This window comes from Bradyrhizobium sp. USDA 3315, assembly GCF_054056795.1.
This window is the reverse complement of sequence record NZ_JBSRYP010000001.1, coordinates 8606314-8663020: the sequence shown is the minus strand read 5'-3', so window position 1 is coordinate 8663020 and position 56707 is coordinate 8606314. Positions and strand designations below refer to the sequence as shown.

Here is a 56707-nt window from a genome sequence, read left to right as displayed (position 1 = left end):
CTTGCGGTCGATCACCACCTTGTCCGCATCGGGGAACATGGCGGGATCGCGATTGGCGGCGGGGAAGGACAGCAGCACCATGTTGCCTGCCTTCACCGGGCAGCCGGAGATCGTGGTCTCCTTCATCACCTCGCGCGCCATCGTCACCGGCGAATACGCGCGCAGGAATTCCTCGATCGCGGTCGGGATCAGCGCCGGCTCCGCAATCAGGCGCTCGCGATCGGCCGGCGTCTTGGCGAGGTGCCAGAGCGAGGAGCCGATCGCGCTCCAGGTGGTGTCGATGCCGGCGATCAAGAGCAGCCGCAGCGAGCCGAGCACATGCTCGTCGGTGAGCGGCTGGCCGCCGGGGCCCTTTGCCCGCAGCAGCTGCGAGATCAGATCGTCGCCCGGCTCAAGCTTGCGCTGCTCGAGATGGGCCACGAAGTAGCCGGTCATCTCGCGCACGCCGTTCATCAGCTCGTCTTCGTTCTTGATGCCGAGCTCGAGGATCTGGTGGATCCATTTGATGAACAGGTCGCCGTCCTTCTCGGGAATTCCCAGCATATGGGCGATGGCGCGCACCGGGATGTGCTTGGTGTAGCGCGCGGCGGCGTCGCAATGGCCATCGGCGATGAATTCGTCGATCAGCTCGTTGCAGATCGCGCGCACCCGCGGCTCCAGCCGCTTCATCGCGTCCGGCGTGAACGGCGGCAGCAGCACCTGCTTGGCGGGCTTGTGCTCCGGCGGATCGGAGGTGATCGGCGGCGCGCGAGCGGTGATCTCGGGGCGGATGTCGCGCACGATGACGCGGCGCGAGGAGAAGTGCTCGGTGTCGTAGGCGATCTCCTTCACCGCCTGATAGGTGGTCGGCATGTAGCAGCCGAGGAAGCGCTCGGTATGCACGACGGGCGAAGCCGCGCGCAGCGTCTCCCAGATCGGGAACGGGTCGTCGGTCCAGACCGGATCGGTATGGTCGAAATCGTGCACCCAGTCGGAGACCGGGGGATGTTCGGGCAGATAGCTTGCGGACGGGGAATCGGACATCAGCTCGTTTCCTTCTCGTTCGATCAAACGCTGGTTGGCTCAACGGGCGGCGCACGGCCGTCCCCGGCTGGCCGTCATTCCTCGGTGACTTCGATCGCGATTTCCGGGCAATTGGTCTGCGCGAGCCAGGCCTTGTCCTCGAGCCCGGCCGGGACTGTCCCGTCGCCGACCTCATGGGCGTTGCCGTATTCGTCGAGCTCGAACAGTTCGGGGGCGAGTGATTTGCAGCGGGCGTGACCCTGGCACTTGTCCTGGTCGACGCGGATTCTGAGCTTGGACATGCAAGCACCTCCCTCGGCTCTGGCGCATTGTGGGTTGCGCCGGGTTCCTCATTCCGGTTTATGCAAGCCTTGTTTAGGCAAGTTCTTGTTTAGGCAAGCTCTTGGCTTGCTTGGGCGGCCGGCCCTCTTAACCGGATCGCCAAGTTATAGTATATTACATTATCGTCGCGCTTGCGCGTCAAGCGAAAATTCAGCGATCATTGCCGCAATGGGACAAATCGTTCGTAAGCCGTTCAAAACCTACCACCATGGCGACCTCCGCGAAGCCCTGATCCAGGCCGCGTTACGCGAGGTCGAGCTCGGTGGTCCCGAGGCGATCAGCATCAAGGCGCTGGCCAAGCAGCTCGGCGTCTCGCAGCCGGCGCCGTACCGGCACTTTGCCGACCGCGAGGCGCTGCTGGAGGCGGTGACCGCGGAAGCCTTCCGGCAGTTCAACGTGATCATGCGCGAGGCGATCGAGCAGTCGAGCAAGGGCTCGAAACTGTCGCGCTTTGCCCAGGCCGCGCTCGCCTTCGGGCTCGAGCGCCACGGCATCTACCGGCTGATGTTCGCGTCGCGCACCATGGCCTGCGCGCCGAAGGGCAGCGAGCTGCACACCGCGGCGATGGAAACGCTGGCACTGCTGATCGAGTCGTTCGAGGCGCCCGCGGTCGGCCTGCTGCGCGAGCGGCAGGCGCTGAAGATCTGGGCCGGGCTGCACGGCATCGTGATGCTCGCCGAGCAGGGACTGCTGACCGGCGAGTCCGCGCAGATCAGCCGCGAGGAGTTGCTGGACGAAATCGTCGAGCAGACCAAGGCGGCACTCACCGTGGCGCTGCAGGCGACGGAGGATAAGGCGTAGGGCAGATCGTCTGCAGCCTATCCCTTCGTCCCATAGAGATAGATAGCCCCGTCATTGCGAGGAGCTCGCGACAAAATTGCAGAGCAATTTTGCGCTGAAACGACGAAGCAATCCATCGTTCTGCGCGCTCGGTGACAGATTGCTTCGCTTCGCTCGCAATGACGAAGTGGAGGGTATCGCCCGCCTCTCCACCATAAGGGTCAGGATCGCGGCGGCCGCGGATCGATCGGGGTGGTGCCGCGCACGCCCAGAATGTCCTCCAGCACTTTCGCGCCGGCCAGAAGCTGCGCCTCGGCGCGCGGCTTTGCGACCATCTGCAGGCCGACCGGCAGGCCCGAGGCGGTGAAGCCGCAGGGCAGCGACAGCGCCGGGCAGCAGGCCAGCGTGATCGCGTAGACGATGCCGAGCCATTCGACGTAGTTGTCGAACTTCTTGCCGTCGCACTCGGCGACATAGCGGTTCTCGACCGGAAACGGCGCCACGATGGTCGCGGGCGCCAGCAGCAGGTCGTACTTGTCGAAGAATTCGAGCGCACGCGCCGTCATCGCGACGCGCTGCGCCTCGGCGCGTTCGAGCTTCTCGACCGTGAGCTTCAACCCTTCCTCGATGTTCCAGATCACCTCGGGCTTCAGCAGATCGCGTTTGGTGCGCAGCAGTTCGGCCTTGCTGATTGCGAAATCGAACGCGCGCAGCACGTGGAAGCATTCATGGGCTTCGCTGAAATCGGGATGCGCCTCCTCGACGATCGCACCGGCTGCCGCGAACCGCTCCGCCGCCTTGCGGGTCACCGCCTTGACCTCGGGATCGACCGGCGTGATGCCGAGATCGGGCGAATAGGCGATGCGCTTCGGCCTGCTGCCTGACCGCGCCGCCGACAGGAACGACGTCGGCAGTGCGGGCAGCGACAGCGGATCGGCGGCATGCTCGCCGCTCATCGCGTCGAGCAGCAGCGCGAGGTCCTCGACATTGCGCGCCATCGGTCCCTGCTGGCCGAGCGTGCGGTCGACGCCGAATTTCGGCGTCTGCGCGACGCGGCCGATCGACGGCCGGAGGCCGACGATGCCGCAGAAGCTCGCCGGGTTGCGCAGGCTGCCGCCCATGTCGGAGCCGTGCGCCAGCCACGCGGTGCCGCTCGCAAGTGCCGCCGCGGCGCCGCCGGAGGAGCCGGCGGCCGAGCGCGATGTGTCCCAGGGATTGCGGGTCGGGCCGAACACCTCGTTGAAGGTGTTGGCGCCGGCGCCGAATTCCGGCGTGTTCGACTTGGCGTAGATCACGCCGCCATTCTCTTCGAGACGCTCGACCAGGATGTCGGATTTCGCCGGGACGTTGTCCTTGAAGATCGGCGAGCCCAGCGTGGTCAGCACGCCGGAGACGGCGGTGAGGTCCTTGATCGGAACCGGAAGGCCTGCGAGCAGGCCGCGCTCACTGACCGGTTTCTGCATCAGGGCCTTGGCGTGGGTGCGGGCGCGGTCGAAGCAGAGCGTCGGCAGCGCGTTGACCTTGCCGTCCACCTCGGCGATGCGCGTCTCCAGCACGTCGAGCAGATCGAGCGGCGTGACGTCGCCGGCCTTCAGCTTCTCGACGACGGCACACGCCGTTTCCTTCACCAAGCCCTGATCAGCCATGCACCGTTGCTCCTATGCCTTCTGTTTGCTTGTGCTGTAGAACATTTCCTGCCGTCGTGGCAATGCGACGAGAACCGAAGGGGCAGGGATGGCAGCGTTGTTTTCCGCGCTGGACTGGCGCGCGATGAGCCAGCAGGAGCGTGACCTCGGCTTGAACAACGGCGTTGCCGTCAAGGGCAGCGCTGAGATCGCCGCCGGCTGGGAGCAACGCTCGGCGGCACTGCGGCAAAAGCACGCCGGCCATCTCGACCTCAGATACGGCTCGCGCGAGCGCAACCGGATCGACTTCCTGAAAGTCCGCGACGGCGCACCGACGCTCTTGTTCATCCACGGCGGCTATTGGCAGACCCGTGCCAAGGAAGTGTTCACGATCTTCGCCGAGGGGCCGATGGCCCACGGCATCAATGTCGCGCTGATCGGCTATACGCTCGCGCCCGATGCGACGCTCGATGACATCGTCGCCGAGATCCATGCCGGCATCGACTTTCTGGCCGCACAGTTGCCCGCGCTCGGGGCCGCTGCCGAGGGCATCGTGGTGTCGGGCTGGTCGGCCGGCGGACATCTGACATCGCTGGCGCTGTCGAACGGCCATGTCCGGGCCGGCATGGCGATCTCGGGCATCTACGACCTCGAGCCGATCAGGCATTCCTACCTCAACGAAAAGCTCAAGCTCGACGAAGCGGCGTCGCGGCGCAACTCGCCGATGATGGCGGAAGGCGGCACGGCAAAGCCGCTGTCGCTGGTGGTCGGCAGCGCCGAGCTGCCGCTGCTGCGCAAGCAGACCGCCGATTTCGCCGGCCATCGCGCCCGTTACGGCCTGCCGGTGACCTATGAGGAGATCGCCGGCGCCGATCATTTCTCCATCATGAACCAGATGCTGGCGCCGCAGGGCCGCATCACGACGCTGATCCGGCAGCTGTTCGAGCGGACGGCGTCGTCCTGAGGTGCGAGCCTCTTCGGCGAGCCTCGAAGGATGGCGCAGCCCGTGGCCCATCCTTCGAGACGCCGCGCTACGCGCGGCTCCTCAGGATGACGGCGGTACAAGCGGAGGGGCGATTTCTAACCCCATCCCGACGTCAGCCCGCCATCCACCGTGTAGATCACGCCCGACGTATAGCCCGCGCGGTCGGAGGCGAGGAACGCCATCAGGTCGCCGATCTCGCGTGCATGTGCGGGCCGGCCGAGCGGCAGGCCCTTCTGGAATTCCTTGTAGCGGTTCTCGTCGCCGAACTGGTTCTTGGCGCGGGTCTTGAGCAGCGTGACGTGGCGGTCGGTCCCGACCGGGCCGGGATTGATGCCGACGACGCGGATATTGTCGGCGAGGCTCTTGCCGCCGAGCGCGCGGGTGAACGCCATCAGCGCGGCATTGCCGGCGCTGCCGCAGATGTAATTGGCGTCGAACTTCTCGCCGGCCGCGCCGATGTCATTGACGATCACGCCTCCGCCGCGCGCCTTCATCTGGGCGTAGATCGCGCGCGTCAGATTGACGTAACCGAACACCTTGAGCTCCCACGCATGCCGCCAGGTCGCCTCGTCGATCTTGTCGATCGAGCCGCCGGGGATATCGCCGGCATTGTTGACAAGGATATCGATGTCGGCGGCCTCCCCGGCGAGGCGCGCGAGATCCTCGGACTTGCGCAGATCCACCACGCTGGTCGCGGCAGATATCTGGTGCGCGGAGCGCAGCCGCTCGGCGAGCGCCTTGAGCTGGTCGCCGTTGCGGGCGGCGAGCAGGAGGTTGGCGCCTTCCTCGGCAAAGGCTTCGGCGGCGGCCGCGCCAATGCCCTTGGAGGCGCCGGTGATCAGGACACGCTTGCCGCGCAGATGCAGATCCATGGGATGTCTCGCTTGGTATGAGGAGTGGGTGTCGGCGAATTTGGTGGGGCAGGGTCGCGCCGCGGTCAACACTGCACTGCAGCGTTGCGCTCGCGCAAAGTTTGGTCCATTGCAGGACCATCAGAATAGGCGGCATTGCCGGCCGGGCAAATCACAAGGGTGTTCTCGATGAGCAGCGCAAAGAAGCAGTATCGGATTGCGGTCATTCCCGGCGACGGCATCGGCAAGGAAGTGATGCCGGAGGGCCTACGCGTCATCGAGGCGGCGGCCAAGAAGCACGGCGTCGACGTGAAGTTCGACCATTTCGACTTCGCCTCTTACGACTATTACGAGAAGCACGGCGAGATGATGCCGGCCGACTGGAAGAACCAGATCGGCAAGCATGATGCGATCTATTTCGGCGCGGTCGGCTGGCCGGCGAAAATACCTGACCATATCTCGTTGTGGGGATCGCTCATAAAATTCCGCCGCGAGTTCGACCAGTACGTCAATCTGCGCCCGGTGCGGCTGATGCCCGGCGTGCCGTCGCCGCTGGCGAACCGCAAGCCCGGCGACATCGATTTCTGGGTGGTGCGCGAGAACACCGAGGGCGAATACTCTTCCGTCGGCGGCCGCATGTTCCCGGACACTGACCGCGAATTCGTCACCCAGCAGACCGTGATGACCCGCACCGGCGTCGATCGCATCCTGAAATTCGCGTTCGACCTCGCGCAGTCGCGGCCGAAGAAGCATCTGACGTCGGCGACCAAGTCGAACGGCATCTCCATCACCATGCCCTACTGGGACGAGCGCGTGGAGGCGATGGCCAAGAAATATCCCGGCGTGAAGTGGGACAAGTACCACATCGATATCCTGACCGCGAACTTCGTGCTGCATCCGGACTGGTTCGACGTCGTGGTCGGCTCCAATTTGTTCGGGGACATCCTCTCCGATCTCGGCCCGGCCTGCACCGGCACGATCGGCATCGCGCCGTCGGGCAACATCAATCCGGAAGGCGACTTCCCCTCGGTGTTCGAGCCGGTCCATGGCTCGGCGCCTGACATCGCCGGGCAGGGCATTGCCAACCCGATCGGCATGATCTGGTCGGGCGCGATGATGCTGGAGCATCTCGGCGAGAAGCAGGCGGCGGCTGCGATCGTCGGCGCGATCGAGCGCACGCTCGGCGAACGCACGCTGCGCACGCGCGATCTCGGCGGCAATGCCGACACCACGGCGTGCGGCACGGCCGTCGCGGAGATGGTGGATTAGGCTGCGCCGTCAAGCACGGGGTCGTCCTGGCGAAAGCCAGGACCCATTACCCCGAGTGCTTGTTGTGTTGCTGGGTCTGACCACCGCCCTGCGCGATGACGCAGGCCGGTGGTAATGGGTCCTGGATCGCGCTCGCTACGCTCGCTTGTCCAGGACGACGTCGTTATTGATTGCTTCGCAATCTGCGTAGGGCGGGTTAGCCACCCTACGGCCACTGTCGTCCATGCGAAAGCAGGGACCCATAACCACAGGGTCTCGTTGTTGGTGCTCGCTGTGCCCCCAGCCTTCGTGACAATGGGCAGTGATGGTTATGGGTCCCGGCTCGCGCGGAGCCTGTCATCGGGCGGCGCTTTGCGCCGACCCGTTGGCTTGGCCGGGACGACGGTGAAATCATCCCTTCACGATCCTTCGGCAGTGCTCCCACGCCGCGTGGATCAAATTCTCGCTCGCCTCGGGCGTGCGGAAGGCGGAGTGCGCCGACAGCGTCACGTTCGGGATCCTGGTCAGCGGGTGATCCTTCGGCAGCGGCTCGATGTTGTAGACGTCGAGGCCGGCGTGGCGGATGTGGCCCGAATTGAGCGCATCGATCATCGCCTGCTCGTCGACGATCGCGCCGCGCGCGGTGTTGATCAGCACCACACCCTTTTTCATCTTCGCGATCTTGTCGCGCGTGATCAGGTCGCGGGTCTCGTCATTCAGCAGCAGGTGGATCGAAACCACGTCGCTGCTCGCCAGCACGGTGTCGAGATCGACGAATTCGACACCCGGATGGCTCTTGGCCGACCGGTTCCAGGCGATCACCTTCATGCCGCTGCCGAGTGCGATGCGGGCGACCTCGGCGGCGATGCCGCCGAAGCCGACCAGGCCGAGTGTCTTGCCGGTGAGCTGCATGCCGTCTTCTCGCAGCCAGTTGCCGGCGCGCATCTCGCGGTCCATCTGCGCGATCACGCGCGCCGACGACCACATCAGCGCGATCGCTGACTCCGCGACCGCGGTGTCGCCATAGCCCTTGATCAGGTGCACGGAGATGCCGAGCTCGGCGAGCTCTTCCGGGTTCATGTAGCTGCGCGCGCCGGTGCCGAGGAACACGACGTGCTTCAGGCCGGCGCACTTCTTCGCAACATCGGTCGGCAGCGCGGTGTGGTCGACCACCGCGATCTCGGCGCCGTCGAGCACCGCTGGATAGTCCTCGGACTTGATGTCGGGGTTGCGGTTGATCCGCATCCTGGGATCGCCGGGCTTTTCCAGGCGTTCCGTGATGACAGCAAGCGATTCATTGGCGTCGACAAACACTGCGCGCACGAAAGCCTCCATCCGATGAGGAGAAATGATGATCAGGACGCGACGCCGGCGAGCGCCAGCACCGTATGCATCAGGACGTTGGCGCCGGCGGCGCAATCGGTCTGCTTGGCATCTTCCAGCTCGTTATGGCTGACGCCGTCCTTGCAGGGCACGAACACCATGGCTGCCGGCATCACCGTGTTGAGGTTGCAGGCGTCGTGGCCGGCGCCGGAGGTGATGCGGCGGTGCGAATAGCCGAGCTGCTTCGCGGCATTCTCGACCGCGTCGACCAGCTTGGGATCGAAATGCGTCGGCGCCTTGCGCCAGACGAGATCAAGCTGCACCTCGACCTTGCGCTTTGCTGCGATCTCGCTCACGGCGGCACGCAGGTCGCGGTCCAGCGCATCCATGATCGTGGCGTCGGCACTGCGGCAATCCACCGTGAAGGCGATCTCGCCGGGGATGACGTTGCGCGAGGGCGCGGCGATCACGGCCTCGCCGATGGTGCCGACCGCCTTCGGGCCGTGCTGCTTCGCGATGCTCTCCATCGCCAGCACGATCTCGGACAGCGTCGCCAGCGCATCGCGGCGCAGCGGCATCGGGGTCGAGCCGGCGTGGCTTTCGAAGCCGGTGATCTTGCCGTCGTACCACAACACGCCCTGGCCGGAATCGACCACGCCGATGGTCTTGTTCTCGGCCTCCAGGATCGGGCCCTGCTCGATATGCAGCTCGACGAAGCTGGTGAACTTCTGGCGGCCGACCGGGGCGTCGCCGCGATAACCGATCGTGTCGAGCGCCTGCGCCACCGTGACGCCCTCGGCGTCCTTGCGCGACAGGATGTCGTCGGTGGTGAAGTCGCCGACATAGGCGGCCGAGGCCATCATCGCCGGCGCAAAGCGCGAGCCTTCCTCATTGGTCCAGTTGCAAATGCAGATCGGCAGCTCGGTCTCGATCCCGGCATCGTTCAGCGTGCGCACCATTTCGAGCGCCGCCAGCGTGCCGAGCACGCCGTCATATTTGCCGCCGGTCGGCTGGGTGTCGAGATGCGAGCCGACGCCGATCGGCGGCTTCGACATGTCCCGTCCTTTCCTCAACCCGAACATCGAGCCGAGCGCGTCGACCTGCACCTCGAGGCCGGCGTCCGCGCATGCCTTGCGGAACCAGTCGCGCACCTGTTTGTCTTCGGCGCTCAAGGTCAGCCGCCGCACACCGCCCTTGGGCGTTGCACCGAACTGCGCGGTTTCGTGGATGGTGCCCCAGAGGCGGGCGGAATCGATCTGCAGGTTGGTGGCGGCTCGGCTCATGTCGTCAGTCCATTTTTATTTTCGTCATTCCGGGGCGATGCGTCAGCATCGAACCCGGAATCTCGAGATTCCGGGTCTGGTCCTTCGGACCATCCCGGAATGACGTTCGATTATCCGGCAATCGTTCAATGACGCGCCACTCTCGCGCCGTCAACCGCCACGCTCGTCTGCGCGATCTGCCTGGCGAGATTGGCGACGCGCTCGATGGCGACCGTAATCTGTTTTATCGATTTTGATTAGAAAGGACGATTAGACATTATATCACGCTTGGTGTTGGTTTGTCCTTGTCGAGATTATGGGCAGGAGAATCCCATGACTGTTTTTGCGGCAGTGCAGCGATCTCAGGGGGAACCAGTGCCGGCGAGCGTCGAAGCGCGCCGCGCCTGCCGTGACGGCGTGGCCTCGGCCACCACAGCCGGCCTCGCCAACGGTTTCGTCCAGGGCAATCTCGCGATCCTGCCGGAAAAGCTCGCCGGCGCCTTCCACCGCTTCTGCCAGCTCAATCCGAAGCCGTGCCCGATCATCGGCATGTCTGACGTCGGCGATCCCCGCATTCCGGCCCTTGGTCTCGACCTCGACATCCGCACCGACGTGCCGCGCTACCGGGTCTGGCGCGACGGCGAGGTGGCGGACGAGCCGACCGACATCACCAAATACTGGCGCGACGATCTCGTCACCTTCGTGCTCGGCTGCTCCTACTCGTTCGAGGAGGCGCTGCTGGATGAGGGCCTGCCGATCCGTCACATTGAACGCAATCTGCGTGTGCCAATGTACCGCACCAATATCGCCTGCAGCCCGTCGGGGCCGTTCGCGGGACCCATGGTGGTGTCGATGCGCCCGTTCAAGCCGGCGGATGCGATCCGCGCGGTGCAGATCACCTCGCGCTTCCCGTCGGTGCATGGCGCGCCGGTCCATCTCGGCCATCCGCATGCGATCGGCATCAAGGATATCGCCAAGCCCGATTACGGCGATGCGGTACCGGTCGCCGATGACGAGATCCCGGTGTTCTGGGCCTGTGGCGTCACGCCGCAATCGGTGATCGCAAGTGCGAAGCTGCCGTTCGCGATCACGCATTCGCCGGGCCTGATGCTGGTGACCGATCTCAGGAACAAGCAGCTCGCTGTGCTCTGAATAGGCAATTCGTGCAATTCATTGAGGCTTTACTGCGCGCTACAAGCGTCACATCGATAATAACAAGCTGACCAAGGGGAAATTTCGATGACGATCTCTCGCCGTAACGTGTTGCTGGGTGCCACTGCCGCTGCCGCGCTCGGTCCGATGGCCGCGCGCGCACAGACCAGTGAAGTGGCAATCGGCGTGATCTATCCGCTCTCGGGCGCCAGCGCCCAGATCGGCGTCGACGCGCAGCGCGCGTTCGAGACCGCGGCAGACATCATCAACAAGAACTATGACTTCGCATTGCCGCTCGCCAAGGGCGAGGGCCTGTCCGGCCTCGGCGGCGCCAAGGTCAAGCTTGTGTTCGCCGACCACCAGGCCGATCCGCAAAAGGGCCGCGCCGAAGCCGAGCGCCTGATCACGCAGGAGAAGGTCTGCGCCGTGATCGGCACCTATCAGAGCGCGGTCGCCGTCACCGTCAGCCAGATCTGCGAGCGCTACGGCGTTCCGTTCCTCTCCGCCGACAATTCCTCGCCGAGCCTGCATCGGCGCGGCCTGAAATACTATTTCCGCGCCTCGCCGCATGACGAGATGTTCTCGACCGCGATGTTCGACTTCTTCGATGCGATGAAGAAGAAGGGCCAGAAGATCGAGACGCTGGCGCTGTTCCACGAGGACACCATCTTCGGTACCGATTCGGCGAACGCGCAGACCAAGCTCGCCGCCGAGCGCGGCTACAAGATCGTGGCCGACATCAAGTACCGCGCCAACTCGCCGTCGCTGACCGCCGAGGTGCAGCAGCTCAAGGCGGCGAATGCCGACGTGCTGATGCCGTCGAGCTACACCACCGACGCGATCCTCCTGGTCAAGACCATGGCCGAGCTCGGCTACAAGCCGAAGAACATCATGGCGCAGGACGCCGGCTTCTCGGAAAAGGCGACCTACGACGCGGTCGGCGACAAGCTCGATGGAGTGATCTCGCGCGGCAGCTTCTCGCTCGACCTGGCGCAGAAGCGGCCGATGGTCGGTCTGATCAACGAGATGTACCGCGCCAAGTCGGGCAAGGACTTCAACGACTATTCGTCGCGCCAGTTCATGGGCCTGATCGTGATGGCGGACGCCATCAACCGCGCCAAGTCGACCGACGGCGACAAGATCCGCGAGGCGCTGGTCGCCACCGACATGCCGGGCGATCAGACCATCATGCCGTGGCGGCGCGTCAAGTTCGACGAGATGGGGCAGAACAACTTCGCCGATCCGGTGCTGTTGCAGTACTCCGCGAAGAACTTCGTGACGATCTTCCCGGAACAGGCCGCCGTCTCCGAGGCGATCTGGCCGATGAACAGCTGATCGGTCGGGCGCCAGAGGGGGCAAGCGGCGGTGACAGCCGAAGACATCATTCAGAGTCTCGCATGTTCCGTCATTGCGAGCGAAGCGAAGCAATCCACGTCTCCGCGAAAAGAAAGCATGGATTGCTTCGTCGCTTCGCTCCTCGCAATGACGGGGGCTAAAGACAATGGTCGGAACATGGAGCGTCGACGGTGACAGCCGAGACCATTATTCAGAGTTTGGCGAGCGGCCTGTTGATGGGGCTGCTCTACGGACTGATCGCCGCAGGCCTCGCATTAATCTTCGGATTGATGGACGTCGTGAATTTCGCGCACGGCGAGTTCCTGATGATCGCGATGTACGCGACCTTCTTCCTGTTCGCGTTCTTCGCGATCGACCCCTTGCTCTCGGCGCCGCTGGTCGCCGCGGCGTTGTTCGTGTTCGGCGCGGTGGTCTATCTGTTGATCGTCCGCTTCGCGATGCGCGCCAAGGCCAATGCCGGCATGGTGCAGATCTTCTCGACCTTCGGCCTCGCGATCGTGATGCGGGGCCTCGCCCAGTTCTTCTTCACGCCCGACTACCGCAGCGTCACCAACTCCTGGGTCGGCGGCAAGACGGTGTCGATCGCCGGCATCTATCTGCCGGAGCCGCAGCTGATCGGCGCGATGCTGTCGATCGCGGCCTTTGTCGCGCTGTACTTCTTCATCAATCGCACCGATTTCGGCCGCGCGCTCGAAGCGACGCGCGAGGACGCCGGCGCGGTGGCGCTGGTCGGCATCGACAAGAACCGGGTGTTCGCGCTCGGCTGGGGCCTCGGTGCGGCGCTGGTCGGCCTTGCCGGCGCCATCATGGCGATCTTCTTCTACGTCTACCCCGACGTCGGCGCGTCGTTTGCCCTGATCGCCTACGTCACCGTGGCGCTCGGCGGCTTCGGCAGCGTGTTCGGCGCCTTTGCCGGCGGCATCATTGTTGGCCTGGTGGAGGCGACCACCGCGCTGATCCTGCCGCCGTCGCTGAAATCGGTCGGCATCTATGCCGTTTACCTGCTGGTCGTCTTCATCCGCCCGCGTGGCCTGTTCGGATCGATGTGATGGACACCCAGTTCGCCCAACGCCGCAGGCGTGACCTGATCGTGGCGGCCTGCCTCGCGGTGATCGCCGCGCTGGTGCCGCTCTTCGTCAAGGACGTCTACGTCCAGAACATCATGGTGCTGACGCTGATGTATGCGGCGCTGTCGCAGAGCTGGAACATCCTGTCCGGCTATTGCGGGCAGATCTCGCTCGGCCATGCGCTGTATTTCGGGCTCGGCGCCTATACCACCGCGCTGCTGTTCACCAAGTTCGGCGTGCTGCCGTGGTTCGGCATGCTGGCGGGCGGGGCGATCTCCGCATTGATCGCGATGGCGCTCGGCTACCCCTGCTTCCGCCTGCGCGGGCATTATTTCGTGATCGCGACCATCGTGATCGCCGAGATCGCGCTGCTGTTGATCCAGAATTGGGATTGGGCCGGCGCCGCGCTCGGCATCGACATCCCGGTGCGCGGCGACAGCTGGCTGAAATTCCAGTTCACCCGCTCGAAGCTGCCTTACTTCTATTTCGCGCTGGCGCTGGCCTGCATCGCCTGGTTCGTCACCTGGTGGCTGGAGGATTCCAAATGGGGCTACTGGTGGCGCGCGGTGAAGGACAATCCCGATGCGGCCGAAAGCCTCGGCGTGGTCGTGTTCAATTCCAAGATGGGCGCGGCGGCGGTCTCGGCCTTCCTCGTTGCGGTCGGCGGCAGCTTCTACGCCCAGTTCGTCTCCTACATCGATCCTGAAAGCGTGATGGGCTTCCAGTTCTCGCTGCTGATGGCGCTGCCTGCGGTGCTTGGCGGCATCGGCACCTTGTGGGGCCCGGTGCTGGGCGCGGTCATCCTGATCCCGCTCACCGAGCTGACGCGCTCGTTCATCGGCGGCTCCGGGCGCGGCGTCGACCTCATCGTCTACGGCACGTTGATCGTCGTGATCTCGCTGGCGCTGCCGCGCGGACTGGTCAGCGTGTTCTCCCTGCGCAAGGGAGCTGCACGATGACGGCGCTGCTGGAAACGCGCGGAGTATGGCAGCGCTTCGGCGGCCTCGTCGCCAACAGCGATGTCTCGATCTCGGTCGGGCGCGGCGAGATCGTCGGCCTGATCGGCCCCAACGGCGCCGGCAAGTCGACGCTGTTCAACCTGATCGCGGGCGTGCTGCCGCCGAGCCAGGGCTCGATCATCTTCGACGGCGAGGACGTGACCAAGCTACCGGCGGCGGAACGCTGCCAGCGCGGCGTCGGGCGTACCTTCCAGGTCGTCAAGAGTTTTGAGACCATGACCGTGATCGACAACGTCATCGTCGGCGCGCTGATCCGCAACACCAAGATGCGCATCGCGCGGCAGAAGGCCTACGAGGTGCTGGAGTTCTGCGGCCTTGCCGCGCGCGCCGACAAGCTCGCCGCCGACCTCGTGCCGTCGGAGAAGCGCCGGCTCGAGGTGGCCCGCGCGCTCGCGACCGAGCCGAAGCTGCTGCTGCTCGACGAAGTCCTCACCGGGCTGACGCCGGTCGAGGCGCAGACCGGCGTCGAGCTGGTGCGGAAGGTCCGCGCCGCCGGCATCACCGTGCTGATGGTCGAGCATGTGATGGAGATCGTGATGCCGCTGGTCGATCGCGCCATCGTGCTGAATCTCGGCAAGGTGCTGGTCGAGGGCAAGCCGACTGAGGTCGTCCGCAATCCGGAAGTCATTTCTGCCTATCTCGGGGATCGTCATGCTGTCGGTGCGTGAAGTCACCACCGCCTATCAGGGCCTGGTCGCGATCTCCTCGGTGTCGATCGACGTCACCAAGGGCGAGATCGTCTGCGTCGCCGGCGCCAACGGCGCGGGCAAGTCGACGCTGTTGAAATCGATCGCCGGCGCCGAGCGGCCGCGCGCAGGCACCGTCACCTTCGACGGCAAGCGCATCGACGGCCAGCCGCAGCACGTCATCACGTCAAGCGGCATCGCTTACGTGCCGGAGAACCGCCGGCTGTTTCCGCGGCTGTCGGTGCGCGACAATTTGCGCCTCGGCAGCTATCTCTACCGCAGTCAGTCTGACCGCGACGCGCCGCTCGATCTGGTGTTCAAGCTGTTCCCGCGGCTTGGCGAACGGCTCGACCAGCGCGCCGAGACGCTGTCCGGCGGCGAGCAGCAGATGCTTGCGATCGGCCGCGCGCTGATGACGCGGCCGCGGCTTCTGATGCTCGACGAACCGTCGCAGGGCATCATGCCGAAACTGGTCGACGAGATCTTCCAGGCCGTGAAGCGCATCCGCGACGCCGGCATGACGGTCCTGATCGTCGAGCAGCGCATGGCCGAATGCCTCGAGATCGCCGACCGCGCCTACATCCTGCAGACCGGCCGCGTGCTGATGCAGGGCACCGCCGCCGAGATCAGCGGCAATCCCGACGTGCGCAAGGCGTATCTGGGGCTGTAGCGACGGAATATCTCCACGCTCGCACCTCCAGCGACAAAGGCTTTGCCTTTGCGCGGGGATGACGCCAGTGTATGCGGTGCGCGCAATCCAGCCCGTAGCCCGGATGAGCGCAGCGACATCCGGGGCGTCCCGCATATCGCTGCGCTCATGCGGGCTACTGATCCAGCCCACGCAGCCTACTTGCTCTCGTCGATCTTCTCGACCTTGGCGGCGAGGTCCGGCACGCGGCTGACGCGATAGGTCGCGTTGCTGCATGTCAGCGTCCAGGCCTCGTTGTCGGGCTTGGAGAGCTTGTCGTCCCGCTCGGCCTTGAGCGGCTTGTCGCAAGGATAGCCCTGCGCGCGCAACTGGGTTGCCAGCATGCCTTGCAAAGTCTCTTCGGTCCGTCCGTCCGACGCCGCAAGGCCGACGGCAAACGGTATCGCTAACGCCAAGCCTGTGAATCTCATCACGACTGTCTTCCGCATATCGATCCTCCGCTTGATCTAGTGAGGGTGATCCGGCAGCACGAGCCCGAACGTCCTGGTCAAATCCGCCACCTGGTCGGGCGACAAATAGCGCGGGTTCAGCCCGCGCAGCAGCAGATAGAGCTTTGCGGTTTCCTCCAGCTCCTCGGTCGCGAACACCGCCGCTTCCAGCGTATCGCCCGACACGACGGGCCCATGATTGGCGAGCAGCACCGATGAATATTTCCCGGCCAGCCCCCGGATCGCGTCGGCAACGGCGGGATCGCCGGGGCGATAATAGGGCACCAGCGCGGTCTGGCCGCACTTCATGACGTAATAGGCCGTCATCGGCGGCAGCGCGGCGCGCGGGTCGATCTCCGGCAGCATCGAGAGCGCGACCGAATGGGTCGAGTGCAGGTGCACCACGGCGCCGGCCGTCGTGCGGGTCTGGTAGAGCGCGGTGTGCAGCGGCACTTCCTTGGTCGGGGCGTCGCCGGAGACCAGCCGGCCGTTGTCATCGAGCCGTGACATTTTCGCCGGATCGAGGAAGCCGAGCGAGGCGTTGGTCGGCGTCACCAGCCAGCCGCCGTCCGCGAGCCGGACGCTGATATTGCCCGAGGAGCCCGGCGTCAGGCCGCGCTCGAACAGCGAGCGGCCGAAGCGGCAGATGTCCTCACGAAGCTTTGTTTCGCTCATTCGGGTTCGCTCGTGGCGCCATCCTTGGCGCTATCCGTTTTCCGCTTTGTCTCATGCTTTGGCAGCGCGGCCAAGCCGTGATAGGCAAGCAGCAACGAGCATGATCCGGGCCCGGAAGGCCGCGCTGGCGCAAAGTGGCAGCCGGTTTTCCGAAAAGGTCACGCTCAAACAACTAAAAATGTTCAGGGATCGCCACATGTCCAGTTCCGCAACATCACGTGTCGCCGTCATCGGGCTGGGCTCGATGGGATACGGCATGGCGACCTCGCTCAGGCGGGCCGGTTTCGAGGTGACCGGCTGCGACGTCACGGCCGATGCGGTGGCGCGCTTCGTCGCCGACGGCGGCAAGGGCGCCAAGTCGCCGGCCGAGGCGGCCCGGGATGCCGACATTGTCGTCAGCGTCGTCGTCAATGCAGCGCAGACTGAAGCGATCCTGTTCGGCAAGGACGGCGTCGCCGAGACCTTGGCCAAGGACGCGGTCTTCATCTCCTCGGCGACCATGGACCCTGATATCGCGCGGCGCCTCGCAAAGCAGCTCGAGGCGACCGGCCGGCACTATCTCGATGCCCCGATCTCCGGCGGCGCGCAGCGCGCGGCGCAGGGCGAATTGACGATTCTCGCGTCCGGCAGCACCGCGGCATTTGCGAAGGCGCGGCCGGCGCTGGATGCGATGGCGGCAAAGCTCTACGAGCTCGGCGATGCCGCGGGGCAGGGCGCCGCGTTCAAGATGATCAACCAGCTGCTGGCCGGCGTGCATATCGCGGCCGCCTCCGAGGCGATCGCCTTCGCCGCCAAGCAGGGGCTCGACATCCGCAAGGTCTATGAGGTGATCACCGCCTCCGCCGGCAATTCCTGGATGTTCGAGAACCGCATGCCGCATGTGCTCGACGGCGACTATGCGCCGCGCAGCGCCGTCGAAATTTTTGTGAAGGACCTCGGCATCATCCAGGACATGGCGCGCAATGCACGCTTCCCGGTGCCGGTCTCGGCCGCGGCCTTGCAGATGTTCCTGATGACCGCGGCCGCCGGCATGGGCCGCGACGACGATGCGTCGGTGGCGCGGATGTATGCGCAGGTTACCGGCACCAAGCTTCCAGGCGAGAAATAAGAGGATCCTGCAATGCCCCGTTTTGCCGCCAACCTCACCATGATGTTCAACGAGGTCCCGTTCCTCGACCGCTTCGAGGCGGCGGCGAAAGCGGGCTTCACCGCGGTCGAGTTCCTGTTTCCTTACGACCATCCGGCCGAGGAGGTCGGCAAGCGGCTGAAAGGCAACGGGCTGACGCAGGCGCTGTTCAACTTGCCGCCGGGCGACTGGAACGCCGGCGAGAAGGGGTTTGCCGCGCTGCCGGACCGTTTCGCCGACCTCCAGCAAAGCCTGAAGACCGCGCTGCCCTATGTGCAGGCGACCGGCGTCAAGCGGGTGCATCTGATGGCGGGAATAGCCGACCGCAGCGATGCCAGGGCGGTCGCCGCGTTTCGCAAATCGGTCGCCCATGCCGCAGAGTTCTTCGCGCCGCACGGCCTCGACGTCGTGATCGAGCCGATCAATCCGCGCAACGTGCCCGGCTACTTCCTCAACGACTTCATCTTCGCGCGCGATCTGATCAACGAGCTTGGTATCGCGAACCTGAAGCTGCAGTTCGACATCTACCACTGCCAGATCATCCATGGCGACGTCACCATGCGGCTGCGTGAAATGATGCCGATCATCGGCCACGTCCAGATCGCGTCGATCCCCTCGCGCAACGAGCCCGACGGCGAGGAGCTGAACTATCCGTTCCTGTTCGGCGAGCTCGACCGGCTCGGCTACGGCGGCTTCGTCGGCTGCGAGTACAATCCGCGCGGCAAGACCACCGACGGTCTCGCCTGGTTCAAGCCCTATGCTGGAGTGAAGCCGTGACGCGAGCCGGAAAGCTGTCTCTCGGTTGCATCGCCGACGACTATACCGGCGCCTCCGACCTCGCCAACACGCTGACCCGCGCCGGCCTGCGCACGGTGCAGACCATCGGCGTGCCTGCGGACGATCTCGCGCTGCCCGAGGTCGACGCCGTCGTGGTGTCGCTGAAGAGCCGTTCGATCGAGGCCGGCCTCGCCGTGACGCGTTCGCGCGCAGCGGAGGCCTGGCTGCGCGGCCGCGGCGCCGAACATATCCTGTTCAAGATCTGCTCGACCTTCGATTCAACCGATGCCGGCAACATCGGCCCCGTGATGGACGCGCTGCGCGCCGATTCCAGGGATGCCATCGTGCTGGTGACTCCGGCATTCCCGGAGACCGGCCGCACCGTCTACCAGGGCAATCTGTTCGTCGGCTCGGTGCCGCTGAACGAGAGTCCGCTGAAGGACCACCCGCTCAACCCGATGCATGATTCCAATCTGGTTCGCGTGCTGGCGCGGCAAAGCACGACCAAGGTCGGCCTGGTCGATCTGGCGACGCTGAGCCGTGGCGCGGACGCCGTCCGGGCAAAGCTCGCCGAGCTCACGCAAAGCGGCATCGGCGCCACCATCGTCGATGCGGTGTTCGACCGCGACCTCGAGACCATCGGGCAGGTCGCGCTGGATCACCGTCTTTCAGTCGGCGCTTCCGGGATCGGGCTTGGCCTGGCGCGGGCGCTGGTCGCCGCGAGCAAAGCCAAACCGGACACCGCGGATGCGATGCTGGCGACGCCGGTCGGCGGCCCGGCGGCGTGCCTTGCCGGCAGTTGCTCGCAGGCGACCCTGCGCCAGATCGCAAACGCCGAGAAGGTGATGCCGGTCCTGCACCTCGATCCCGAGCAGGTGGTCGCCGGCAAGGACGAAACGCAGCGTGCGCTCGCCTGGGCCAGAGACCGGCTCGGGGCGGGGCCAATCCTGATTGCGAGCAGCTCGACCCCGGATCAGGTGGCAGCTGTGCAATCCCGTCATGGTCGCGATGCAGCCGGGCATGCCATCGAGCAGGCGATGGCCGACATCGCGGATGGTCTGGTGCAGTCGGGCGTGCACAGGCTGGTGGTCGCCGGTGGTGAAACTTCGGGCGCCGTGGTCGATCGCCTGCGCATTCCTGGATTCCTGGTCGGTGCGGAAATCGCCGCCGGCGTGCCGGTTCTGCGAGCGGTCGGCGCCGGGAGAGGCGAGATGGTGCTTGCCCTGAAATCAGGCAATTTCGGCGGGCCGGAGTTTTTCTCGGATGCGCTCGTGTTGATGCCTTGATGCGGCTGGCGCGCATCATGCCACGGTGTCGAAGAGCGCCTCCGTAGTTCAACGGGGAACCAAATTAACCCTACTTAAGGAGGGGGGCTGGCTTTGATGTCTGCGGCGTCCCGCCACGCCCCAGCCATTCGATCGGGCTTCGCGAGCCCGATATCAAGAGACCCCCACGATGTTCGCCAAATTCTCGATCCGCGCCAAGATTATTGCCGTGGTTGCGTTCCTGCTTGTCGCGATGACGGGCATGGGCCTGCTCGCGGTCGTGAATTTACGGTCGATCAACGCCAACACCGTCGACATCACGACGAGCTGGCTGCCGAGCGTGCGTGCGCTCGGCGATCTGCGCGCCGGCGTCATCACCTATCGCAACGTGATCCGCGAACACATGCTGTCCGAGACGCTGGAGGACAAGCTCGCGCAGGAGAAGACCCTGACCTCGGTGGTCGACGCCAACCTCAAGGTCCGCGCGATCTACGAGCCGCTGATCGCGACCCCCGCGGAGCGCGCGCTCTACGATCAATGGGTCGATGCCTGGACCCGTTACAAGAAGGGCACCGAGGAGGTGATGGCGCTGTCGCGCAGGGATGTCGGCAAGGCCCCGCACGATGCCCATGAGCTGAACGCCAAGACCGTCAACAAGATCGGCCTCGAGGCCGACGAGATCCTGCGCAAGGACATCGAGCTCAACAATGCCGGCGCCGACAAGGCGGCGCAGGACGCGGCAAACAGCTACGCGTCTGCCGTCATGCTGCTTGCGATGATCCTTGGCGCCGCCATCATCGTCGGCGTTGGCGTCAGCTTCCTGATGATCCGCGACGTCTCGGCCGGCATCGCCTCGATCGTGAGCCCGATGCAGGCGCTGGGCCGCGGCGACCTGACCGCAAACGTCCCGCATCAGGGCGAGAAGTCCGAGATCGGCGCGATGGCCGATACGCTGCAGGTGTTCAAGGAAGCGCTGGTCGCCAAGAAGGCGGCCGATGAAGCCGCCGCTGCCGACGCCGATGCCAAGATCGAGCGCGGCCGCCGGGTCGACACCATCACCCGCAATTTCGAACAGATGATCGGCGAGATCGTGCAGACCGTGTCGTCGGCCTCGACCCAGCTCGAAGCCTCCGCCGGCACGCTGTCGTCGACCGCCCGGCGCTCGCAGGAGCTGACCACATCGGTTGCGGCCGCGTCCGAGGAGGCCTCGACCAATGTCCAGTCGGTGGCGTCGGCGACCGAGGAGCTGTCGTCGTCGGTGACCGAGATCAGCCGCCAGGTGCAGGAGTCGGCACGGATGGCCGGCGATGCCGTCGGCCAGGCGCGCACCACCAACGATCGCGTCAGCGAGCTGTCGAAGGCCGCCGCGCGGATCGGCGACGTCGTCGAGCTGATCAACACCATTGCCGGCCAGACCAATCTGCTGGCGCTGAACGCCACCATCGAGGCGGCACGCGCCGGCGAGGCCGGCCGCGGCTTCGCCGTGGTGGCGTCCGAGGTGAAGGCGCTGGCCGAGCAGACTGCCAAGGCGACCGGCGAGATCGGCCAGCAGATCGCCGGCATCCAGACCGCGACCCAGGAGTCGGTCGGCGCGATCAAGGAAATCTCCTCGACCATCGAACGGCTGTCGGAAATCTCGTCCACGATTGCGGCCGCGGTCGAAGAGCAGGGCGCGGCGACGCAGGAAATCTCCCGCAACGTGCAGCAGGCGGCGCAGGGCACCCAGCAGGTCTCGGCCAACATCTCCGACGTCCAGCATGGCGCCAACGAAACCGGCTCGGCGTCGAGCCAGGTGCTGTCGGCGGCCCAATCGCTCTCGGGCGACAGCAGCCGCCTCAAGCTCGAGGTCAGCAAGTTCCTCGACGCCGTCCGCGCCGCCTGATCCGGCGGCGCCGCTGCTCGGGCGGCCGCCATCCTTCGCCTAACCGATGCCGACGTGGTGGGCTGACCCGGCCCACCACGTTTTACATTTTCGCAGGGCAGCGATGCGTTAACCTCGCGTCGGCCGAAATAGCATCCTCGGCCGGCTCGCATTCGCAGCAGAGCCGTCTCTTTTTGACGATGATCCGCACGCGATCGACGGCACGGCGCCCGGCACGGTCGCTCGGAGCGCGCAGCCTCACGCACTATGCCGAGGAAGTGAAAGCCGCCGCGGCTCCGCGGGTTGGCGTTTTGCCCGCCATCGGGTAAATCGGCCGCTGCGGAACGGCTTTTGCAATGTCGATTCCTCTGCCTGGGCGGGCTTCATTTCGGGAACGCTTCTTTTATGATCGCACTGGTCCGTATCGCGCTGAGCCGGCCATATACTTTCGTCGTGCTCGCGATCCTGCTGCTGATTATCGGACCGCTGGCGGCGTTGCGCACGCCGACCGACATCTTCCCGGACATCCGTATTCCGGTGATCGGCGTGGTCTGGCAGTACACAGGCCTGCCGCCGGACCAGATGTCCGGCCGCATTACCACGCCGTTCCAGCGCGCGCTGACCACGACCGTCAACGACATTGAGCACATCGTCGCCAATTCCTATAACGGCGTCGGCATCATCAAGATCTTCTTCCAGCCCAACGTCGACATCCGCACCGCCAATGCGCAGGTCACCGCGATCTCGCAAACCCTGCTCAAGCAGATGCCGCCGGGCGCGACGCCGCCGCTGATCCTGAACTACAGCGCCTCGACGGTTCCGATCATCCAGGTCGCGCTGTCGGGCGAGGGACTGACCGAGCAGAACCTCGCCGATATCGGCATCAACCAGCTGCGCACGCCGCTGGTCACGGTGCCTGGTGCGGCGATCCCGTATCCGTTCGGCGGCAAGCAGCGCCAGGTCCAGATCGATCTCAATTCGACCGCGCTGCAGGCGCGCGGCCTGTCGGGCCAGGACGTCGCCAATGCGCTCGCCGCGCAGAACCTGATCACGCCGGTCGGCACGCAGAAGATCGGCAATTTCGAATACACCATCAACCTCAACAACTCGCCGCTGCGGCTCGAGGAGCTCGGCGACCTGCCGATCAAGCAGGTCAACGGCGCGATGGTCTATGTGCGTGACGTCGCCTCGGTCCGCGACGGCAACCCGCCGCAAACCAACATCGTCCATGTCGACGGCAACCGCTCGGTCTTGATGATGGTGCTGAAGGCCGGCGCCACCTCGACGCTCGATATCATCTCCGGCATCAAGCAGAAGGTAATCGAGGTCAAGGACCAGATGCCGGACGCGCTGAAGATCGGCTTCATCGGCGACCAGTCGGTGTTCGTCCGCGGCGCGATCACCGGCGTCGCCTTCGAGGGCGTGATCGCCGCGCTGCTCACCAGTATCATGATCCTCTTGTTCCTCGGCAGCTGGCGCTCGACCGTCATCATCGCGGTGTCGATCCCGCTGTCGGTGCTCGGCGCCATCATCATGCTGTCCCTGATCGGCGAGACGCTGAACATCATGACGCTCGGCGGCCTCGCGCTCGCGGTCGGCATCCTGGTCGACGACGCCACGGTGACGATCGAGAACATCAATTATCACCTCGAGCAGGGCAAGCCGGTCGAGCAGTCGATCCTCGACGGCGCCAACCAGATCGTGACGCCGGCCTTCGTCTCGCTGCTCTGTATCTGCATCGTGTTCGTGCCGATGTTCTTCCTCACCGGCGTGGCGCGCTTCCTGTTCGTGCCGATGGCCGAAGCGGTGATGTTCGCGATGATCTGGTCGTTCATCCTGTCGCGCACCCTGGTGCCGACCATGGCGAACTATCTGCTGCAGGCGCATGTGCATCATGAGGGCTCGCCGCCGAAATCGCGCAATCCTTTGGTCTGGTTCCAGCGCGGCTTCGAGGCGCGGTTCGAGCGCATCCGCGCCGGCTATCGCGGCCTGCTCGCGATGGCGCTCGGTCATCGCACGGTGTTCGTGAGCTGCTTCCTCGCGGTCGTCGCCGCGTCGTTCCTGCTGGTGCCGTTCCTCGGGCGCAACTTCTTCCCGTCGGTCGATGCCGGCAACATCCTGATGCATGTCCGCACCCAGGTCGGCACCCGCGTCGAGGAGACCGCCAACCAGCTCGCCGACATCCAGAAGGCGATCCGCAAGCTGGTGCCCGGCGAGATCGAGACCATGACCGACAACATCGGCATGCCGATCTCCGGCATCAACATGACCTACAACAACACCGGCGTGATCGGTCCGCAGGATGGCGACATCCAGATCCGCCTCAAGGAAGGCCACAAGCCGACCGAACAGCATGTCCGCGCACTGCGTGAGCAATTGCCGCGGCTGTTCCCGGGCACCAGCTTCGCGTTCCTGCCGGCCGACATCGTCAGCCAGATCCTGAACTTCGGCGCGCCGGCGCCGATCGACCTGCAGATCCGCGGCGCCAATCTCGAGGCCAACTTCGCCTATGCCAACAAGCTGCTGGCCGGGATCAAGCGCATCCCCGGCATCGCCGATGCGCGGATCCAGCAGTCGCCGAACAACCCGACCTTCAACATCGATGTCGACCGCACCCGCGCACAATATGTCGGCCTGACCGAGCGCGACGTCACCAACTCGCTGGTGGTCAACCTCGCCGGCTCCTCGCAGGTGGCGCCGACCTATTATCTCAATCCCGATAACGGCGTGTCGTATTCGATCGTGATGCAGACGCCGCAATACCAGATCGACTCGCTGAGCGCGCTGCAGACCCTGCCGATCACCGCGACCGGCAACACCCAGGCACCGATCCTCGGCGGCATCGCCGACATCAAGCGCGCGACCTCGAGTGCGGTGGTGTCGCAATATGACATCCAGTCGCTGGTGCAGATCTACGCCACGACGCAAGGCCGCGATCTTGGCGGCGTCGCGACCGACGTGCGCAAGCTGATCGCCGACACCGCCAAGGAGGTGCCGAAGGGCTCGTCCGTGGTGCTGCTCGGCCAGGTGCAGACCATGAACTCGGCCTTCACCGGCCTCTTGTTCGGCCTGCTCGGCGCCGTCGTGCTGATCTACTTCCTGATCGTCGTGAACTTCCAGTCCTGGTCGGACCCGTTCGTGATCATCACGGCGCTGCCCGCTGCGCTCGCCGGCATTGTCTGGATGCTGTTCACGACGGAGACCACGCTGTCGGTTCCGGCGCTCACCGGCGCCATCATGTGCATGGGTGTGGCGACGGCCAACAGCGTGCTCGTGATCAGCTTCGCCCGCGAGCGCTATGAGGAACTCGGCGATCCCGTCGCGGCGGCCCTGGAAGCCGGCTTCGTCCGGTTCCGCCCGGTGCTGATGACCGCGCTTGCCATGATCATCGGCATGGCGCCGATGGCGCTGGGGCTGGGCGAGGGCGGCGAGCAGAACGCGCCGTTGGGCCGGGCCGTGATCGGCGGCCTGATCTTCGCCACCTTCGCGACGCTGATGTTTGTTCCCGTGGTATTCAGTATGGTACACAAGAAGCAAGGCGCCAAAGCCGCCGCCTCATCGGAGATTCCGCATGCCGCCCACTGAAAAGCGCCCCCCGGTCTCACGCCGGAAGCTGGGCATCTTCGGCGTGGTGGCCCTGGTCGGGGCGGGCCTGATCGTCGGCACCGGGATCCGCGCCCGTGAGGAACAGGACACGCGGCTGAAGGAATGGACCGACGACCAGGCCATTCCGACCGTCGCGGTGGCGCTGCCCAATGCCAAGGCGCTGAGCCCCACGATCGACCTGCCGGGCCGGCTCGAGGCCTATTCCCGAGCGCCGATCTATGCCCGGGTATCCGGCTATCTCAAGAACTGGGACGCCGACATCGGCGCCCGCGTCAAGGCCGGCCAGGTGATCGCCGAGATCGAGGCGCCCGACCTCGACCAGCAATTGCTGCAGGCGCGCGCCGATCTCGCCAGCGCCCAGGCCTCGGCCAAGCTCTCCGAGGCCACGTTGAACCGGCGCAAGACGCTGGTGGCCTCGAACTTCGTCTCCGCCCAGGAGATCGACGAGCGCACCGCCGACCTTTCCAACAAGAACGGTGCGGTCAAGGCCGGCCAGGCCAACGTCGAGCGGCTGGAAGCGCTCGCCGGATACAAGAAGATCACGGCGCCGTTCGACGGCGTGGTGACCTCGCGCGACACCGACGTCGGCGCGCTGATCAACGCCGGCGGCAACTCGGGCCCGGCGATGTTCACGATCTCGGACATCACCAAGCTGCGCGTCTATGTCAACGTGCCGCAGAACTACGTCCCGGCGATCAAGATCGGCGCCAAGGCGACGCTGGCGCTGCCGGATTACCCGAACCGCACCTTCCAGGCGACGGTGGAAGCCTCCTCGCAGGCGGTGGATGTCGCCTCCGGCACGACGCGAATGCAGCTCGGGCTCGACAATTCCTCCGGCGAATTGATGCCGGGCAGCTATGCCAGCGTGAAGCTGAACCTGCAGCGCGAATCCACGCCGCTCAGCATTCCCGCCAGCGCGCTGATCTTCAACAGCAGCGGCCTGCGGGTCGCAACCGTCGGTCCTGACGACAAGGTGCTGTTCAAGACCGTGAAGATCGGCCGCGACCTCGGCAAGGAGATCGAGATCGCCACCGGCCTCGCGCCCGACGACCGCATCATCACCGCCCCGCCGGACGGACTCGCCGACGGCGACCATGTCCGCGTCACCGGTGCCGGCGCCAAGGGCAAGCCGACCACGGCATCCGAAAAGCAGGACGTGAAGGGGTAGGGGAGGACAGGTAAGCTCGTTCCTGCCTCTCACCTCAAGCCGCTTGCTCTGCCGTCATCCTGAGGTGCGCGCCCTTGCGCGCCTCGAAGGATGGGATCACGACGGTGTTCGCAGCCCATCCTTCGAGGCTCGCTCCGCTCGCACCTCAGGATGACGGCGGATTTTGCGGCGTGGCAGGAATTGTTACCCCATCCGCCATTCCAGCATGCCATCGCCGGCGGTGACGATGTTGCCCGTGGTACCGACCGGCGTGCGATCCATGTCCTGCAGATAGGCCAGCGTTGCCGTGTCGCTCGCCGGGATGCGGCCGAGCGTGCGGCGGCCGTCCTCGGCGCGCAGCATGGTGACGCCGTGCTCGACCTCGCCATTGGCGCGATAGATCACGGTGAAGGCCTCGACCTTGCCTTTGCCCGCAGCCTCGGCGGTGAAGTCGGGCACGTTGCGCCTGTTGCGGTCGGCCTCCGCCTGCACGCTGGTATCCTGCTTGAGCGCACCGTTCGGCGCCGCGCGCGACAGCACGAGGCCATGATGCTTGGTGACGAAGCCGCCCTGGCCGTAGAGCAGGCCGAGCGCGCCGCCGCTTCTCAATTTGCGCACCATCGCGCAGGCCGAGTGAGTCATGTAGGTGTTGAGCGGCGCGCCGAAGAACGTCAGACCACCCGTCACGGTCGGCTGCACGTCGGCACCGAGGCCGAGCGTCCGGCGCGCCATCTTCGGCACGCAGGGGAAGCAGCTATAGAGCTCGATCGCGTCGAACTTCTTGCCGTCGCCGCCGACGAGATCCATCACCGCCTTCAGCACCGCGGTCTGCGCGTGGCTTTCGACGAACTGATCGCGGATCAGATAGTCGCGCGGCTCTTCCGCCGAGGCGCCGCCGAGCGGATAGATCAGCTTGTCCGCCGGCACGCCGGCCGCGCGCGCTTTCGCGAGGCTGGTCAGGATCAGCGCGCCGCCCATGTTCACCGTCGGGTTCGCCACCATCAGCTTTGTATACGGCCAGGCGATCATCCGGTTGTCGGGCGTGGCCGTGGTGATCTCGTCGCCGGTGAACGTCTTCTTCAGCCACGAGTTCGGATTGTCGGCCGCGACGCGCGCATAGGTCGACCATAGCTCGCCCGATTCCTTCAGCGCATCGCGCGGCGTCTGGCTCCAATGCGCCGATGTTGCGGACTCGTAGAGCGGATAGACCGTGATCGGCCTGAACACGCCGAGGCTCACGGCCATCGGCTTCTGGAACGCGGCGCCGCGCTTCGGCTCCTCCACGTCGTGCGCGAACGGCGTCCACGGCAGCTCCACGCCGGCGCGCTGCGCCTTGGTCGCGGTCGACTGCGCCTCCGCGCCGCAGACCGCGGCAACGCTGCATTCGCCGCGTGCGATGCGCTGCGCCGCCTCATGCAAATAGCGGATCGGGCTCTCGCCGCCGACCGGGCCGTAATAGAGATGCGCGGGCGCAATGCCGAGCCGCTGCGCCAGCTGCTTCTCGGGATCGCGGTAGCGCCAGCTCAGGAAGTTGACGACGTCGAGCGACTGCACGTCGGACAGCAGCCTGGCGCCGCTGTCCGCCTCGGCGCGCTTCAGCGCCTCCTCAAGCAGCGTGAGCGGCTCGAGGCCGGCGGCGATGTCCTTCGGTCGATCGACGATCTCGCCGACGCCGACGATGACGGGAATGCGGTCTTCGGGGATGCTGTTCGACATTCTTGTTGGTTCACTCTGCGGTCTTGGACTCGATGGTTGTTTTGGGGCGTCATTGCGAGCGAAGCGAAGCAATCCATGTTCCGATACGGGGAAAGGCGGATTGCTTCGTCGCTTCGCTCCTCGCAATGACGGGGAGGGATCGTCACTCCGCCACCAGCGCGTTCATGTGCTCGACGGCCTCGACGAACTCTTCCTTGAACTCCTGCACCACGGTGCCGGCGGATTTGACGCTGTCGATCAGGCCGACGCCTTGGCCGACGAAATAGCTGACGAGATCGCGGGCCTTCTCGTTACCACCAGCTGCGGCGCGGTCGATGGCGTTGAAGGCGTCGCGGCTGATGATGCTTTGCAGCGGCATCGGCAGCGCGCCGGGGCTTTCCGGCGAGCGGTCCCAGGCATCGGTCCAGACCGAGCGGAGCTGCCGCGCCGGCTTGCCGGTGCGGCCCTTGGAGCGGATCGCGTCGCGCGAGGAGGCCGCGATCATCTTCTCGCGGAAGATCTCCGAGGTCTCCGATTCCACCGTGGCCAGCCACACCGAGCCGGTCCAGGCGCCCGCCGCGCCCATCGCCATGCAGGCCGCCATCTGGCTGCCGGTCATGATACCGCCGGCGGCGAGCACCGGCACGTCGCGGATTCTTTTGACCGCCTTGATCACCTCGGGCACCAGCACCATGGTCGAGACCTCGCCGCAATGGCCGCCGGCCTCGGTGCCCTGCGCAACCAGGATATCGACACCGGCCGCGACCTGGCGCAGCGCGTGCTCCTTGGAGCCGACCAACGCCGCCACCGGCACGCCGTGCTTGCGCCCCATCTCGATCATCGCCTTCGGCGGCACGCCGAGCGCATTCGCGATCAGCCGGATCGGATGCCGGAACGAGACCTCGAGCAGTTGCAGCGCAGTCTCGGCGTCGAACGGCTGCGGCTGGTTGTCGGCGACGTTCCGGCTGGTCAGCTCGATGTCGTATTTCTTCAAGAGATTGCGGGTGAAGTCGCGATGCTCCTGCGAGACCCGCGCCTCGAGGCTCTTCCAGGTGACGTTCTTCTCGCCCGCGGTCGAGATGTTTTCCGGGATCAGCACGTCGATGCCATAAGGCTTGCCGTCGACATGCGCGTCGATCCACGTCAACTCCTGCTCCAGCGTCTCCGGCGAATGCGCGGTCGCGCCGAGCACGCCGAAGCCGCCGGCGCGGCTGACCGCCGCCACCACGTCGCGGCAATGGCTGAAGGCGAGCAGGGGGAAGTCTACCCCGAGCATGTCGCAGATCGGTGATTTCATGGACTGGTTCTCTCCCGGCGGCTGCTTCTTGTGCTTGTTGGCGTCAGCCGCTGCAACGCTAGCGCATCACGGTCCGCGAAGCCAAGCGGGTTTCGGCCACGGCGATCTTGCGTGCAGGCGCTGCTCCGGCTGCATCCCTCGCGGTGCATTCCGCTGGATAGAAAATGCGATCGCGCGGGGTGGGCAAAGCGCAGCCCGCGCACCATCTACTGCGGACATGGGATGGGCACGGCGGCCGCCGCGCCACCCGGCAAGAACATGAATCGGGAGCCAACGACGTGAATGACATTCCTGCCTACGAGCCGCCGAAAGTCTGGACCTGGAACAAGGAAAGCGGCGGGCGCTTCGCCAGCATCAACCGTCCGATCGCCGGTCCCACACACGACAAGGAACTGCCGGTCGGCCGCCATCCGCTGCAACTCTACTCGCTGGCGACGCCGAACGGCGTCAAGGTCACCGTGATGCTGGAAGAGCTGCTGGCGGCGGGTCACAAGGGCGCGGAATACGACGCCTGGCTGATCAAGATCGACGGCAACCAGTTCGGCAGCGGCTTCGTCGCGGTCAATCCGAACTCGAAGATTCCGGCGCTGATGGACCGCAGCGGGAAGGAGCCGGTCAGGGTGTTCGAGTCGGGCTCGATCCTGGTTTACCTCGCGGAAAAATTCGGCGCGTTCCTGCCGACCGACGTCAAGACCCGCGCCGAAACCTTCTCCTGGCTGTTCTGGCAGATGGGCGCCGCGCCCTATCTCGGCGGCGGCTTCGGGCATTTCTACGCCTATGCGCCGACCAAGATCGAATACGCCATCGACCGCTTCGCGATGGAAGTGAAGCGCCAGCTTGACGTGCTCGACCGCCGGCTCGCCGACAACGAATATCTCGCGGGCCATGTCTACACCATCGCCGACATGGCGGTGTGGCCGTGGTACGGCAGCCTTGCCAAGGGTCTGCTCTATGGCGGCGGCGAATTCCTCTCGGTCCAGGACTACAAGAACGTGCAGCGCTGGACCGATGCGATCGCGGCACGGCCCGCGGTGAAGCGCGGCCGCATGGTCAACCGCACCTGGGGCGAGCCGTCGAGCCAGCTCCATGAGCGCCACGACGCCAGCGATTTCGAAACGAAGACGCAGGACAAGGTCGGCGAGCCGGTGGCGTCGTGACGAAACGCGTCATGGCCGGGACAAGCCCGGCCATGACGAAATGACAGCTTTGCCAACCCGCCCTGCGATCACCCCAACAGATCGTCATACTCCGGATGCTTCTTCATGAAGCCCTGGATGAATTCGCATTTCACGACGAGCTTGATGCCCTGCGCGCGGACGGCGTCGAGCGTGGCGCGGGCGAGCTTGGAGCCGATGCCGCGGCCGCCGAGCTCCGCCGGCACCTCGGTGTGAACCAGCGTGATCGTGTCCGGCGTCTTGAGGTAGACCACGAAGGCGGTTGAGCCGTCGACGGCGAGCTCGAACCGGCTCTGCGCTTCGTTGTCGCGGAATGTTTCGCTCATTGTCTGATCCTCTATTTCTTTGCGCCCTCGGCCGCGGGGAACACCACGCGGTCGTCGGTGCGGCAGTAGCGGTCGGCGAACATGCGGCCGATCGGGTGGTAGCGCTCCATGTGGACGCGCATCGCCTCGCGGTCCCACAATTCGTCGCGGATGTGGAAATGGATGCCTTCGCCCATGATCAGCTGGCGGTCGCCATTGACGTCGATCAGCTTCCAGGTCTTGCACTCCATCGCGAAAGGCGCATCCGCAAGCCGGGGCACCGCGATCTTGCTCGATGGCGCGAGCTTCAGGCCGAGATAATCGGGCTCGCTGATCTCGGGCGGGAAGTCGCCGGAGGTCTCATGCATCGCTTGCGCCAGGGGCTCGTCGGTCAGGTTGACCACGAATTCGCCGAGACGCTGGATGTTGACCAACGTGTCCTTCTCGCGGCCGTCGGGCCGGCGATTGACCGCAAACATGCAGAGCGGCGGATCTTCGCAGAACACGTTGAAGAACGAGAACGGCGCCGCATTGACCACGCCGTCCGCGCTCGTGCTCGTCACCCAGGCGATCGGCCGCGGCAGCACGAAGGAGGTCAGCACCTTGTAGCGTTCGCGCTGGGTGAGGTCGCTTGGGGAATATTCCATGGGAATGTCCGGAAGTTCGTAGGGCGGGTTAGGGGAGCGTAACCCGCCGCGACCGGACAGCAAAGTAAAAGGCGGGACACGCTCGCGCGAACCCGCCTTGCAGACTTGCTTGTTTGTTCCTTGGAGCGCTCTTCCCTTACCTCGCCCCGCCTGCGGGGAGAGGTCGGATCGCATCGTCAGATGCGATCCGGGTGAGGGGGATTCTCCGCGAGACTATCTCTCACCGTGCTTTCGGAGGCGGCCCCTCATCCCGGCCTTCTCCCCGCAAGAGCGGGGAGAAGGAGAAGAAGCGACTACGGCATGCTCAGCTCGTGGCGGCCGACCACCATCCAGTGCACCTCGTCCGGACCGTCGGCGAAGCGGAGATGGCGGACGTCCTGGTACATTTCGCCGAGCGGCGACCACTGCGAGATGCCGGTGGCGCCATGCATCTGGATCGCCTGGTCGATTACCTTGCAGGCGCGCTCGGGCACCATGGCCTTGACCATCGAAACCCAGACCCGGGCTTCCTTGTTGCCGAGTACGTCCATCGCCTTGGCCGCCTTCAGCACCATCAGCCGCATCGCTTCGATCTCGCAACGCGCCTGGGCGATGATCTGCATGTTGCCGCCGAGATGGGCGATCTTCTTGCCGAAGGCCTCGCGGGTCAGGCCACGCTGCACCATCATGTCGAGCGCCTTCTCGGCCTTGCCGATGGTGCGCATGCAGTGATGGATGCGGCCCCGGTCCGAGGCGGACCTGCGAGATCTCGAAGCCGCGGCCTTCGCCGAGCAGCATGTTTTCCTTCGGCACCTTGCAATTGTTGAAGCGCAGATGCATGTGGCCGCGCGGCGCGTGGTCGTGGCCGAACACATGCATGGGCCCGAGGATCTCGACGCCGGGGGTGTCGATCGGCACCAGGATCTGCGACTGCTGCTTGCTCGGCGCGGCATCGGGATTGGTCTTCACCATCACAATCATGATCTTGCAGCGCGGATCGCCGGCGCCGGAGATGTAATACTTCTCGCCGTTGATCACCCACTCGTCGCCGACGAGCTTTGCGGTGGTCGAGATGTTCTTGGCGTCGGAGGAGGCGACGTTCGGCTCGGTCATCGCATAGGCCGAGCGGATCTCGCCATTGAGCAGCGGCTTCAGCCACTTCTCCTTCTGCGCCTTGGTGCCGACGCGCTCCAGCACCTCCATGTTGCCGGTGTCGGGCGCCGAGCAGTTCATGGTCTCGGAGGCCAGCGGGCTCTTCCCGAGCTCGGCGGCGATGTAGGCGTAGTCGAGGTTGTTGAGGCCTTCGCCGGTTTCTGCATCGGGCAGGAAGAAGTTCCAGAGGCCGACTTCCTTGGCCTTGTCCTTGGCCTTCTGCAGGATCGCGAGCTGCTCGTCCGTGAAGCTCCAGCGGTTGGTCTTCTTCTCGCCGGCGCGATAGAACTCGACCGACATCGGGTCGACCGTGTCACGGATGAACTGCTTCACATGGTCGTAGAGCGGGCGGACCTTGTCCGACATGCGCAGGTCATTGAGCTCGTCGCCCGGACTGAGCGTGTAGTTCGTGGTGCGCGGCACATAGGCATGTTTCACTGTCTTTTCTCCCTCGCGAAGGCGCGTTTCGCGGCGGACAATAGACGCGTGCGACGCCAAGCGCGAGTACCGATTTTCCGATCACCTCTACCGCATCGCGGAATTTAGCGACGGCGTTTCAAACGTTGTTTGAACGCCGCCGCGTGCAGCGTGAAAGATTCCGGCGGACGCCGGTTAGCTCATCCGGTGCATCGCGCAGATCTTGTTGCCGTCGAGGTCGCGCAGATAGGCGAGATAGAGCTTCACGCCAGAACCTTCCCGTACGCCCGGCGGGTCCTCGCAAGGCTTGCCGCCATTGGCGACGCCGGCCGCGTGCCAGGCATGGACCTGCTCCGGCGAAGAGCAGGCAAAGCCGATCGTGCCGCCATTGGCATGCGTCGCCGGTTCGCCGTTGATCGGCTTGGACACCATGAAAATGCCGGCCTTAGTGAGGTACATGATGCGGTGACCGTCAACCCGGGCCGGCCGGACATCGAGCGTGCCGAGCAGCGCATCATAGAACGCCTTGGCCTTGTCCAGATCGTTGGTGCCAACCATCACGTGTGAAAACATCTGAAATATCCTCCCTGCTTGTTAAAAGCCGCCTCATTGCGTCCCTTGCGGCTCAAACGCTAGCAGCAGTTTTGCCGCGACGGAAGCGACGCTGCGTCGCGCGTTGTTCTATCCGTCGCTCTCCGGCCGTCATTCCACGCCGCGCAACTGCGCCGCGAGGGTGCGGATGTATGACTCAACCGCGCGCCACGTATTCGGCGTCGTCCCGTTGAAGGCCGGGACCCATAACCACCGATGTCATTTGTGGTGCGATGCTGGTACGACGAGTCCCGTTCACAACATCCGCCGCGGCGTATGGGTCCCGGCCTTCGCCGGGACGACGGCGTTGATGCGGCAAGAGCCGGGCTAGAACGCCGTGTACCCGCCGTCGATCACAAAACAATCCGCCGTATGATAGGACGACGCCTTGCTCATGATGTAGACGGCGATGCCGCCGAAATCGCTCGGCTCGCCGAAGCGGCGCAGGGGGATGCGCGGCATCACATTGGCGACGAACTTGTCGTTGGCCATGATGCCGGCGGTCATGTCGCTCTTGATCCAGCCGGGCAGGATCGCGTTCGCCGTGACGCCGTGGCGCGCGAGCTCGACGCCGAGTGCGCGGCACAGCGCGTTCAGCGCCGCCTTGGTGCCGGCATAGTGCTCGTTGCGCGCGGTGCCGAACAGCGAGGCGAGGCTCGAGGTCGCGACCAGCCGGCCGAACTTGTCGCCGGCCTCGGCGCGGTCGGTCATGTGGCGTGCCGCAGCCTGGAATACGTGAAACACGCCGTCGAGATTGGTCGCGAACATCTTGCGCCATTCCTCCTCGGTGCGGTCGATGAAGGCTCTACGTCCGCCGCCGCCGATGCCGGCGTTGGCGAAGCAGCCGTCGACGCGGCCGAAGGTGTCCAGCGTCGCCTTCATCGCGGTCTTGACCGAGCCGGGATCGCTGACGTCGCAGAATTGCGTCGCGACCTTGCCTGGGCCGGCCTTCATCGAGGCCGCGGCGTTGGCATTTTTTTCCGCGTTGCGGCCCCAGATCGAGACGTTGCAGCCGGCGGCGTTCAGCGCCTGCGCGATGCCGAGGCCGATGCCGCCATTGCCGCCGGTGATGACAGCGACGCGGCCGGTGAGATCGAAGATGCCACTCATTGGGGTTTCCATTTGGTTTGGTGCGCGCTAATCACGCGTTCACGGATGGGCTTGCCGCCGACCATGGACAAGCCCGGCACAAAAATCAAATATGGGTCGAAGCATCGACCTACCGCGGTACCCGCCGCCGAAACAAGGTGAAGAGGAAACCATGCAGTTCAAACACGTCACGCTCGACTTCGACGGATCGGTCGCGATCCTGAGGCTCGACCACCAGGAAGTCATGAACGCGGTCTCGATCGACATGCTGGGCGGGCTTGCCGAGGCGCTCGATGCGATCGACGACAAGCGCGACGAGGTGCGCTGCCTGGTGATCACGGGCGCGGGCCGTGCCTTCTGCACCGGCGCCAATCTGCAGGGCCGCAACCAGCAGAAGCCCGGCAAGAGCAATGCCGGCGCGGCGCTGGAGACCGCGTTCCATCCGTTCCTGCGCCGATTGCGTAAGCTGCACTGTCCGATCGTGACGGCGGTGAACGGCCCGGCCGCCGGCGCCGGCATGAGCTTCGCCCTGATGGGCGACCTCATCCTGTGCGCGCGCTCGTCCTATTTCCTGCAGGCGTTCCGCCGCATCGGCCTGGTGCCGGATTGCGGCTCGACCTGGCTGTTGCCGCGGCTGATCGGCAAGGCGCGCTCGGTCGAGCTGTCGCTGCTCGGCGAGCGGCTGCCGGCCGAGAAGGCGCTGGAGTGGGGTCTCGTCAACCGCGTCTATGACGACGCCGCGCTGATGGAAGAAACCATGAAGCTCGCGCACGATCTCGCCAACGGCCCGACGGTGGCGTTGTCGCTGATCCGCAAGCTCTATTGGGACAGCCCGGAAAATACCCTCGAGGATCAGCTCAATCTGGAATTCGAGTCGCAGCGCCTTGCCGGTAGCGCCGAGGATTTCAAGGAAGGTGTCACCGCATTCCTCGAGAAGCGGCCGGCGAAGTTCAAGGGCAAATGATCGAGACCGAGCTCACCCGCTGCGTCGCCTCGTTTCATCCAGGCGCAACCGGCGTCACCGGCGCGGCAAAACTCTCCGGCGGCGCCAGCCAGGAGACCTGGTCGTTCGACATCGTGCACCCGAACGGCACTGTCGGCGCGATCCTGCGCCGCGCGCCGCCGGGCTACGGTGCCGCTCCGGGCCGCGCCGCCGGCCTCGATGCCGAGGCGACGCTGATGCAGCTCGCGCATGACGCGGGCCTGCCGTCGCCGAAGGTGATGCATGTCTTGAGGCCGGAGGACGGCCTTGGCCGCGGCTTCATCATGGCGCGGGTCGAAGGCGAGACCATCGCGCGGAAAATTTTGCGCGACGAGGGATTTGCCGGCGCGCGGCCGATTCTCGCCCGCCAGCTCGGCCGCGTCATCGCCGGCATCCATGGCCTGCCGAAGGCCAAGCTGCCGAAGCTGCGCAGTCTGACGGCGACCAAGGAGATCGAGGATATCGCCCGCGAATATCACAGCTTCAACTGGCCGCGGCCGGTGTTCGAGCTGGCGTTGCGCTGGCTGCGCGATCACGATCCCGGTCCGTCGTCCGAGATGACGCTGGTGCATGGCGATTTCCGCCACGGCAATCTGATCATCGGTCCCGACGGGGTGCGCGCGGTGCTCGACTGGGAGCTCGCGCATACCGGCGATCCGATGGAGGATCTCGGATGGATCTGCGTCAACTCATGGCGCTTCGGCGAGATCGACAAGCCGGTCGGCGGTTTCGGCACGCGCGAAGATTTGTTCGCGGGCTATGAGGAAGCCGGCCGCAAGGCGGACCCCGAGCGCGTGATGTTCTGGGAAGTGATGGGCACGCTGCGCTGGGGCGTGATGTGCTGCGGCATGATGCAGCGCTTCCGAAGTGGCCCGGATCACTCGATGGAGCGCGCGATGATCGGGCGGCGCGCGTCGGAGACCGAGATCGATCTGCTGCGGTTGCTGGCGCCGCGCGCATGATCCCGAAACGTGGAGACCGGTTTTCGGAATCGATCATGCGCAAGAAAGAGAGCAAGTGACATGCAGGACGAACCGACACCCACCGAACTGATCAAGGCCGTCGCCGATTTCCTGCGCAGCGAGATCGCGCCCGCGATCAAGGGGCACAACGGCTTCAAGCTGCGCGTCGGCATCAACGCGCTCGACCTGGTGACGCGGCAGCTCGCGCTCGCCGAGGCCGGCGATGCGACCGAGGCCGCGCGGCTGAAGCAATTGCTGGGCACCGACGGGACGCTGATGGAGCTGAACCGCGTGCTGTCAAAGAAGATCGCAGGTGGCGAGGTCGATCTGAAAACGCCGGGGCTATCGGAGCATCTCTGGCAGACCACGCTGGACAAGCTCGCCGTCGACCAGCCGAACTACGCGTCATACAAGCGGGAGCTCGAAAAGTAGGATGGGTAGAGCGAAGCGAAACCCATCACGACACGCGGCAAGCGTCGATGGGTTTCGCTGCGCTCTACCCATCCTACGTCGTCATGACAGGATCGCCGTCATTCCGGGATGGTGCGTCAGCACCAGCCCCGGAATCTCGAGATTCCGGGTTCGATGCTTCGCATCGCCCCGGAATGACAGAAGGGACGTGTCACCGCCCGAGCCACTTCGGCGAGCGCTTCTCCGAAAACGCCTTCGGGCCCTCGATATAATCCTGCGAGGCGGCCATCGCCTTCACCGCCGGATATTCGCGCTGCTCGGCCAATGCCTGCTCCAGCGAGACTTCGAGGCCCTTCTGGATCGCCTGCTTGGAGGCGCGGATCGACATCGGCGAGTTCTTGGTGATGGTCTCGGCCCAGCGCTCGGCGGCTGCCAGTGCCTCGCCCTGCGGCACCACCTCGTTGACGAAGCCGAGTTCGAGGCCTTCCTTGGCGCTGACATGGCGCGCGGTCAGGATCATGCCCATGGCGCGCTTCAGCCCGATCTGGCGCGGCAGCCGGTGCAGGCCGCCGGCCAGCGCTGCGAGGCCGACGCGCGGCTCGGGCAGGGCGAAGGTCGCATTCTCGGAAGCGATGATCAGGTCGCATGCCAATGCGATCTCGAAGCCGCCGCCCATCGCGACGCCGTTGACGGCGGCGATGATCGGCTTGTTGCAGTCGAAGCGGGTGGTGAGGCCGGCGAAGCCGCCCTTGTCCCAGCCGCGCTTGCCGCCGGCGGCCTGCCATTTCAGATCGTTGCCGGCGCAGAACGCCTTGTCGCCGGCGCCGGTGACGACCGCGACCCACTGCTCGGGATCGGCGGAGAACTCGTCGAACACCTTGTTGAGCTCGAAATGCGCGTCGATATGCAGCGCGTTGTAGACCTCGGGCCGCGACAGCGTCACGATGGTGATGGGACCCTTGCGCGTCACCTTGGAGAATTTCAGATCCATGTTTGCTCCCGTCGATTTTCTGCGGCGAAGAATATTGCTGATATCCTAGCGCCTGCGCGTCGTTCCGTGCCATCCAATTACGCAAGGCGACCGCGCGTGCAAGCCTCGCTCGCCTGCTTGACTTGGCGACAGGCTTCTCACCTTAATCAATCCGAACGCGGATGCGCGACAGCGTCTAGACGCAAAATCAGAATCAACAATATTTCCGGGAGAGACCGCCTTGGATTTCAACTTGCCGGCTGACCTGACAGCCTATCTCGCCGAGCTCGATCGCTTCATCGAACGCGAGATCAAGCCGCTGGAAGAGGCTGACGACAACATCCGCTTCTTCGACCATCGCCGTGAATGGGCGCGCACCGATTTCGACAAGGGCGGCCTGCCGCGCCATGAATGGGAGCTCTTGCTGCGCAAGGCCAAGAACCTGGCCGATGCCGCCGGCCATCTGCGCTTCGCGATCCCGAAGCGCTATGGCGGCAAGGACGGCTCCAACCTGTGGATGGCCGTGATCCGCGAACATTTTGCCTCAAAGGGTCTCGGTTTGCACAACGACCTGCAGAACGAACACTCGATCGTCGGCAATCTGCCGATCGTGACCATGCTCGACCGCTACGGAACCGACGAGCAGAAGGCGATGATCGACGGCTCGATCACCGGCAAGTACCGCATCACGTTCGGTCTGACCGAGCCCGAGCACGGCTCGGACGCCACCCATATGGAAACCAAAGCGGTTCAGGCCACGCGCGACAACGTCAAGGGCTGGATCATCAACGGCGAGAAGATGTGGACGACAGGCATGCATGTCGCCACGCACTGCGCGCTGTTTGCCCGCACCTCGGGCAATGACGGCGACGCGCGCGGCATCAGCTGCTTCCTGGTGCCGGCGAAATCGGCGGGGGTGAAGGTCGAAGAGTATATGTGGACCTTCAACATGCCGACCGACCATCCGCGGGTCAGCTTCACCGATGTGTTCGTGCCGGAGGATGCGCAGTTCGGCGAGGTCGGCCGCGGCCTGTCGCTGGCGCAATGCTTCGTGCACGAGAACCGCATCCGCCAGGCGGCGAGCTCGCTCGGCGCTGCGGTGTACTGCATCAATGAGAGCGTGAAGTATGCCCGCGACCGCAAGCCGTTCGGCAAGGCGCTGGCGGAGAACCAGGCGATCCAGTGGCCGCTGGTCGAGCTCGCGACCCAGGCCGAGATGCTGCGGCTGTTGATCCGCAAGACCGCCTGGGAGATGGATCAACTGACCCAGGCGCAGGTCGAGCACACGCTGTCCGACCGGGTCTCGATGTGCAATTTCTGGGCAAACCGTCTGTGCTGCGAAGCCGCCGACCGCGCGATGCAGGTGCATGGCGGCATGGGCTATTCGCGCCACAAGCCGTTCGAGCACATCTACCGCCATCACCGCCGCTATCGCATCACGGAAGGCAGCGAGGAGATCCAGAAGCGCAAGGTGGCGGGCTTCCTGTTCGGCTACATGGGAGCCGGCAAGCACTAACGCAGAGGAGGCGGCATGAGCATGGAAGGTGGATGCACCTGCAGAAACGTCCGCTACCGCCTGACCGGCAGGCCGCTGATCGTGCACGCTTGCCACTGCACCTGGTGCCAGCGCGAGACCGGCACCGTGCACGCGCTCAACGCGTTGTACGAGGCCGAGCGGGTTGAGCACATCGCGGCCGAGCCCGAGATCGTCGACACGCCCTCGGCGAGCGGCAAGGGGCAGAAGATCGCGCGCTGCCCCATCTGCAAGGTCGCGGTGTGGAGCAACTATCCGGGCGCAGGACCGGCAGTTCGCTTCGTCCGCGTCGGCACGCTGGACGATCCGAGCCAGTGCCCGCCGGATGCGCACATCTTCACTTCGTCGAAGCAGCCCTGGGTGACTTTCCCGCCGGGCGCGAAAGTGTTCGCCGAGTATTACGATCGGAAAGAGGTCTGGCCGAAAGAGGCGCAGGAGCGGTGGCGCGTCTTGCGGGAGAGGACGGGGAAGAAGTGAAGTGCGACACTCCCTCCACCGTCGTCCCTGCGAAAGCAGGGACCCATAACCACAGTCGGCTATTGGTTGAACGAGATGTGGCCCCAGCGTCGACAGACAATGAACAACGATGGTTATGGGTCCCGGCCTTCGCCGGGACGACAGCGAGGGCTAATTCACCTGCCGGTCCTTGCCCGCCCAATACGGTTCACGCAGGCTCCGCCGCAAAATCTTGCCCGACGGGTTGCGCGGCAGCGCCGGGATGAAGTCGACCGATTTCGGTGTCTTGTAGCCGGCGATCCGCTCGCGTGTGAAGTTGATGATGTCGGCCGCGGTCGCAGTCTTTCCCCGCTTCATCACCACCACCGCCTTCACCGCCTCGCCCCATTTGTCGTCGGGGATGCCGATCACGGCGGCTTCCGCCACGTCCGGATGGTCGCACAGCGCGCTCTCGACCTCGGCCGGATAGATGTTCTCGCCGCCGGAGATGATCATGTCCTTGATGCGGTCGTGGATGTAGAGGTAGCCGTCACTGTCCATGTAGCCGGCATCGCCGGTGCGCAGCCAGCCGTCGTTGTCGATGGTGCGCGCAGTGGCCTCGGGCAGATTCCAGTAGCCGGCCATGTTGGAGCCGGAACGGGTGGCGATCTCGCCGACTTCGCCCGGCGGCAGCGGCTTGCCGTCCGGATCGAGGATCGCAAGCTCGATGCCAGGCAACGCCTTGCCGGCCGAGCGCATCCGGTCCAGCCCCTCGATATGATCCTCCGGCGGCAGCGCGACGATGGTGCCGGTGGTCTCGGTCATGCCGTACATCTGCACGAAGCCGCATTTGAAGACCTCGATGCACTCCTTCAGCAGCGCCGCCGGAATCGGTGAGGCGCCATAGAGCATGTATTTCAGGCGTGAGAAGTCGACCTGCCGCGCCCGCGGCTGCCGCACCACGAACTGCATCGCGGCCGGCACCATGAACAGCTTTGTGATGCCGGACTGCTCGAAGAAGTCGAGCACCTTGGTCGGGTCGAACTCGCGCGCGATTACACCGCGGGCGCCGTGATAGAGGCCCATCACGCCCCAGCCGGAGCCGCCGATGTGGAAGATCGGCATCGCGACCAGCGAGACGTCGTCGGTGGTCCAGCGGTTCCACTCTGGCTTCTCGGCCTCGTTGCCGCTTTGCACGAGGTTGAGGAAATTGGCGTGTGACAGCATCGCGCCTTTCGGCTTGCCCGTCGTGCCCGAGGTGTAGAGCTGGATCGCGATGTCCTTCGGCTCGATCGCAACGCGCGGGTCGTCGCCGCCCTGCGCATCGCGCCAGGCGACGAAGTCGGGCCATTCCGGCGCGCCGCCCTCGGTCGTGATGATGGTGCGGACGCTGGGCAGCTTGTCGCTGATGTTGCGCGCCTGCGTGATGAATTCGAGGCCGACGAACAGGACGGGGGCCTTGCAGTCGTCGACGATGAAGGCGACCTCGGGGCCTGCAAGGCGCCAGTTCACCGGCGCCATCACCACGCCGGCCTTCATCGCGCCCATCAACAGCTCGAAATAGAAGTCGCTGTTCTTGCCGAGATAGGCGATGCGCTCACCCTTCTCGACGCCCATCGCGATCAGCGCGTTGGCGACGCGGTTGGTCTTGATGTCGAACCCGGCGAAGCTGGTTTGCCGTCCCTCGAATTCATAGGCCAGCGCATCGCCGCGGCTCTTGGCGCGCACGCGCACCATGTCGGCAAGGTTGGTCAGTTTCGGCGCGTCGGACATGTTTCCCCCGTGACGTCTTGTTTTGGTTGCGCGGAGTGTGGCGGCATCGCGCGCGAAAAACAATACGGAGGAATTGGCCGCGCTGTTTCAACATCGTCGTCCCGGCGAAGGCCGGGACCCATAACCACGAATCTGTATGTGGCGCGACGCTGGGGCTACAGCGAGCTCAACAACGCGCAGCGGTGGTTTGGGTCCCTTGCTTTCGCAGGGACGACAGTAGTGATTGAGGAGCAAGCGCGGGCCTCAGCCCCGCGCCGCGCGGTCCTTCTCGTTCTGGGCCTTGATCGAGTCGCGCGCCTTGGTCCAGTCGTCGTCGCTCCAGTCGCGCAGCTGGTAGAAATTGCCGCCCATCGCGAGCGCCTGCGCGCCGCCTGACCCACCCAGTGACGTGGCGTCTGCTGCGCCAGCTCTGTATGTGGCGCGACGCTGGGACATCTACGCTAAGCAGCTAACAGCGAGCGGTCAACAACGCGCAGCGGTGGTTTGGGTCCCTTGCTTTCGCAGGGACGACAGTAGTGATTGAGGAGCAAGCGCGGGCCTCAGCCCCGCGCCGCGCGGTCCTTCTCGTTCTGGGCCTTGATCGAGTCGCGCGCCTTGGTCCAGTCGTCGTCGCTCCAGTCGCGCAGCTGGTAGAAATTGCCGCCCATCGCGAGCGCCTGCGCGCCGTCCATGGCGATGGTCTCGCCGTTGATCCAGTCGCAGCCGCCGGAAATCAGGAACACCGCGAGGTTCTGTAACTCCTCCATGGTGCCGACGCGGCCCATCGGGTTCATCGCCTTGGTGCGCGCGCCGGCCTCGTCGCCGGGCTTGATGCGCTTGCTCATGCCTTCGGTCGGAATCTCGCCGGGCGCGATGGTGTTCAGGCGGATGCCGTGACGGCCCCACTCGATGGCGAGCGACATGGTCATGGCGTGGATCGCCGACTTGCTCATCGCCGACGGCACCACGTAAGGCGAGCCGTTGCGCACCCAGGTCACGGTGATCGACACCACGTTGCCGCGATGGTTGCCGGCGATCCAGCGCCGGCCCACCGCGTGCGTGACGTAGAAGGTGCCGTGCATTACGATGTTGGCGACCGCATCGAAGCCGCGCGGCGACAATTCTTCCGAGCGCGAGATGAAATTGCCGGCGGCGTTGTTGATGAGATCGGTGAGCGGGCCGCTGGTGGTCCAGATCGCCTCGATCATCTCGTCGACCGCCATGGCGTTGCGGATATCGACGCCGTGGCTGACCACGCGCCCGCCATACTCGGCCATCAGCTCGGTCGCGGTTTCGTCGCAGACGCTCTTGCGGCGGCCGCAGATATGCACCTCTGCCCCGAGCTGCAGGAACCGCGAGGCCATGGACTTGCCGAGGCCGGTGCCACCACCGGTTACCAGTATGCGCCGCCCGGCAAGAAGCTGATCAGAGAACATCGTTTCCTCCACGGGGGTTGTCAGTTAATTGGTCGATTGACTAAAAGCGGACAACGGCCTTTGTGTAAAGCGCCAACAAGGAACAGCGGAGGAGATTTCAATGGAAGATCGCGTTTCGATATCGATTTCGGACGGTATCGCCGATGTCCGCCTGGTGCGGGCGGACAAGATGAACGCGCTCGACGCCGCGATGTTCGAGGCATTGGTGGCCGCAACCGACCGGCTTTCCAGGGAAAAAGCCGTTCGGGTGGTGGTGCTGTCCGGAGAGGGCCGGGCGTTCTGCGCCGGGCTCGACATGGGCCGTTTCGCCGCCATGAAGGACGGCGGTAACGGAGTGCCGGGCGGCGAGAAGCGCGATCTCACCGTCCGCACCCACGGCAAGGCCAATTTCCCGCAGCAGGCGGTCTGGGGCTGGCGCCAGCTTCCGGTGCCGGTGATCGCAGCGGTTCACGGTGTCGCGTTCGGCGGCGGCTTCCAGCTCGCGCTCGGCGCCGACATGCGCTTCCTCTCGCAAGATGCACGGATGTCGATCATGGAAATCAAATGGGGTCTTGTGCCCGACATGGCGGGCACGCCGATTCTGGCGAGCCTCGTGCGCGACGACATCCTGCGCGAGCTCACCTATACCGGCCGCATCTTCTCGGCGCAGGAGGCCCAAAGTTACGGCCTTGCCACCCGCGTCTGCGACGACCCGCGCGCCGCGGCGCTCGAAGTCGCGCGCGAGATCGCCGGCAAGAGCCCGGATGCGATCCGTGCCGCCAAGCGCATGCTCAACAATCTGTCGGTCGACCCGGCGGCCGCGCTGCTCGCGGAATCGGTCGAGCAGCAGAAATTGCTCGGCAGCCCGAACCAGACCGAATCCGTGCGCGCCAATCTGGAGAAGCGCGCGCCAAGGTTTGCGGATGCGGGGTAACGACCGCAGTCATTCCGCAGCGGTGCGCAGCATCGAACCATGGTGCGCAATTGCGCACCGGAGAATCTCGAGATTCCGCGTTCGCGCTCTGCGCGCCCCGGAATGACATTTAACCCGACGAAAGATCGGACAACGACAATGGAAACGTCCCAGCCCTTCCTCGGCATCGTCAGCGGCGGTCGCCGGCGCGATCACGCTGCAGTGGCCGAGCGCGCCGACCGTATTGCCAGCGGCCTCAACGGGCTCGGCGTCAAGCCGGGCGACAGCGTCTGCCTGCTGATGCGCAACGACATCGCCTTCATCGAGACTGCCTATGCCGCGATGCGGCTCGGCGCCTATGGCGTGCCGATCAACTGGCACTTCAAGCCGGAGGAGATCAACTATGTGCTGACGGATTCCGGCACGCGCGTCCTGATCGGTCATGCCGACATGCTGCATCCGCTGCGCGGCGCGATCCCGCCCGGCGTCATCGTGCTCAGCGTGCCGACGCCACCGGAAATCCTCGCCAACTACAAGATCAATCCCGATCATCTGGCGACACCGGATTTCGCGATCAATTTCGAAGCCTGGCTGGCGCAATTCCCGCGCTATGACGGCCCGGTGGTGCCGCAGCCGCAGAACATGATCTACACCTCGGGCACCACAGGCCATCCGAAGGGCGTGCGCCGCTTCGCGCCGACGCCGGAGCAGACCGCCAATGCGGAAGCAATGCGCGCGATGATCTACGGCCTGAAGCCCGGTGCACGCGCGATCCTGCCCGGACCGCTCTACCATTCCGCGCCGAATTCCTTCGGCTTGCGCTCGGGCAAGCTCGGCGGCGCGCTGGTGCTGATGCCGCGCTTCGACGCGGAGGAGTTTCTGCAGCTGATCGCGCGCGAGCGGATCGACACCATCTTCATGGTGCCGACGATGTTCATCCGCCTGATGAAGCTGCCCGAGGAGGTGCGCCGGAAGTACGACATGTCGTCGCTGCGCCATATCATCCATGCCGCCGCGCCCTGTCCGCCCGATGTCAAGCGCGCCATGATCGAATGGTGGGGGCCGGTGATCTACGAGTTCTACGGCTCGACCGAGTCAGGCGCGGTGACCTTCGCCAATTCCGAGGACGCACTGAAGAAGCCCGGCACGGTTGGAAAGATCTCGCCCGGTGCCGAGTTGCGCTTCATCGGCGACGACGGCAAGGAGGTGCCGCAGGGCCAGATCGGCGAGATCTATTCGCGGATCAAGGGCAATCCCGACTTCACCTATCACAACAAGGCCGAGAAGCGCGCCGAGATCGACCGCCAGGGCTTCATCACCTCGGGCGATGTCGGCTATATCGATGCCGACGGCCACGTCTTCATCTGCGATCGCAAGCGCGACATGGTGATCTCGGGTGGCGTCAACATCTATCCGGCCGAGATCGAGGCGGTGCTGCATGCCGTCCCCGGCGTGCACGACTGCGCGGTGTTCGGTATTCCCGATGCCGAATTCGGCGAGGCGCTGATGGCGGTGGTCGAGCCGCAGCCCGGCGTCGCGCTCGACATCGCCTCCGTCCGCGCCCAGCTGAAGACCGCGCTTGCCGATTACAAGGTGCCCAAGCACATCGAGATCCAGACCAGCCTGCCGCGCGAGGATTCCGGAAAAATCTTCAAGCGCCGGCTGCGCGATCCCTATTGGGAGCGGGCGGGGCGGAGGATCTAGCCCGTCGTCCCGGGCAAGCCAACGGGTCGGCGCGAAGCGCCGCCCGATGACAGGCTCCGCGCGACCCGGGACCCATAACCACCAATCTCCGTGTTGCGCGCTGCAGTGGCCCCAGCTTGCTTCGACCGCAGCCGCCGGTGGTGATGGGTCCCAGCTTTCGCCGGGACGACATTGGTGTGTGTGCACCGCCACCAAGTTCATCTTGCGCTGCGGCAAAAAAAGCGCACACTCGGGAGGAGCCGGGCAGCCTCCGGAGTAGCCGAGCCATGTCTCCCCAGGTAATGCCTCCCCAGACCATGCCGTCCGAGACCGAAATCCGCGCCAAACGTGCCGCAGAGGCCAGCCTTCTGGAAGCGGCTGCGCAGGAGGAGGATGCGCGGCTCCGGAATGACATCCGCCTTTTGGGGCGCGTTCTCGGCGACACCGTGCGCGACCAGGAAGGGGCCGACGTATTCGACCTGGTCGAGCGCATCCGCCAGACCTCGGTTCGCTTCCATCGCGACGAGGACAAGCTGGCGCGGCGGGAGCTGGAGAGCATCCTCGACGGCATGTCGATTGCCGAGACGCTGCAGATCGTCCGCGCCTTCAGCTATTTCTCCCACCTCGCCAACATCGCCGAGGACCAGAACAACATCCGCCAGATGCGCAGCCGCGGCCCGAGCGGGGCGCCGCGGCCGAGCACGCTGGAACAGACGCTGGTGCATGCCCGTCAGGCCGGCATCAGCCCGGCCGATCTGCGCGGCTTCTTCAGGAGCGCGCTGGTTAGCCCGGTATTGACCGCGCATCCGACCGAGGTCCGCCGCAAGAGCACGATGGACCGCGAGATGGAGATCGCCGATCTGCTCGACCGCCGCGAGCGGCTGCAGATGACGCCGGACGAGAGCGAGGCCAGCGACGAGCAGCTTCGCCGCGCCGTGGTGACGCTGTGGCAGACCAATCTGCTGCGCCGGACCAAATTGACCGTCCTCGACGAGGTCGCCAACGGCCTGTCGTTCTACGACTACACCTTCCTGCAGGAGGTGCCGCGGCTGCATTGCGCGCTGGAGGACCGCCTGAACAAGGAGGGCGGCGAGGCCGGCGAACTCGCTTCCTTCCTCAGGATGGGAAGCTGGATCGGCGGCGATCGCGACGGCAATCCCTTCGTCACCGCGGAGGTGATGCGCGGCACGCTGCGCCTGCAGTCGAGCCAGGCGCTCAACTTCTACCTCGAGGAGCTGCATGCGCTTGGTGCCGAATTGTCGCTGGCGGCGCATCTCGCCGACGTCTCGGACGAGCTGCGGAGCCTCGCCGAGCGTTCGCCCGACACCTCGCCGCATCGCAGCGGCGAGCCGTATCGGCTGGCCGTATCGGGCATCTATGCGAGGCTTGCGGCGACAGCCTCTCGGCTCGAGGTCGAGACCACGCGGCCGCCGGTCGGCAAGGCCGAGCCCTATGCGACCGTGAAGGAGTTCCAGGCCGATCTCGACGTGCTCAACCGCTCGCTGATCGCGAACAATTCCAGCGTGATCGCGCGCGGCCGGCTGCGGCTGTTGCGGCGGGCGGTGGATTGCTTCGGCTTCCATCTGGCGCGGCTCGACATCCGCCAGAACTCGGCGGTGCACGAGCGCACCATCGCCGAGCTGTTCGACACCGCCAATCCGGGGATGTCCTATCTGGCGCTCGGCGAGGACGCCCGCGTCAGCCTGCTGCTCGGCGAGCTGCGCAATGCACGGCCGCTGGCCTCGCCCTTCGTGAAATATTCCGAGGAGACCCAAAGCGAGCTCGCCGTGTTCCGAGCCGCGGCCGAGGCGCATGCCAGGTTCGGGCCGGAGGTGATCTCCCAATGCATCATCTCGATGTGCCAGGGCATGTCCGACATGCTCGAGGTCGCGGTGCTGCTGAAGGAGGTCGGGCTCGTCAATCCGTCCGGCCGCAGCGCCGTCAACATCGTGCCGCTGTTCGAAACCATCGAGGATCTGCAGGCCTCCAGCGGCATCATGGACCGCATGCTGGTGCTGCACGATTATCGCAAGCTGGTCGACAGTCTCGGTAGCGTGCAGGAGGTGATGCTCGGCTATTCCGACAGCAACAAGGATGGCGGCTTCGTCACCTCGGGTTGGGAGCTCTACAAGGCAGAGATCGGCCTCGTCGAGGTGTTCGAGCGCCACGGCGTGCGGCTGCGCCTGTTCCACGGCCGCGGCGGTTCGGTCGGCCGCGGCGGCGGCCCGAGCTATGACGCGATCATCGCGCAGCCCGGCGGCGCCGTGAACGGCCAGATCCGCATCACGGAGCAGGGCGAGATCATCTCGTCGAAATATTCCAATGCCGAGGTCGGCCGCAGCAATCTGGAGATCCTCGCCGCTGCAACGCTGGAAACCAGCCTGCTGCAGCCGCGGCAGAGCGCGCCGCGCCCCGAATATCTCAAGGCGATGGAGGAGATTTCCGCGCTCGCCTTCAAGGCCTATCGCGGCCTCGTCTATGAGACCGAAGGCTTCGCCGATTATTTCTGGGGTTCGACCGTCATCAATGAGATCGCGACGCTGAACATCGGCAGCCGCCCGGCCTCGCGCAAGAAGACCCGCGAGATCGAGGACCTGCGCGCCATCCCGTGGGTGTTCTCCTGGGCGCAGTGCCGGCTGATGCTGCCGGGCTGGTATGGCTTCGGCAGTGCGGTCGAGAGCTGGATATCCGAGCATCCGGAGCAGGGTATGCCGTTCCTGCAGGAGCTCTATCGGGAATGGCCGTTCTTCCGCACACTATTGTCCAACATGGACATGGTGCTGGCGAAGAGCTCGATCGCGATCGCCTCGCGCTATGCCGAGCTGGTGCCCGACGTCGCGTTGCGCGAGAAGATTTTTGGCCAGATCCGCCGCGAATGGCACCTGTCGATCGAGACGCTGCTCGACATCATGGGGCATGACCGGCTGCTGCAGGGCAACCCGCTGCTGGAGCGCGGCATCCGCAACCGCTTCCCTTACATGGATCCGCTCAATCACGTGCAGGTCGAGCTGCTGAAGGAGTATCGCGCGCAGAACCCGGACGAGCAGGTGCTGCGCGGGATCCAGATCACGATCAACGGGATTTCGGCGGGACTGCGGAATAGCGGGTAACCACAGCGTCGTCCCGGCGAACGCCGGGACCCATAACCACGACCGGGAGTGTCGTGAACGATGTGGGCCCCAGCTTTCTTCAACAACCAACTGCAGTGGTAATGGGTCCCGGCCTTCGCCGGGACGACGGTTAGATCAGCAGTTGTGCGCGCCCTTCGTCTCGACATAGACCGCGTAGAGCGACTGGCTTGCCGTCATGAACAGGCGGTTGCGCTTCTTGCCGCCGAAGGTGAGGTTGGCGCAGGTCTCCGGCAGCAGGATCTGGCCGATCCGCTGGCCGTCGGGCGCAAACACCTGCACGCCGTCGTAGCCCGGTCCGACCCAGCCGGCGCCGACCCAGATATTGCCGTCGACGTCGACACGCAGGCCGTCCGGGAAGCCTGACTTGCCGTCCAGCGTCATGTCGATCAGCGTGCGCGGGTTGGAGAGCTTGTCGCCGTTGAGGTCGTACTGCCAGACGATGTTCTTGGCATTCGGATAGTGCGTGATGCCGGTGTCGCAGACGTAGACCTTCTTGTAGTCGTGGCTGAAGGCGATGCCGTTCGGCTTGAACGGCTCGTCGGCGACTTTGGTGATCTGACCGGTCGCAGCATCGATGCGGTAGACGGCTTCCTTCTGGTAGGGCTGCTTCGATCCCGTGTTGGCCAGTTGGCCCTCATAGATCGAGATCGCGCCATAGCCGGGATCGGTGAACCAGATAGACTTGTCGTTGGGATGCACGACCATGTCGTTCGGCCCGTTGAGCTGCTTGCCATTGGCCTGCTCCGCCAAGGGCGTGATGGTTCCGTCGTGCTCGTAGCGCACCAGCCGCGTGCGCTCGGCGGTGATCTGGCGGCCCTCGAAATCGAAGGTCGAGCCGTTGGCCTCGTTCGACGGCTTGTGGAATTGCTCGGAGATGTGGCCGTCATCGTCGAGATAGCGCAACTGGCGGTTGGCCGGGATATCGCTCCAGACCAGATACTGGCCCTGCGCGTTCCAGGCCGGGCCCTCCGCCCACAGGCAGCCGGTGTAGAGCCGCTTGATCGCGGTGTTGCCGACCTTGGCCTTGAAGCGCTTGTCGTCGATCACGACGATGTCTGGATCGGGATAGCGCTGCGGCTCCGTGTTGGGGCCGAAGTCGCGCGCTGCGGCATCGGATGCCGCCATCGCGGTTGCAGCAAGCGCGGTTGCGCCGCGCAAGATTGTCCGACGGTCGAACGCCTTCGCACCGTCGCCCTCGTGTTTCTGAATGTTGCTTGGATTTGTCACGAAAGTCCTCCCAGGCTTTTTTGTTATCGGGAGGACGATCATACCCCCGCAATTCTGGCACAATGCGGGCACGCCATGATGAAACAACCAAAGAGTGTGTCGCCCCCGCTGTTTCGCGGAGGCGACGATTTCACAAAACTGTCAGATCAGATCGGAGGATCAGATCAAGTTCAGATCGGATCCCAGGTGAAGACGTCGGCCGAGCGGTCGAGCTTGGCGAACGATCCCTTCAGCGCCGGCATGCCGTGCTCGGCAATGGTCTCGGGCGTCCAGCCTTCGCCGCGATGCACCGAGCGCACCGGACGATGCTGGCCGAACAGGAAGATCTCGTTCATGCGCACGCCGAAGATCTGTCCGGTGACGTCCTTGGCCGCGTCTGACAGCAGATAGGCGCAGACCGGCGCGATCTTCTCCGGGCCCATCTGCTTGATCTTCTCGACGCGCGCCTTCTCGGCGTCGGTCTCGGTCGGGATGGTGCCGATCATGCGGGTCCAGGCGAACGGCGACACGCAGTTCGAGCGCACGTTGAAGCGACCCATGTCGAGCGCGATCGATTTCGACAGGCCGACGATGCCAAGCTTGGCGGCGGCGTAGTTGGCCTGGCCGTAATTGCCGATCAGGCCGGAGGTCGAGGTGAAGTGCACGAACGAACCCGATTCCTGCTCGCGGTAGATGCGCGCCGCGGCGTGGCTGACATAGAACGAGCCCATCAGATGCACCTTGATGACGGCCTCGAACGCCTCCACGCTCATCTTGTGGAAGATCATGTCGCGCAGGATGCCGGCGTTGTTGACGACGCCGTCGAGCCGGCCGAAATGATCGGTCGCGGTCTTCACGATCTTGCTGGCGGGAATGGCTTCCGCCACCGACTCGAAATTGGCGACCGCTGTGCCGCCGCGCTTCTTGATCTCCTCGACCACTTCCTCGGCGGGCGCGGCGCTCGAGCCGCCGCCGTCGGCGGCGCCGCCGGGATCGTTGACCACGACCTTGGCGCCTTCCGCCGCGCAGAGCAGCGCGATCTCGCGGCCGATGCCGCGCCCCGCGCCGGTGACGATGATGACTTTATCCTGCAGTGATTTTGCCATGTCGGTTCTCCTGGTTTGCTCTCCGTCATTCCGGGATGGTGCGGAGCACCAGACCCGGAATCTCGAGGTTCCGGGTTCGCGCTTCGCGCGCCCCGGAACGACGGAGCTGTTATTTCTCGTTCGTAAAGATGATCGTGCCACTTGCGGCGAACATGCCGCCGACGCCGTGGCAGACCGAGATCTTTGCGTTCGGCACCTGCGCCGGCGCGATGCCGCGCATCTGCCGCACGCTCTCCTGCAGCGCGTACATGCCGTACATGCCGGAGTGCATGTAGCTGAGGCCGCCGCCATTGGTGTTGAGCGGCAGCTTGCCGCCGGGGCGGGTGTTGCCGTCGGCGATGAACTTGCCGGTCTCCTCATACGGCATGAAGCCGAGGTCGCCGAGGCCGTAGAGCGGCAGATGCGCGAAGGCGTCGTAGATCATCAGATGATCGACGTCCTTGTGGGTGATGCCGGCCTCCTTGAAGGCCAGGGGTCCCGCCACCTTGAAGGCGCGCGATGAGTCGAACGTCTTCATCTGGCTGACCATCGGCGTTTCCACGCTCTCGCCGGTGCCGAGGATGTAGACCGGCTTGTTCGGGAAATCCTTGGCGCGGTCGGCCGAGGTGAGGATCAGCGCGCCGCCGCCGTCGGTGACGAGGCAGCATTGCAGCAGCCGGAGCGGATAGGCGATCATCCGCGAGTTCAGGACGTCGGCGACGGTGATCGGATCCTTCATGGTCGCGCGCGGGTTCTTCGCCGCCCATTCGCGCTGCGCCACCGCGACCATCGCGAGCTGCTCATGCGTGATGCCGTGGGTCTTCATGAACCGCAGCACGGGAATCGGAAACATGCTCGGCGGCCCGTAGACACCGAACGGTGCCTCGAACTGGCCGTTGAGGCTGTCGGCGGGCGTGAAGCGCGGCTGCTTGCCGATCATCGACTTGCCGCTTTCGGCATGCGTGATCAGAACGGTCTTGCACAGGCCGGCCTCGATCGCGGCGGCGGCGTGTCGGACATGCAGCATGAAGGAGCAGCCGCCGACCGAGGTGCCGTCGACCCAGGTCGGCGTGATGCCGAGATAGTGCGCCATCTGCTGCGGGGTCTCGACCGCGGTAGCGAAGCCGTCGATGTCGGACAGCTTCAGGCCGGCGTCCGCGATCGCATTCAGCGCCGCGTCCGCGTGCAGCTGGATCTGCGACATGTTCGGGATGACGCCGAGTTCGGTGGTTTCGGCCGCGCCGACGACGGCAACCTGGTTCCTGCGCATTGCGTTATCCCTTTGCCGGACGGAACAAAGGGAGCGTGATCTTGTCGTCGAGCGCCTCGAAGGCGACCTCGAGCCGCATGTCGAGCTCGAGCGCTTCCGGCGTCTGCGGACAATCGATGATGTTGCTCATCATGCGCGGGCCCTCGTCGAGCTCGACGACCGCGATCGCATAAGGCGGCGTGAAGCCGGGCGCTGCGGGACGGTGGTTGATGACGTAGCTGTAGAGCTTGCCCTTGCCGCTAGCCTTGAAGATCGAGACCTTGCGCGAGGCGCAGGAGGGGCAGAACGGCCGCGGCGGAAAGTAGACATTGGCGCAGGCATCGCAGCGCTGCAGGCGCAGCTCGCCAGCCTTGGTGCCATCCCAGAAATGCTGGGTCTCCGGTGTCGGCTTTGGTTTCGCGCGCGCGGGCTCGGCCATGTCTGATGTCTCCTCCCGAATCCCGAAATCGTTACAGTCTTGATGCGACATTGAACCAAGGCCCGTCAACGGTCCATCCATGCTCCGCGCAGCGGCCTGTGTCCCGCGCATGCCGCATATTCCGCCCCTCGCACAATTGCTAAGGCCGCGCTGCTTGTGTCGCTCCGATCCGGCGCGTAGAAGGGCCGCGTCCAAGATACGTCCAAGACACGTTCAAGATAGCCGGGAGGAACATATCATGCTGAGGATCATCGGCGCGGCACTCGCTGCCAGCCTCGCATTTGCCACGCAGGCGATGGCCGCCGACGCACCGTCGGAGATCAAGATCGGCACGCTCTACGCATCCTCGGGGCGCTACGCCTCGATCTCGATGCCGGTCTACAGCTCGCTGAAATTGTGGGTCGAACAGAAGAACGCCGAGGGCGGCGTGTTCGTGAAGGCGTTCGACAAGAAGATCCCGATCAAGCTCGTCTCCTATGACGACCAGAGCAACACCGCGACCGCCTCGACGCTTTATAATCAGCTCGTCACCCAGGATAAGGTCGATCTCCTGGTCGCCGATTCCGGATCAGTGCTGACGGCGCCCGCGGTTGCGATCGCGCGCGATCACAAGATGTTCCTGTTCGACCAGACCGGCACCGGCGCGAGCTTCTTCTCCAAGGACAATCCCTACATCGCGCTGATGGCCGATCCGGTGTCGACGGTGTGGCCGAAGCCGGTCGCCGACTTCATCAGCCATGACGGCCCTGGCCTCGGCATCAAGAAGGTCGCGATCCTCTATTCGACCAACGAGTTCACCGGCACCCAGGCCAACGCGTTCCGCAAGTTCGTCAAGGAGTCCGGCGCGCCGATCGAGATCGTCTATGACCAGGGCGTTCCGACCGAGACCACCAATTACAACGTCATCATCAACAACATCAGCAACGCCAATCCGGACGCGGTGATCCATTTCGGCTATGCGCCGAACGACATCGCCTTCCTGCGCAACGTCCAGGACGTCGGCACCAAGTTCAAGATGCTGTTCGCGATCTATGCCGGTCTCGAGACCGAGTTGCTCGAGAAGAATGTCGGCGCCAAGGGCCTCGAGCACATCTGGACCTACGTGCCGCCGTCCGAATTGGACTATCCCGTCAATTTCGGGATGAACATGAAGGATTTCCGCGCCGCCTGGACCAAGAAGTACAACGACGGCAAGATGGAGTTCGGCTTCAACGCGGTGGCCGGCTACACCACGGCGCTGGTGATCGAGAAGACACTGTCGGTTGCGACCAGCCTCGACCAGATGGAGCTGCGCCGCGCGGTGTTCTCGCTCAGCGGCCAGCTCAAGACGCTGGACGGCACCTTCGCGCTGGATGAGACCGGCGGCCAGATCGGCGAACTGACGCCGCTCGGCCAGCTCACGGTCGACGAGCACGATCACATCAAGTTCGTTTCGATCTATCCGCACGACACCGCCAACGGCAAGCCGATCTATCCGGCGCCGTGATGCAGGTGAGTGCGGCAGGCGTAACCTTCGGCGGCGAGCGGTAGCATGACCTATGCGCTGGTTGCCGGCGTGCTGTTCGGGCTGTATTTCAGCCTGGTCGGCATCGGTCTCAATCTCGTGTTCGGCGTCATGCGCATCGTCAACCTTGCGCATGGCGACATCCTGATGCTCGGCGCCTTCATCGCGCTCGGCGTGGTCGGCCTCGCCGGCATCGACCCGCTGTTCGCGGTGCCGCTCGCCTTCGTGGTCTTCGTGCTGGTGGGCGTGCTGCTGTACTGGGTGCTGGTGCCGCGGCTGCAGGGCTCGGCCAATCCGGAAATGCTGTCGATCATCCTGTTCTTCGGCCTGTCGCAGGTGATCGAAGCCGTCACCACGATCTTCGCCGGCACCAGCGAGCGCTCGATCCAGAGCCGGCTGCTCGGCACCGTGTTCACGACCATCAAGGTGAAATGGTTCGGCGGCAAGGCGGGCGGCGCAGGGCCGATCCAGATCTTCGGCCAGGGTTTTCCTGCGCCTTGGGTGATCGCGGCCATCACCAGCCTGATCGCGATCGCGCTGGTCTACCTCTATCTCTACCACACCCGGCTCGGCACCCTGACCCGCGCGGTGATGTCACGGCGCGACGAGGCATTGGCGACCGGCATCGACGTCGATCGCGTCTCGGCGGCGGCGTTCGGTATCGGGCTCGGCATCGCGGCGGTCGCCGGCGTGTTCGCGCCCTTCATGTTCGGCTCGGTGACGCCGGCGTTCGGCGCCGACGCGACGGTGACGTCGTTTGCGATCGTCGTGCTGGGTTCGCTCGGCAATCCGCTCGGTACCGCGCTCGGCGGTGTCGTCTACGGTCTCTGCTACATGCTGGTGCAGACCTATCTCAGTTCCTGGGCCGACTTGCTGCCCTATGTGTTGTTGATCGTGATCCTGTTGTTGCGCCCGAGCGGTCTGCTCGGAAGGCGGGTGCGCGTTGCATAACGCCTCGAAGCACCTGCTGTTCATCCTGGCGCCGTTGGTGGTGGTGTTCGCACTGCTGCCCGGCGTCTATCAAAACCATCTGCTGCTGTTCAACTTCGTGATCTTCCTGATCCTCGCGCAAGGCGTGAACATCATCTATGGCTTCACCGGCTATCTGCCGTTCGGGTATGTCGGCTTCTTCGGCGCCGGCGCCTATGGCTTCGCCATCATGGTGATGCATCTGCATACACCGGCGCCGCTCGCCGTGCTGGTCGGCGGCGTCGTGGCGGTTGCGCTCGGCCTGTTGCTGACGCCGCTGCTGCGGCTGTCGGGCGCGTATTTCGCGATCGCCAACCTCGCGGCCTCGCTCGCGGTGCTGCATTTCGTCGCCAACCCCGCGCTGGAGGGGATCACCAAGGGCCCCTACGGCGTGTCGCTCACCGGCACCTTCAACCCGACCCACGCCTACTATGCCGCGGTCGTCGTGATGGCGCTGACGGTCGGCGCCGTGGTCTATCTGAAGAACTCGCCGTTCGGGCTGGCGCTGCAGGCCGTGCGCGAGGATGCGGTGTCGGCCTCGATGGCCGGCGTCAATATCGTGAAGATGCGGGTGATTGCCTGGCTCGCCTCGGCGCTGGTCGCTGGCCTCGCCGGCGGCATCTACGCCTGGTACGTCTCGGTGTTCTATCCGGACAACGTGTTCTCCGGCGAGTTCTCGATCTTCGCGATCGTGTTCGCGCTGTTCGGCGGCGTTGCCACCATCACCGGCCCGATCGTCGGTGTGCTGATCCTTTACGGCATCTACAATCTGATCGGCTTCACCACGCCGCAATATTTCCAGCTGATCTATGGTCTCCTGATCATGGGGCTGGTGCTGTTCCTGCCCTCTGGACTGGTGTCGCTGGCAACCCGCAGGGGGTGGCATGTCCCCTGAGAAAACCCCGATCCTCAAGGTCTCGAAGCTGGTGAAGCGCTTTGGCGGCTTCCACGCGCTCGATGGCCTCAGCTTCCACGTCGTGCCCGGCGAGATCCTCGGGCTGGTCGGCCCGAACGGCTCCGGCAAGACCACGGCGATCAATGTGATCTCCGGTCTCTATGCGCCAGACGGCGGCGAGGTCGTGTTCGACGGCGCGTCCGCCGGCGGCGTCGCCTCGCACAAGCTCGTTCACCGCGGCATCAACCGCACCTTCCAGGTACCGAAGCCGTTCCTGTCGCTCACGGTACGCGAGAACATCCAGGTGGCGCTGGCCTATGGCGGCGCGACCGGTGCGCCGTCGATTGCCGAACTGCTTGAGGATTTCAGGCTGAAGGAGGTCGCCGACCGTCCGGCCGCCGATCTCAACAGCGCGCAGCAGAAGATGCTCGATTTGACCCGTGCGCTCGCCACGCGGCCGCGGCTGCTGCTGCTCGACGAACTCGCGGCCGGCCTCAACCCGGCGGAGCTCGACTGGATCGCCGGCCGCATCA

General features: G+C 65.1%; 49 protein-coding genes and 2 pseudogenes (2 of these 51 running past the window's edge). 28 read left to right on the top strand and 23 right to left on the bottom strand.

Annotated elements, in window-relative coordinates:
• Together ACVIYL_RS40535 and ACVIYL_RS40530 are read right to left on the bottom strand one after the other, a co-directional pair.
• A protein-coding gene (locus tag ACVIYL_RS40535) for a cytochrome P450 (RefSeq protein ID WP_141340861.1) crosses the window boundary here: on the bottom strand, positions 1-1023 show its 5' portion. Its footprint begins 204 nt before the window's first position; only the first 1023 of its 1227 coding nucleotides appear in the window; the start codon lies at positions 1021-1023; the stop codon falls past the left edge of the window.
• A gap of 74 nt (positions 1024-1097) precedes the next feature.
• Positions 1098-1304, bottom strand: coding sequence for a ferredoxin (locus tag ACVIYL_RS40530; RefSeq protein WP_016842874.1), 207 nt, complete (start codon positions 1302-1304; stop codon positions 1098-1100).
• Between the two features lie 208 nt (positions 1305-1512).
• On the opposite strand from ACVIYL_RS40530, the gene ACVIYL_RS40525 reads away from it, so the two are divergent.
• The gene (locus ACVIYL_RS40525; RefSeq protein WP_076827173.1) at positions 1513-2145 is read left to right on the top strand and encodes a TetR/AcrR family transcriptional regulator; all 633 of its coding nucleotides are present in this window, start codon (positions 1513-1515) and stop codon (positions 2143-2145) included.
• Between the two features lie 200 nt (positions 2146-2345).
• On the opposite strand, the gene ACVIYL_RS40520 is transcribed toward ACVIYL_RS40525, so the two are convergent.
• Positions 2346-3770, bottom strand: coding sequence for an amidase (locus ACVIYL_RS40520; protein WP_310882619.1), 1425 nt, complete (start codon positions 3768-3770; stop codon positions 2346-2348).
• Between the two features lie 88 nt (positions 3771-3858).
• Here ACVIYL_RS40520 and ACVIYL_RS40515 point away from each other — a divergent pair, with 88 nt between their 5' ends.
• The gene (locus ACVIYL_RS40515) at positions 3859-4713 is read left to right on the top strand and encodes an alpha/beta hydrolase (RefSeq protein WP_456781213.1); all 855 of its coding nucleotides are present in this window, start codon (positions 3859-3861) and stop codon (positions 4711-4713) included.
• Between the two features lie 116 nt (positions 4714-4829).
• On the opposite strand, the gene ACVIYL_RS40510 is transcribed toward ACVIYL_RS40515, so the two are convergent.
• Positions 4830-5606, bottom strand: coding sequence for an SDR family oxidoreductase (locus tag ACVIYL_RS40510; protein WP_057017642.1), 777 nt, complete (start codon positions 5604-5606; stop codon positions 4830-4832).
• Positions 5607-5774: 168 nt separating this feature from the next.
• Between ACVIYL_RS40510 and ACVIYL_RS40505 the strand changes: the two genes are divergently transcribed.
• Positions 5775-6854 carry a tartrate dehydrogenase gene (locus tag ACVIYL_RS40505; protein WP_310882617.1) on the top strand — a complete coding sequence of 360 codons (1080 nt, stop codon included), beginning with the start codon at positions 5775-5777 and terminating at the stop codon, positions 6852-6854.
• A gap of 390 nt (positions 6855-7244) precedes the next feature.
• Here the strand turns inward: ACVIYL_RS40505 and ACVIYL_RS40500 are convergent, their stop codons facing one another.
• A complete protein-coding gene (locus ACVIYL_RS40500) occupies positions 7245-8156 on the bottom strand; it encodes an NAD(P)-dependent oxidoreductase (RefSeq protein WP_456781212.1) in 912 nt (303 codons plus the stop codon).
• 32 nt (positions 8157-8188) lie between these two features.
• Positions 8189-9439 carry an allantoate amidohydrolase gene (locus ACVIYL_RS40495; RefSeq protein WP_456781211.1) on the bottom strand — a complete coding sequence of 417 codons (1251 nt, stop codon included), beginning with the start codon at positions 9437-9439 and terminating at the stop codon, positions 8189-8191.
• 312 nt (positions 9440-9751) lie between these two features.
• On the opposite strand from ACVIYL_RS40495, the gene ACVIYL_RS40490 reads away from it, so the two are divergent.
• From ACVIYL_RS40490 to ACVIYL_RS40465, 6 genes are all read left to right on the top strand, one after another.
• The gene (locus tag ACVIYL_RS40490) at positions 9752-10570 is read left to right on the top strand and encodes a putative hydro-lyase (RefSeq protein ID WP_057017644.1); all 819 of its coding nucleotides are present in this window, start codon (positions 9752-9754) and stop codon (positions 10568-10570) included.
• A gap of 87 nt (positions 10571-10657) precedes the next feature.
• Complete coding sequence (locus ACVIYL_RS40485; protein WP_456781210.1) at positions 10658-11905, top strand: ABC transporter substrate-binding protein; 1248 nt, start codon at positions 10658-10660, stop codon at positions 11903-11905.
• Positions 11906-12096: 191 nt separating this feature from the next.
• Entirely contained in the window at positions 12097-12975 is an 879-nt protein-coding gene (locus tag ACVIYL_RS40480; protein WP_026192487.1) for a branched-chain amino acid ABC transporter permease, read from the top strand.
• Positions 12975-13952: a branched-chain amino acid ABC transporter permease gene (locus ACVIYL_RS40475; protein ID WP_016842863.1), complete on the top strand. Its 978-nt coding sequence runs from the start codon at positions 12975-12977 to the stop codon at positions 13950-13952. The genes ACVIYL_RS40480 and ACVIYL_RS40475 overlap by 1 nt, the downstream gene beginning before the upstream one ends.
• Positions 13949-14680: an ABC transporter ATP-binding protein gene (locus ACVIYL_RS40470; protein ID WP_253640332.1), complete on the top strand. Its 732-nt coding sequence runs from the start codon at positions 13949-13951 to the stop codon at positions 14678-14680. The genes ACVIYL_RS40475 and ACVIYL_RS40470 overlap by 4 nt, the downstream gene beginning before the upstream one ends.
• Positions 14664-15368 (top strand): ABC transporter ATP-binding protein, encoded by a 705-nt coding sequence (locus ACVIYL_RS40465; protein ID WP_018270525.1) that lies wholly within the window; start codon positions 14664-14666, stop codon positions 15366-15368. The genes ACVIYL_RS40470 and ACVIYL_RS40465 overlap by 17 nt, the downstream gene beginning before the upstream one ends.
• Before the next feature lie 176 nt (positions 15369-15544).
• Here ACVIYL_RS40465 and ACVIYL_RS40460 read toward each other — a convergent pair whose 3' ends face one another.
• Both ACVIYL_RS40460 and otnC read right to left on the bottom strand, forming a co-directional pair.
• Complete coding sequence (locus ACVIYL_RS40460) at positions 15545-15730, bottom strand: hypothetical protein (protein ID WP_456781209.1); 186 nt, start codon at positions 15728-15730, stop codon at positions 15545-15547.
• Between the two features lie 123 nt (positions 15731-15853).
• On the bottom strand, positions 15854-16510 hold the full coding sequence (otnC, locus tag ACVIYL_RS40455; RefSeq protein ID WP_456781208.1) for a 3-oxo-tetronate 4-phosphate decarboxylase: 657 nt from the start codon (positions 16508-16510) through the stop codon (positions 15854-15856).
• Between otnC and ltnD the strand changes: the two genes are divergently transcribed.
• From ltnD to ACVIYL_RS40425, 6 genes are all read left to right on the top strand, one after another.
• Positions 16482-17618 (top strand): L-threonate dehydrogenase, encoded by a 1137-nt coding sequence (ltnD, locus tag ACVIYL_RS40450; protein WP_456781207.1) that lies wholly within the window; start codon positions 16482-16484, stop codon positions 17616-17618. The genes otnC and ltnD overlap by 29 nt on opposite strands.
• A gap of 12 nt (positions 17619-17630) precedes the next feature.
• On the top strand, positions 17631-18413 hold the full coding sequence (gene otnI / locus ACVIYL_RS40445; RefSeq protein WP_456781206.1) for a 2-oxo-tetronate isomerase: 783 nt from the start codon (positions 17631-17633) through the stop codon (positions 18411-18413).
• A complete protein-coding gene (gene otnK / locus ACVIYL_RS40440; RefSeq protein ID WP_456781205.1) occupies positions 18410-19699 on the top strand; it encodes a 3-oxo-tetronate kinase in 1290 nt (429 codons plus the stop codon). Before otnI ends, otnK begins: the two co-directional genes overlap by 4 nt.
• A gap of 169 nt (positions 19700-19868) precedes the next feature.
• Positions 19869-21560, top strand: coding sequence for a methyl-accepting chemotaxis protein (locus ACVIYL_RS40435; protein WP_456781204.1), 1692 nt, complete (start codon positions 19869-19871; stop codon positions 21558-21560).
• A gap of 384 nt (positions 21561-21944) precedes the next feature.
• Positions 21945-25124 (top strand): efflux RND transporter permease subunit, encoded by a 3180-nt coding sequence (locus ACVIYL_RS40430; protein WP_253609625.1) that lies wholly within the window; start codon positions 21945-21947, stop codon positions 25122-25124.
• Positions 25111-26313, top strand: a complete 1203-nt coding sequence (locus ACVIYL_RS40425; protein ID WP_057017653.1) for an efflux RND transporter periplasmic adaptor subunit — start codon at positions 25111-25113, stop codon at positions 26311-26313. Before ACVIYL_RS40430 ends, ACVIYL_RS40425 begins: the two co-directional genes overlap by 14 nt.
• Positions 26314-26496: 183 nt before the next feature.
• Here ACVIYL_RS40425 and ACVIYL_RS40420 read toward each other — a convergent pair whose 3' ends face one another.
• Together ACVIYL_RS40420 and ACVIYL_RS40415 are read right to left on the bottom strand one after the other, a co-directional pair.
• Positions 26497-28008 (bottom strand): acetyl-CoA acetyltransferase, encoded by a 1512-nt coding sequence (locus ACVIYL_RS40420; RefSeq protein WP_456781203.1) that lies wholly within the window; start codon positions 28006-28008, stop codon positions 26497-26499.
• A 142-nt stretch (positions 28009-28150) separates the two neighbouring features.
• The gene (locus ACVIYL_RS40415; protein WP_456781202.1) at positions 28151-29284 is read right to left on the bottom strand and encodes a nitronate monooxygenase; all 1134 of its coding nucleotides are present in this window, start codon (positions 29282-29284) and stop codon (positions 28151-28153) included.
• 278 nt (positions 29285-29562) lie between these two features.
• Here ACVIYL_RS40415 and yghU point away from each other — a divergent pair, with 278 nt between their 5' ends.
• Positions 29563-30441 carry a glutathione-dependent disulfide-bond oxidoreductase gene (gene yghU, locus ACVIYL_RS40410; protein WP_456781201.1) on the top strand — a complete coding sequence of 293 codons (879 nt, stop codon included), beginning with the start codon at positions 29563-29565 and terminating at the stop codon, positions 30439-30441.
• A gap of 68 nt (positions 30442-30509) precedes the next feature.
• Here the strand turns inward: yghU and ACVIYL_RS40405 are convergent, their stop codons facing one another.
• From ACVIYL_RS40405 to ACVIYL_RS40385, 5 genes and pseudogenes are all read right to left on the bottom strand, one after another.
• Entirely contained in the window at positions 30510-30785 is a 276-nt protein-coding gene (locus ACVIYL_RS40405) for a GNAT family N-acetyltransferase (RefSeq protein WP_456781200.1), read from the bottom strand.
• Positions 30786-30796: 11 nt separating this feature from the next.
• Positions 30797-31411, bottom strand: a complete 615-nt coding sequence (locus ACVIYL_RS40400) for a flavin reductase family protein (RefSeq protein WP_456781199.1) — start codon at positions 31409-31411, stop codon at positions 30797-30799.
• A gap of 293 nt (positions 31412-31704) precedes the next feature.
• A pseudogene (locus ACVIYL_RS40395) lies at positions 31705-32980 on the bottom strand (acyl-CoA dehydrogenase family protein).
• Positions 32981-33154: 174 nt separating this feature from the next.
• Positions 33155-33532, bottom strand: a complete 378-nt coding sequence (locus ACVIYL_RS40390; RefSeq protein WP_057015741.1) for a VOC family protein — start codon at positions 33530-33532, stop codon at positions 33155-33157.
• Between the two features lie 345 nt (positions 33533-33877).
• The gene (locus ACVIYL_RS40385) at positions 33878-34660 is read right to left on the bottom strand and encodes an SDR family NAD(P)-dependent oxidoreductase (RefSeq protein ID WP_016845858.1); all 783 of its coding nucleotides are present in this window, start codon (positions 34658-34660) and stop codon (positions 33878-33880) included.
• 151 nt (positions 34661-34811) lie between these two features.
• On the opposite strand from ACVIYL_RS40385, the gene ACVIYL_RS40380 reads away from it, so the two are divergent.
• The 3 genes from ACVIYL_RS40380 to ACVIYL_RS40370 are packed head-to-tail and all read left to right on the top strand — an operon-like array spanning position 34812 to position 37015.
• On the top strand, positions 34812-35603 hold the full coding sequence (locus ACVIYL_RS40380) for an enoyl-CoA hydratase/isomerase (protein WP_018270541.1): 792 nt from the start codon (positions 34812-34814) through the stop codon (positions 35601-35603).
• A complete protein-coding gene (locus tag ACVIYL_RS40375; protein WP_456781198.1) occupies positions 35600-36583 on the top strand; it encodes a phosphotransferase family protein in 984 nt (327 codons plus the stop codon). The genes ACVIYL_RS40380 and ACVIYL_RS40375 overlap by 4 nt, the downstream gene beginning before the upstream one ends.
• A 60-nt stretch (positions 36584-36643) precedes the next feature.
• Positions 36644-37015 (top strand): DUF6285 domain-containing protein, encoded by a 372-nt coding sequence (locus ACVIYL_RS40370; RefSeq protein WP_456781197.1) that lies wholly within the window; start codon positions 36644-36646, stop codon positions 37013-37015.
• 190 nt (positions 37016-37205) lie between these two features.
• On the opposite strand, the gene ACVIYL_RS40365 is transcribed toward ACVIYL_RS40370, so the two are convergent.
• Positions 37206-37985, bottom strand: a complete 780-nt coding sequence (locus ACVIYL_RS40365) for an enoyl-CoA hydratase-related protein (protein WP_456781196.1) — start codon at positions 37983-37985, stop codon at positions 37206-37208.
• A gap of 220 nt (positions 37986-38205) precedes the next feature.
• On the opposite strand from ACVIYL_RS40365, the gene ACVIYL_RS40360 reads away from it, so the two are divergent.
• Together ACVIYL_RS40360 and ACVIYL_RS40355 are read left to right on the top strand one after the other, a co-directional pair.
• Complete coding sequence (locus tag ACVIYL_RS40360) at positions 38206-39480, top strand: acyl-CoA dehydrogenase family protein (RefSeq protein ID WP_456781195.1); 1275 nt, start codon at positions 38206-38208, stop codon at positions 39478-39480.
• 15 nt (positions 39481-39495) lie between these two features.
• Positions 39496-39975 (top strand): GFA family protein, encoded by a 480-nt coding sequence (locus ACVIYL_RS40355; RefSeq protein WP_057015736.1) that lies wholly within the window; start codon positions 39496-39498, stop codon positions 39973-39975.
• Between the two features lie 150 nt (positions 39976-40125).
• Here the strand turns inward: ACVIYL_RS40355 and ACVIYL_RS40350 are convergent, their stop codons facing one another.
• The 3 genes and pseudogenes from ACVIYL_RS40350 to ACVIYL_RS40340 all read right to left on the bottom strand — a co-directional run bounded on the left by ACVIYL_RS40350 (position 40126) and on the right by ACVIYL_RS40340 (position 43121).
• Positions 40126-41706, bottom strand: a complete 1581-nt coding sequence (locus ACVIYL_RS40350; protein WP_456781194.1) for a fatty acid--CoA ligase — start codon at positions 41704-41706, stop codon at positions 40126-40128.
• 243 nt (positions 41707-41949) lie between these two features.
• Positions 41950-42075: pseudogene (locus ACVIYL_RS40345) on the bottom strand (short-chain dehydrogenase); the annotation flags it as partial.
• 170 nt (positions 42076-42245) lie between these two features.
• Entirely contained in the window at positions 42246-43121 is an 876-nt protein-coding gene (locus ACVIYL_RS40340) for an SDR family oxidoreductase (protein WP_456781193.1), read from the bottom strand.
• 100 nt (positions 43122-43221) lie between these two features.
• Between ACVIYL_RS40340 and ACVIYL_RS40335 the strand changes: the two genes are divergently transcribed.
• The 3 genes from ACVIYL_RS40335 (at position 43222) to ppc (ending at position 48806) form a co-directional block, all read left to right on the top strand.
• Positions 43222-44034 carry a crotonase/enoyl-CoA hydratase family protein gene (locus ACVIYL_RS40335; protein ID WP_283062863.1) on the top strand — a complete coding sequence of 271 codons (813 nt, stop codon included), beginning with the start codon at positions 43222-43224 and terminating at the stop codon, positions 44032-44034.
• A 138-nt stretch (positions 44035-44172) separates the two neighbouring features.
• Entirely contained in the window at positions 44173-45717 is a 1545-nt protein-coding gene (locus ACVIYL_RS40330) for an acyl-CoA synthetase (RefSeq protein ID WP_456781192.1), read from the top strand.
• 281 nt (positions 45718-45998) lie between these two features.
• Complete coding sequence (gene ppc / locus ACVIYL_RS40325; protein WP_456781943.1) at positions 45999-48806, top strand: phosphoenolpyruvate carboxylase; 2808 nt, start codon at positions 45999-46001, stop codon at positions 48804-48806.
• A 135-nt stretch (positions 48807-48941) separates the two neighbouring features.
• Here the strand turns inward: ppc and ACVIYL_RS40320 are convergent, their stop codons facing one another.
• The 4 genes from ACVIYL_RS40320 to ACVIYL_RS40305 all read right to left on the bottom strand — a co-directional run bounded on the left by ACVIYL_RS40320 (position 48942) and on the right by ACVIYL_RS40305 (position 52806).
• On the bottom strand, positions 48942-50054 hold the full coding sequence (locus ACVIYL_RS40320) for an SMP-30/gluconolactonase/LRE family protein (protein ID WP_456781191.1): 1113 nt from the start codon (positions 50052-50054) through the stop codon (positions 48942-48944).
• Positions 50055-50224: 170 nt separating this feature from the next.
• Positions 50225-51139 (bottom strand): SDR family oxidoreductase, encoded by a 915-nt coding sequence (locus ACVIYL_RS40315; protein WP_028338734.1) that lies wholly within the window; start codon positions 51137-51139, stop codon positions 50225-50227.
• Positions 51140-51248: 109 nt separating this feature from the next.
• A complete protein-coding gene (locus tag ACVIYL_RS40310; protein WP_310882601.1) occupies positions 51249-52388 on the bottom strand; it encodes a thiolase C-terminal domain-containing protein in 1140 nt (379 codons plus the stop codon).
• 4 nt (positions 52389-52392) lie between these two features.
• Entirely contained in the window at positions 52393-52806 is a 414-nt protein-coding gene (locus ACVIYL_RS40305; RefSeq protein WP_016841161.1) for a Zn-ribbon domain-containing OB-fold protein, read from the bottom strand.
• A gap of 238 nt (positions 52807-53044) precedes the next feature.
• On the opposite strand from ACVIYL_RS40305, the gene ACVIYL_RS40300 reads away from it, so the two are divergent.
• The 4 genes in view from ACVIYL_RS40300 to ACVIYL_RS40285 are tightly spaced (at most 45 nt apart) and all read left to right on the top strand, a layout consistent with a single transcriptional unit that may run on beyond the window.
• Positions 53045-54292 carry an amino acid ABC transporter substrate-binding protein gene (locus tag ACVIYL_RS40300; RefSeq protein WP_225163931.1) on the top strand — a complete coding sequence of 416 codons (1248 nt, stop codon included), beginning with the start codon at positions 53045-53047 and terminating at the stop codon, positions 54290-54292.
• A 45-nt stretch (positions 54293-54337) separates the two neighbouring features.
• Positions 54338-55261 (top strand): branched-chain amino acid ABC transporter permease, encoded by a 924-nt coding sequence (locus tag ACVIYL_RS40295; RefSeq protein ID WP_050386056.1) that lies wholly within the window; start codon positions 54338-54340, stop codon positions 55259-55261.
• Entirely contained in the window at positions 55254-56174 is a 921-nt protein-coding gene (locus tag ACVIYL_RS40290; RefSeq protein WP_057015729.1) for a branched-chain amino acid ABC transporter permease, read from the top strand. Before ACVIYL_RS40295 ends, ACVIYL_RS40290 begins: the two co-directional genes overlap by 8 nt.
• Positions 56164-56707: the 5' portion of an ABC transporter ATP-binding protein gene (locus ACVIYL_RS40285; protein ID WP_038386390.1), read on the top strand. 185 nt of this gene lie beyond the right edge of the window; 544 of the gene's 729 nt are visible here — the first part of the coding sequence; its start codon is at positions 56164-56166; its stop codon lies beyond the right edge, outside the window. The genes ACVIYL_RS40290 and ACVIYL_RS40285 overlap by 11 nt, the downstream gene beginning before the upstream one ends.

Bases quoted from the DNA above. Each gene is read 5' to 3' on its own strand.
- ACVIYL_RS40515 (WP_456781213.1), top strand. From the start codon at position 3,859: ATGGCAGCGTTGTTTTCCGCGCTGGACTGGCGCGCGATGAGCCAGCAG.
- ACVIYL_RS40485 (WP_456781210.1), top strand. From the start codon at position 10,658: ATGACGATCTCTCGCCGTAACGTGTTGCTGGGTGCCACTGCCGCTGCC.
- ACVIYL_RS40340 (WP_456781193.1), bottom strand. From the start codon at position 43,121: ATGTTCTCTGATCAGCTTCTTGCCGGGCGGCGCATACTGGTAACCGGT.
- ACVIYL_RS40465 (WP_018270525.1), top strand. From the start codon at position 14,664: ATGCTGTCGGTGCGTGAAGTCACCACCGCCTATCAGGGCCTGGTCGCG.
- ppc (WP_456781943.1), top strand. From the start codon at position 45,999: ATGCCTCCCCAGACCATGCCGTCCGAGACCGAAATCCGCGCCAAACGT.
- otnI (WP_456781206.1), top strand. From the start codon at position 17,631: ATGCCCCGTTTTGCCGCCAACCTCACCATGATGTTCAACGAGGTCCCG.
- ACVIYL_RS40405 (WP_456781200.1), bottom strand. From the start codon at position 30,785: ATGAGCGAAACATTCCGCGACAACGAAGCGCAGAGCCGGTTCGAGCTC.
- ACVIYL_RS40420 (WP_456781203.1), bottom strand. From the start codon at position 28,008: ATGTCGAACAGCATCCCCGAAGACCGCATTCCCGTCATCGTCGGCGTC.
- otnC (WP_456781208.1), bottom strand. From the start codon at position 16,510: ATGAGCGAAACAAAGCTTCGTGAGGACATCTGCCGCTTCGGCCGCTCG.
- ACVIYL_RS40295 (WP_050386056.1), top strand. From the start codon at position 54,338: ATGACCTATGCGCTGGTTGCCGGCGTGCTGTTCGGGCTGTATTTCAGC.
- ACVIYL_RS40400 (WP_456781199.1), bottom strand. From the start codon at position 31,411: ATGGAATATTCCCCAAGCGACCTCACCCAGCGCGAACGCTACAAGGTG.
- ACVIYL_RS40385 (WP_016845858.1), bottom strand. From the start codon at position 34,660: ATGAGTGGCATCTTCGATCTCACCGGCCGCGTCGCTGTCATCACCGGC.
- ltnD (WP_456781207.1), top strand. From the start codon at position 16,482: ATGTCCTCACGAAGCTTTGTTTCGCTCATTCGGGTTCGCTCGTGGCGC.
- ACVIYL_RS40520 (WP_310882619.1), bottom strand. From the start codon at position 3,770: ATGGCTGATCAGGGCTTGGTGAAGGAAACGGCGTGTGCCGTCGTCGAG.
- ACVIYL_RS40490 (WP_057017644.1), top strand. From the start codon at position 9,752: ATGACTGTTTTTGCGGCAGTGCAGCGATCTCAGGGGGAACCAGTGCCG.
- ACVIYL_RS40375 (WP_456781198.1), top strand. From the start codon at position 35,600: ATGATCGAGACCGAGCTCACCCGCTGCGTCGCCTCGTTTCATCCAGGC.
- ACVIYL_RS40390 (WP_057015741.1), bottom strand. From the start codon at position 33,532: ATGTTTTCACACGTGATGGTTGGCACCAACGATCTGGACAAGGCCAAG.
- ACVIYL_RS40510 (WP_057017642.1), bottom strand. From the start codon at position 5,606: ATGGATCTGCATCTGCGCGGCAAGCGTGTCCTGATCACCGGCGCCTCC.
- ACVIYL_RS40475 (WP_016842863.1), top strand. From the start codon at position 12,975: ATGGACACCCAGTTCGCCCAACGCCGCAGGCGTGACCTGATCGTGGCG.
- ACVIYL_RS40315 (WP_028338734.1), bottom strand. From the start codon at position 51,139: ATGGCAAAATCACTGCAGGATAAAGTCATCATCGTCACCGGCGCGGGG.
- ACVIYL_RS40305 (WP_016841161.1), bottom strand. From the start codon at position 52,806: ATGGCCGAGCCCGCGCGCGCGAAACCAAAGCCGACACCGGAGACCCAG.
- ACVIYL_RS40505 (WP_310882617.1), top strand. From the start codon at position 5,775: ATGAGCAGCGCAAAGAAGCAGTATCGGATTGCGGTCATTCCCGGCGAC.
- ACVIYL_RS40460 (WP_456781209.1), bottom strand. From the start codon at position 15,730: ATGCTGGCAACCCAGTTGCGCGCGCAGGGCTATCCTTGCGACAAGCCG.
- ACVIYL_RS40335 (WP_283062863.1), top strand. From the start codon at position 43,222: ATGGAAGATCGCGTTTCGATATCGATTTCGGACGGTATCGCCGATGTC.
- ACVIYL_RS40530 (WP_016842874.1), bottom strand. From the start codon at position 1,304: ATGTCCAAGCTCAGAATCCGCGTCGACCAGGACAAGTGCCAGGGTCAC.
- ACVIYL_RS40495 (WP_456781211.1), bottom strand. From the start codon at position 9,439: ATGAGCCGAGCCGCCACCAACCTGCAGATCGATTCCGCCCGCCTCTGG.
- ACVIYL_RS40525 (WP_076827173.1), top strand. From the start codon at position 1,513: ATGGGACAAATCGTTCGTAAGCCGTTCAAAACCTACCACCATGGCGAC.
- ACVIYL_RS40435 (WP_456781204.1), top strand. From the start codon at position 19,869: ATGTTCGCCAAATTCTCGATCCGCGCCAAGATTATTGCCGTGGTTGCG.
- ACVIYL_RS40425 (WP_057017653.1), top strand. From the start codon at position 25,111: ATGCCGCCCACTGAAAAGCGCCCCCCGGTCTCACGCCGGAAGCTGGGC.
- ACVIYL_RS40470 (WP_253640332.1), top strand. From the start codon at position 13,949: ATGACGGCGCTGCTGGAAACGCGCGGAGTATGGCAGCGCTTCGGCGGC.
- ACVIYL_RS40415 (WP_456781202.1), bottom strand. From the start codon at position 29,284: ATGAAATCACCGATCTGCGACATGCTCGGGGTAGACTTCCCCCTGCTC.
- ACVIYL_RS40310 (WP_310882601.1), bottom strand. From the start codon at position 52,388: ATGCGCAGGAACCAGGTTGCCGTCGTCGGCGCGGCCGAAACCACCGAA.
- ACVIYL_RS40350 (WP_456781194.1), bottom strand. From the start codon at position 41,706: ATGTCCGACGCGCCGAAACTGACCAACCTTGCCGACATGGTGCGCGTG.
- ACVIYL_RS40330 (WP_456781192.1), top strand. From the start codon at position 44,173: ATGGAAACGTCCCAGCCCTTCCTCGGCATCGTCAGCGGCGGTCGCCGG.
- ACVIYL_RS40300 (WP_225163931.1), top strand. From the start codon at position 53,045: ATGCTGAGGATCATCGGCGCGGCACTCGCTGCCAGCCTCGCATTTGCC.
- ACVIYL_RS40380 (WP_018270541.1), top strand. From the start codon at position 34,812: ATGCAGTTCAAACACGTCACGCTCGACTTCGACGGATCGGTCGCGATC.
- ACVIYL_RS40365 (WP_456781196.1), bottom strand. From the start codon at position 37,985: ATGGATCTGAAATTCTCCAAGGTGACGCGCAAGGGTCCCATCACCATC.
- ACVIYL_RS40355 (WP_057015736.1), top strand. From the start codon at position 39,496: ATGAGCATGGAAGGTGGATGCACCTGCAGAAACGTCCGCTACCGCCTG.
- ACVIYL_RS40430 (WP_253609625.1), top strand. From the start codon at position 21,945: ATGATCGCACTGGTCCGTATCGCGCTGAGCCGGCCATATACTTTCGTC.
- ACVIYL_RS40370 (WP_456781197.1), top strand. From the start codon at position 36,644: ATGCAGGACGAACCGACACCCACCGAACTGATCAAGGCCGTCGCCGAT.